At 70.4% G+C, this 54,472-nt stretch carries 57 protein-coding genes, 5 tRNA genes and 1 pseudogene (1 of these 63 cut by a window edge); 23 read left to right on the top strand and 40 right to left on the bottom strand.

Annotation, left to right across the window (positions count from 1 at the left end; all coding sequences use genetic code 11):
- Positions 1-341 (top strand): annotated as a pseudogene (locus UO65_RS12525) (amidohydrolase); the annotation flags it as partial.
- Between the two features lie 73 nt (positions 342-414).
- On the opposite strand, the gene ypfJ reads toward UO65_RS12525, so the two are convergent.
- Positions 415-1,338, bottom strand: a complete 924-nt coding sequence (gene ypfJ / locus UO65_RS12530; RefSeq protein ID WP_035282009.1) for a KPN_02809 family neutral zinc metallopeptidase — start codon at positions 1,336-1,338, stop codon at positions 415-417.
- A gap of 646 nt (positions 1,339-1,984) precedes the next feature.
- Positions 1,985-3,706: a bifunctional metallophosphatase/5'-nucleotidase gene (locus UO65_RS12535; protein WP_035282011.1), complete on the bottom strand. Its 1,722-nt coding sequence runs from the start codon at positions 3,704-3,706 to the stop codon at positions 1,985-1,987.
- Between the two features lie 111 nt (positions 3,707-3,817).
- Here UO65_RS12535 and UO65_RS12540 point away from each other — a divergent pair, with 111 nt between their 5' ends.
- The gene (locus UO65_RS12540; RefSeq protein ID WP_035282014.1) at positions 3,818-4,288 is read left to right on the top strand and encodes a MarR family winged helix-turn-helix transcriptional regulator; all 471 of its coding nucleotides are present in this window, start codon (positions 3,818-3,820) and stop codon (positions 4,286-4,288) included.
- A gap of 27 nt (positions 4,289-4,315) precedes the next feature.
- Positions 4,316-4,400, top strand: a tRNA-Ser gene (locus tag UO65_RS12545).
- Between the two features lie 90 nt (positions 4,401-4,490).
- On the opposite strand, the gene UO65_RS12550 is transcribed toward UO65_RS12545, so the two are convergent.
- The 7 genes from UO65_RS12550 to UO65_RS12585 all read right to left on the bottom strand — a co-directional run bounded on the left by UO65_RS12550 (position 4,491) and on the right by UO65_RS12585 (position 11,182).
- Positions 4,491-5,768: a tyrosine-type recombinase/integrase gene (locus UO65_RS12550; RefSeq protein WP_035282016.1), complete on the bottom strand. Its 1,278-nt coding sequence runs from the start codon at positions 5,766-5,768 to the stop codon at positions 4,491-4,493.
- A complete protein-coding gene (locus tag UO65_RS38960) occupies positions 5,768-5,947 on the bottom strand; it encodes a helix-turn-helix domain-containing protein (RefSeq protein ID WP_035282017.1) in 180 nt (59 codons plus the stop codon). Before UO65_RS38960 ends, UO65_RS12550 begins: the two co-directional genes overlap by 1 nt.
- 20 nt (positions 5,948-5,967) lie before the next feature.
- Positions 5,968-7,590 (bottom strand): replication initiator, encoded by a 1,623-nt coding sequence (locus tag UO65_RS12560; RefSeq protein WP_035282018.1) that lies wholly within the window; start codon positions 7,588-7,590, stop codon positions 5,968-5,970.
- Positions 7,587-9,056, bottom strand: a complete 1,470-nt coding sequence (locus UO65_RS12565) for a cell division protein FtsK (protein ID WP_035282019.1) — start codon at positions 9,054-9,056, stop codon at positions 7,587-7,589. The genes UO65_RS12560 and UO65_RS12565 overlap by 4 nt, the downstream gene beginning before the upstream one ends.
- Positions 9,057-9,296: 240 nt before the next feature.
- Complete coding sequence (locus UO65_RS12570) at positions 9,297-10,064, bottom strand: Scr1 family TA system antitoxin-like transcriptional regulator (protein WP_035282020.1); 768 nt, start codon at positions 10,062-10,064, stop codon at positions 9,297-9,299.
- Between the two features lie 16 nt (positions 10,065-10,080).
- Positions 10,081-10,365, bottom strand: coding sequence for an AMED_5909 family protein (locus tag UO65_RS12575; protein ID WP_035282021.1), 285 nt, complete (start codon positions 10,363-10,365; stop codon positions 10,081-10,083).
- A 364-nt stretch (positions 10,366-10,729) separates the two neighbouring features.
- Positions 10,730-11,182, bottom strand: coding sequence for a hypothetical protein (locus tag UO65_RS12585; RefSeq protein ID WP_035282023.1), 453 nt, complete (start codon positions 11,180-11,182; stop codon positions 10,730-10,732).
- Positions 11,183-11,359: 177 nt separating this feature from the next.
- On the opposite strand from UO65_RS12585, the gene UO65_RS33255 reads away from it, so the two are divergent.
- Together UO65_RS33255 and UO65_RS34590 are read left to right on the top strand one after the other, a co-directional pair.
- Entirely contained in the window at positions 11,360-12,322 is a 963-nt protein-coding gene (locus tag UO65_RS33255; RefSeq protein WP_052021103.1) for a hypothetical protein, read from the top strand.
- A 179-nt stretch (positions 12,323-12,501) separates the two neighbouring features.
- Complete coding sequence (locus UO65_RS34590; protein ID WP_161784457.1) at positions 12,502-12,987, top strand: HAD family hydrolase; 486 nt, start codon at positions 12,502-12,504, stop codon at positions 12,985-12,987.
- A gap of 30 nt (positions 12,988-13,017) precedes the next feature.
- On the opposite strand, the gene UO65_RS35755 is transcribed toward UO65_RS34590, so the two are convergent.
- The 5 genes from UO65_RS35755 to UO65_RS12610 form a co-directional block, all read right to left on the bottom strand.
- Positions 13,018-14,004: a hypothetical protein gene (locus tag UO65_RS35755; protein ID WP_152552077.1), complete on the bottom strand. Its 987-nt coding sequence runs from the start codon at positions 14,002-14,004 to the stop codon at positions 13,018-13,020.
- Between the two features lie 701 nt (positions 14,005-14,705).
- The gene (locus tag UO65_RS12595) at positions 14,706-14,972 is read right to left on the bottom strand and encodes a hypothetical protein (protein ID WP_035282024.1); all 267 of its coding nucleotides are present in this window, start codon (positions 14,970-14,972) and stop codon (positions 14,706-14,708) included.
- A 647-nt stretch (positions 14,973-15,619) separates the two neighbouring features.
- Complete coding sequence (locus UO65_RS12600; protein ID WP_084175511.1) at positions 15,620-16,558, bottom strand: extracellular catalytic domain type 1 short-chain-length polyhydroxyalkanoate depolymerase; 939 nt, start codon at positions 16,556-16,558, stop codon at positions 15,620-15,622.
- Between the two features lie 208 nt (positions 16,559-16,766).
- Positions 16,767-17,825, bottom strand: a complete 1,059-nt coding sequence (locus UO65_RS12605; protein ID WP_035282026.1) for a helix-turn-helix domain-containing protein — start codon at positions 17,823-17,825, stop codon at positions 16,767-16,769.
- The gene (locus UO65_RS12610) at positions 17,822-18,559 is read right to left on the bottom strand and encodes a hypothetical protein (protein WP_035282028.1); all 738 of its coding nucleotides are present in this window, start codon (positions 18,557-18,559) and stop codon (positions 17,822-17,824) included. Before UO65_RS12610 ends, UO65_RS12605 begins: the two co-directional genes overlap by 4 nt.
- Positions 18,560-18,732: 173 nt before the next feature.
- On the opposite strand from UO65_RS12610, the gene UO65_RS12615 reads away from it, so the two are divergent.
- Positions 18,733-19,272, top strand: a complete 540-nt coding sequence (locus tag UO65_RS12615; RefSeq protein ID WP_052021104.1) for a GNAT family N-acetyltransferase — start codon at positions 18,733-18,735, stop codon at positions 19,270-19,272.
- Positions 19,273-19,348: 76 nt separating this feature from the next.
- Here the strand turns inward: UO65_RS12615 and UO65_RS37375 are convergent, their stop codons facing one another.
- Positions 19,349-19,846 carry a hypothetical protein gene (locus UO65_RS37375; protein WP_052021105.1) on the bottom strand — a complete coding sequence of 166 codons (498 nt, stop codon included), beginning with the start codon at positions 19,844-19,846 and terminating at the stop codon, positions 19,349-19,351.
- 158 nt (positions 19,847-20,004) lie between these two features.
- Positions 20,005-21,243: an MFS transporter gene (locus tag UO65_RS12625; protein WP_035282030.1), complete on the bottom strand. Its 1,239-nt coding sequence runs from the start codon at positions 21,241-21,243 to the stop codon at positions 20,005-20,007.
- A 95-nt stretch (positions 21,244-21,338) separates the two neighbouring features.
- Here UO65_RS12625 and UO65_RS12630 point away from each other — a divergent pair, with 95 nt between their 5' ends.
- The 3 genes from UO65_RS12630 (at position 21,339) to UO65_RS38965 (ending at position 23,461) form a co-directional block, all read left to right on the top strand.
- Positions 21,339-22,088, top strand: a complete 750-nt coding sequence (locus UO65_RS12630; RefSeq protein ID WP_084175514.1) for a GntR family transcriptional regulator — start codon at positions 21,339-21,341, stop codon at positions 22,086-22,088.
- Positions 22,089-22,136: 48 nt separating this feature from the next.
- Positions 22,137-22,895, top strand: a complete 759-nt coding sequence (locus tag UO65_RS12635; RefSeq protein ID WP_035282032.1) for a sulfite exporter TauE/SafE family protein — start codon at positions 22,137-22,139, stop codon at positions 22,893-22,895.
- Between the two features lie 170 nt (positions 22,896-23,065).
- Positions 23,066-23,461, top strand: coding sequence for a transposase (locus UO65_RS38965; RefSeq protein ID WP_161784458.1), 396 nt, complete (start codon positions 23,066-23,068; stop codon positions 23,459-23,461).
- A 100-nt stretch (positions 23,462-23,561) separates the two neighbouring features.
- On the opposite strand, the gene hisC is transcribed toward UO65_RS38965, so the two are convergent.
- Entirely contained in the window at positions 23,562-24,632 is a 1,071-nt protein-coding gene (hisC, locus tag UO65_RS12640) for a histidinol-phosphate transaminase (protein ID WP_035282034.1), read from the bottom strand.
- A gap of 185 nt (positions 24,633-24,817) precedes the next feature.
- Here hisC and UO65_RS12645 point away from each other — a divergent pair, with 185 nt between their 5' ends.
- Positions 24,818-25,480: a dienelactone hydrolase family protein gene (locus tag UO65_RS12645; RefSeq protein ID WP_035282097.1), complete on the top strand. Its 663-nt coding sequence runs from the start codon at positions 24,818-24,820 to the stop codon at positions 25,478-25,480.
- Positions 25,480-26,247 carry an ESX secretion-associated protein EspG gene (locus tag UO65_RS12650; protein WP_052021106.1) on the top strand — a complete coding sequence of 256 codons (768 nt, stop codon included), beginning with the start codon at positions 25,480-25,482 and terminating at the stop codon, positions 26,245-26,247. The genes UO65_RS12645 and UO65_RS12650 overlap by 1 nt, the downstream gene beginning before the upstream one ends.
- A gap of 21 nt (positions 26,248-26,268) precedes the next feature.
- Here UO65_RS12650 and UO65_RS12655 read toward each other — a convergent pair whose 3' ends face one another.
- Together UO65_RS12655 and UO65_RS12660 are read right to left on the bottom strand one after the other, a co-directional pair.
- The gene (locus UO65_RS12655) at positions 26,269-26,910 is read right to left on the bottom strand and encodes a 3-oxoacid CoA-transferase subunit B (protein WP_035282036.1); all 642 of its coding nucleotides are present in this window, start codon (positions 26,908-26,910) and stop codon (positions 26,269-26,271) included.
- 1 nt (position 26,911) lies between these two features.
- Positions 26,912-27,670, bottom strand: a complete 759-nt coding sequence (locus UO65_RS12660) for a CoA transferase subunit A (protein ID WP_035282037.1) — start codon at positions 27,668-27,670, stop codon at positions 26,912-26,914.
- A 93-nt stretch (positions 27,671-27,763) separates the two neighbouring features.
- On the opposite strand from UO65_RS12660, the gene UO65_RS12665 reads away from it, so the two are divergent.
- The 5 genes from UO65_RS12665 to UO65_RS12685 all read left to right on the top strand — a co-directional run bounded on the left by UO65_RS12665 (position 27,764) and on the right by UO65_RS12685 (position 31,263).
- The gene (locus UO65_RS12665) at positions 27,764-29,506 is read left to right on the top strand and encodes a phosphatidylglycerol lysyltransferase domain-containing protein (protein WP_052021107.1); all 1,743 of its coding nucleotides are present in this window, start codon (positions 27,764-27,766) and stop codon (positions 29,504-29,506) included.
- A 68-nt stretch (positions 29,507-29,574) separates the two neighbouring features.
- A tRNA-Ser gene (locus tag UO65_RS12670) sits at positions 29,575-29,664 on the top strand.
- Positions 29,665-29,699: 35 nt separating this feature from the next.
- Positions 29,700-29,775: transfer RNA gene (locus tag UO65_RS12675), tRNA-Arg, on the top strand.
- Between the two features lie 306 nt (positions 29,776-30,081).
- Positions 30,082-30,573 carry a hypothetical protein gene (locus tag UO65_RS12680; RefSeq protein ID WP_146241279.1) on the top strand — a complete coding sequence of 164 codons (492 nt, stop codon included), beginning with the start codon at positions 30,082-30,084 and terminating at the stop codon, positions 30,571-30,573.
- A 63-nt stretch (positions 30,574-30,636) separates the two neighbouring features.
- A complete protein-coding gene (locus UO65_RS12685) occupies positions 30,637-31,263 on the top strand; it encodes a hypothetical protein (RefSeq protein ID WP_035282041.1) in 627 nt (208 codons plus the stop codon).
- A gap of 100 nt (positions 31,264-31,363) precedes the next feature.
- Here UO65_RS12685 and UO65_RS12690 read toward each other — a convergent pair whose 3' ends face one another.
- From UO65_RS12690 to UO65_RS12705, 4 genes are all read right to left on the bottom strand, one after another.
- Positions 31,364-32,170 carry a transglutaminase-like domain-containing protein gene (locus tag UO65_RS12690; protein ID WP_035282043.1) on the bottom strand — a complete coding sequence of 269 codons (807 nt, stop codon included), beginning with the start codon at positions 32,168-32,170 and terminating at the stop codon, positions 31,364-31,366.
- A 213-nt stretch (positions 32,171-32,383) separates the two neighbouring features.
- Positions 32,384-32,878 (bottom strand): hypothetical protein, encoded by a 495-nt coding sequence (locus UO65_RS12695; protein WP_052021108.1) that lies wholly within the window; start codon positions 32,876-32,878, stop codon positions 32,384-32,386.
- Positions 32,879-32,955: 77 nt separating this feature from the next.
- Positions 32,956-33,135, bottom strand: coding sequence for a hypothetical protein (locus tag UO65_RS12700; RefSeq protein ID WP_035282045.1), 180 nt, complete (start codon positions 33,133-33,135; stop codon positions 32,956-32,958).
- 152 nt (positions 33,136-33,287) lie between these two features.
- Positions 33,288-34,487: an MFS transporter gene (locus UO65_RS12705; protein WP_052021109.1), complete on the bottom strand. Its 1,200-nt coding sequence runs from the start codon at positions 34,485-34,487 to the stop codon at positions 33,288-33,290.
- A 122-nt stretch (positions 34,488-34,609) separates the two neighbouring features.
- Here UO65_RS12705 and UO65_RS12710 point away from each other — a divergent pair, with 122 nt between their 5' ends.
- Positions 34,610-34,801, top strand: a complete 192-nt coding sequence (locus tag UO65_RS12710) for a hypothetical protein (RefSeq protein WP_035282047.1) — start codon at positions 34,610-34,612, stop codon at positions 34,799-34,801.
- A 51-nt stretch (positions 34,802-34,852) separates the two neighbouring features.
- On the opposite strand, the gene UO65_RS12715 is transcribed toward UO65_RS12710, so the two are convergent.
- Together UO65_RS12715 and UO65_RS12720 are read right to left on the bottom strand one after the other, a co-directional pair.
- Positions 34,853-36,442 carry an ABC transporter permease gene (locus tag UO65_RS12715; RefSeq protein ID WP_035282050.1) on the bottom strand — a complete coding sequence of 530 codons (1,590 nt, stop codon included), beginning with the start codon at positions 36,440-36,442 and terminating at the stop codon, positions 34,853-34,855.
- Positions 36,439-37,329 carry an ABC transporter ATP-binding protein gene (locus UO65_RS12720; RefSeq protein ID WP_035282052.1) on the bottom strand — a complete coding sequence of 297 codons (891 nt, stop codon included), beginning with the start codon at positions 37,327-37,329 and terminating at the stop codon, positions 36,439-36,441. Before UO65_RS12720 ends, UO65_RS12715 begins: the two co-directional genes overlap by 4 nt.
- Positions 37,330-37,396: 67 nt before the next feature.
- On the opposite strand from UO65_RS12720, the gene UO65_RS12725 reads away from it, so the two are divergent.
- Together UO65_RS12725 and UO65_RS12730 are read left to right on the top strand one after the other, a co-directional pair.
- Positions 37,397-37,861 (top strand): GbsR/MarR family transcriptional regulator, encoded by a 465-nt coding sequence (locus UO65_RS12725; RefSeq protein WP_035282054.1) that lies wholly within the window; start codon positions 37,397-37,399, stop codon positions 37,859-37,861.
- A complete protein-coding gene (locus UO65_RS12730) occupies positions 37,858-38,100 on the top strand; it encodes a hypothetical protein (RefSeq protein ID WP_035282056.1) in 243 nt (80 codons plus the stop codon). The genes UO65_RS12725 and UO65_RS12730 overlap by 4 nt, the downstream gene beginning before the upstream one ends.
- Before the next feature lie 144 nt (positions 38,101-38,244).
- On the opposite strand, the gene UO65_RS12735 is transcribed toward UO65_RS12730, so the two are convergent.
- The 5 genes from UO65_RS12735 to UO65_RS12745 all read right to left on the bottom strand — a co-directional run bounded on the left by UO65_RS12735 (position 38,245) and on the right by UO65_RS12745 (position 41,457).
- Positions 38,245-38,634 carry a hypothetical protein gene (locus tag UO65_RS12735; protein ID WP_152552079.1) on the bottom strand — a complete coding sequence of 130 codons (390 nt, stop codon included), beginning with the start codon at positions 38,632-38,634 and terminating at the stop codon, positions 38,245-38,247.
- 104 nt (positions 38,635-38,738) lie between these two features.
- Entirely contained in the window at positions 38,739-40,094 is a 1,356-nt protein-coding gene (locus UO65_RS12740) for a dicarboxylate/amino acid:cation symporter (RefSeq protein ID WP_084175518.1), read from the bottom strand.
- 64 nt (positions 40,095-40,158) lie between these two features.
- On the bottom strand, positions 40,159-40,242 hold the full coding sequence (locus UO65_RS38970) for a putative leader peptide (protein ID WP_110080834.1): 84 nt from the start codon (positions 40,240-40,242) through the stop codon (positions 40,159-40,161).
- A 177-nt stretch (positions 40,243-40,419) separates the two neighbouring features.
- A complete protein-coding gene (locus UO65_RS35770; protein WP_146241281.1) occupies positions 40,420-40,842 on the bottom strand; it encodes a hypothetical protein in 423 nt (140 codons plus the stop codon).
- A gap of 9 nt (positions 40,843-40,851) precedes the next feature.
- Positions 40,852-41,457: a hypothetical protein gene (locus UO65_RS12745; RefSeq protein WP_035282060.1), complete on the bottom strand. Its 606-nt coding sequence runs from the start codon at positions 41,455-41,457 to the stop codon at positions 40,852-40,854.
- A gap of 640 nt (positions 41,458-42,097) precedes the next feature.
- Here UO65_RS12745 and UO65_RS12750 point away from each other — a divergent pair.
- Positions 42,098-42,187: transfer RNA gene (locus tag UO65_RS12750), tRNA-Ser, on the top strand.
- 51 nt (positions 42,188-42,238) lie between these two features.
- Here UO65_RS12750 and UO65_RS38060 read toward each other — a convergent pair.
- The 9 genes from UO65_RS38060 to UO65_RS12790 all read right to left on the bottom strand — a co-directional run bounded on the left by UO65_RS38060 (position 42,239) and on the right by UO65_RS12790 (position 49,833).
- Positions 42,239-43,381: a DUF2786 domain-containing protein gene (locus UO65_RS38060; RefSeq protein ID WP_161784459.1), complete on the bottom strand. Its 1,143-nt coding sequence runs from the start codon at positions 43,379-43,381 to the stop codon at positions 42,239-42,241.
- Positions 43,382-43,500: 119 nt separating this feature from the next.
- Positions 43,501-43,656, bottom strand: a complete 156-nt coding sequence (locus UO65_RS37385; protein ID WP_200873369.1) for a hypothetical protein — start codon at positions 43,654-43,656, stop codon at positions 43,501-43,503.
- A gap of 40 nt (positions 43,657-43,696) precedes the next feature.
- The gene (locus UO65_RS12760) at positions 43,697-45,112 is read right to left on the bottom strand and encodes an aminopeptidase P family protein (RefSeq protein ID WP_052021111.1); all 1,416 of its coding nucleotides are present in this window, start codon (positions 45,110-45,112) and stop codon (positions 43,697-43,699) included.
- 105 nt (positions 45,113-45,217) lie between these two features.
- Positions 45,218-47,641, bottom strand: coding sequence for an endonuclease/exonuclease/phosphatase family protein (locus UO65_RS12765; protein ID WP_233427553.1), 2,424 nt, complete (start codon positions 47,639-47,641; stop codon positions 45,218-45,220).
- A 185-nt stretch (positions 47,642-47,826) separates the two neighbouring features.
- Positions 47,827-48,195: a ClpX C4-type zinc finger protein gene (locus tag UO65_RS12770; RefSeq protein WP_233427554.1), complete on the bottom strand. Its 369-nt coding sequence runs from the start codon at positions 48,193-48,195 to the stop codon at positions 47,827-47,829.
- Between the two features lie 117 nt (positions 48,196-48,312).
- Positions 48,313-48,402 (bottom strand) — tRNA-Ser (locus UO65_RS12775).
- A 181-nt stretch (positions 48,403-48,583) separates the two neighbouring features.
- On the bottom strand, positions 48,584-48,796 hold the full coding sequence (locus tag UO65_RS12780; protein ID WP_035282062.1) for a CsbD family protein: 213 nt from the start codon (positions 48,794-48,796) through the stop codon (positions 48,584-48,586).
- A gap of 90 nt (positions 48,797-48,886) precedes the next feature.
- Positions 48,887-49,348, bottom strand: coding sequence for a nucleoside deaminase (locus UO65_RS12785; protein WP_035282064.1), 462 nt, complete (start codon positions 49,346-49,348; stop codon positions 48,887-48,889).
- On the bottom strand, positions 49,348-49,833 hold the full coding sequence (locus UO65_RS12790) for a tRNA adenosine deaminase-associated protein (RefSeq protein WP_052021112.1): 486 nt from the start codon (positions 49,831-49,833) through the stop codon (positions 49,348-49,350). The genes UO65_RS12785 and UO65_RS12790 overlap by 1 nt, the downstream gene beginning before the upstream one ends.
- Positions 49,834-49,911: 78 nt before the next feature.
- On the opposite strand from UO65_RS12790, the gene UO65_RS12795 reads away from it, so the two are divergent.
- The 3 genes from UO65_RS12795 to UO65_RS12805 are packed head-to-tail and all read left to right on the top strand — an operon-like array spanning position 49,912 to position 54,166.
- On the top strand, positions 49,912-51,108 hold the full coding sequence (locus tag UO65_RS12795) for a M20 metallopeptidase family protein (RefSeq protein WP_035282067.1): 1,197 nt from the start codon (positions 49,912-49,914) through the stop codon (positions 51,106-51,108).
- 47 nt (positions 51,109-51,155) lie between these two features.
- On the top strand, positions 51,156-52,136 hold the full coding sequence (locus UO65_RS12800) for a prephenate dehydrogenase (protein WP_084175520.1): 981 nt from the start codon (positions 51,156-51,158) through the stop codon (positions 52,134-52,136).
- 56 nt (positions 52,137-52,192) lie between these two features.
- Positions 52,193-54,166: a hypothetical protein gene (locus UO65_RS12805; protein ID WP_035282071.1), complete on the top strand. Its 1,974-nt coding sequence runs from the start codon at positions 52,193-52,195 to the stop codon at positions 54,164-54,166.
- A 13-nt stretch (positions 54,167-54,179) separates the two neighbouring features.
- Here UO65_RS12805 and UO65_RS12810 read toward each other — a convergent pair whose 3' ends face one another.
- Positions 54,180-54,472: the 3' portion of a putative glycolipid-binding domain-containing protein gene (locus tag UO65_RS12810; RefSeq protein WP_052021113.1), read on the bottom strand. The gene runs 349 nt beyond the window's last position; only the last 293 of its 642 coding nucleotides appear in the window; the start codon falls outside the window, past its right edge — the gene reads right to left on this strand; it ends in the stop codon at positions 54,180-54,182.

The following is a 54,472-nucleotide window of genomic DNA, read 5'->3' on the forward strand; positions in this document are numbered from 1 at the left end:
CCAACGGCATCCCGGCCGGTGGCCTGTTCACCGGCGCCGAGGGCGTCAAGACCCAGGAGCAGGCCGACCTCTGGGGCGGCCGGGCGGGCGTGGCCTACGACGGCTGCTACCACCAGCGGTGCGACAACCTCGGCAACGTGGACCGCACCGCCCTGGACCGCAACTCCGACGCGATCGCCTGGGTGACCGCGTCCTACGCGATCAGCACCGAGGACGTCAACGGCGTCCCGCCGCGCGCGGCCCGCGCCAAGGCGGTCAAGGCGGCCCAAACCAAGTCGGCTCAGACCAAGTCGGCCCGTGCCGCGGCCCCGACCCACGACGACCACGAGGTCGTCAGCTAGTCCGCACCGCGACGCACAGGAGCCCCCGCGACCACCGGTCGCGGGGGCTCCTGCTTTGCCCGGTTCCGGGTCGTCAGCCCAGGTTGCGGGCGGCGAAGGTGTCGCAACTGGTCGGGTTGCCGGTCTGGTAGCCGGTGCTGAACCACTTCTCCCGCTGGGCTGAGGAGCCGTGCGAGAACTGGCTCTCGTCGACCCGGCCGCCACCGAGGTTCTTCTGGATGTAGTCGTCGCCGATGCGCGCGGCCACGTCCAGGGCGCGGTTGATGTCGTCCTGGGTGATGGACTTGATCAGCGGCTGGCCGCTGGAGGTGGGCACCGTGGTGGCGTGGTTGGCCCACACGCCCGCGTAGCAGTCGGCCTGCAGCTCCAGCCGCACCCCGTCGGAGGTGGGACCGGTGCCCTCGCGGACCTTCGCCGAGGTGCCCAGCAGGTTCTGCACGTGGTGGCCGTACTCGTGGGCCAGCACGTAGGCCTCGGCGAACGTGCCGCCCTGGGCGCCGAACCGGGTCTCCAGCTCCTTGAAGAACGCCAGGTCGATGTACACCTCGGAGTCGGCGGGGCAGTAGAACGGGCCCACGTCGGAGGTGGCGCTGCCGCAGCCGGTGCGCACGCCGCCGGTGAAGAAGTTGGTGGTCGCGAGCTGGTACCGCGACCCGGACCTGGCGAACTGGTCGGTCCAGTAGCCCTGGATGGAGTTGATGACCGCGACCAGCGCGCAGTCCTCCTTGGCGTTCGCGTCGGCGCCGGTCCGGCACTCCTGGGACAGGTCCGCGCTGCTCACCGACTGCCCGGACTGCACGTCGTCGAGGCCCAGCGGTGAACCGCCGGAACCCGCGGGCAGGCCGCCGAGCTGCGAGAGCACGAAGTAGAGGATCGCGCCGATGATGCCGACCCCACCGCCGCCCAGCGCGACCCGGCCGCCGATGCCGCCGCCACCGGAACCGCGCGTGTCCTGCACCTGCGACGTGTCGAGGGCTACGTCGTCGTTGAACTCCACTGGCCACCCCGTGTCGTCGAGTCGTCGCGCCCACGATAAGGCAGCGCGCTGCCCGAGCGCAGATGGAGTGCTGCGGGTGGAGCAGTACGGGTGGGGGAACGCCCGGTGCCGGGTCGGTGGCACGGCACCGGGCGTCTCCCCGTCCTCCGTAGTGGTCCGACGCCGCGCCGGGCCGGCGGTGGAGCCCCCGCGGCCGAGCCGGGAGAGGTCGCCGAGGCGGAGCTCAACAGCGTCGTGGTGCGGATCGGGTGCGTCCCGCGCACCCGGGCACCGTCGATGTCCGACGGGGGATCACTGCCCTCGACCACGTCCGTCCCGATGCGATCGGCACGGCCGCGGGGGCGCAGTCCGCGGACCACCACTGCGGGTACTTCGCACGATCACCGCATCACCTACCCCTTCCCGGAGGGCGCGGTGTGCCGGACACATCGGACTGCTGTGTCCCGGAACCGGGCCTGCCGTCTGCACTCAATGCTGCGCCCCGGACCACGCCGCGGGCAAGTCCACGAACCGGTGACCGTCCTCAACGGAGGATCACGCTTCTCCTGTGCGGCAGGGGAAATGGGGCGGCCCGCACCCCACTGTGGGGTGCGGGCCGCTCGGTGCGCTGCTCGGCGTCACATGCGCGGTTTCCGGTCGCGCACGGTCACGGGACGACCGTGACCCGGGTCGGCGCGGGCGGCGCGATCCCCGGGTTGGCGCTCAGGTAGGCCGCCAGCGCGTCCAGGTCGATCGGACCACCGACGAGGTCGGTGCCGTTGACCAGTTCGGTGAACCCGTCCCCGCCCGCGGCGAGGAAGTTGTTCACCGACACCCGGTACGGGGCGGCCGGGTCGACCGGCACCCCCGCCACGGTGATGGCCGAGACCCGGTTGCCCTGGGTCCCCGACTGCGACCACGTGTAGTGCAGCGAGTCCGAGACCTGCAGGAAGCGGGTGACCACCGTGCCGTCGGGCCTCGGCTGCCACTGCTGCTCCAGCACGGCCTTGAGCTGCGCGCCGGAGAGCGTGATGGTCTGCATGATGTTGGCGAACGGCTGCACCGCGAACGCCTCGCCGTAGGTCACCACGCCGTCGCCCTCACCCGCGGGTGAGGAGGCGTAGGTCAGGTCGGTGCGGATGCCACCGGGGTTGGTCATGGCGATCACGGCGTTGTTGCCGCTGGTCGCCGCGAGCTGCGCGTCCGCGATCACGTCGCCGAGCGGGGTCTCCCCGGACGGCGCGGCGGCCCGGACCAGGTCGGCGGTGATGGTGCCGATCTGCCGGTTGGCGATCGGGGCCGACTTGGTGGTGGCCTCCTCGACCAGCGCCTGCGCCGCCGGGTCCGGGGCGACGGTGCGGGTCACGATCTCGTTGTGCGCGACGGTCGCCGTCCGCACCACGTCCTTGGTCCTCTTGTCGATCTTGAGGTCGACCACCGAGAGCAGCCGCCCGAACGAGGCGCCCTGGATCAGCGTGCGCGGCTTGCCCGCCGGGTCGGTCACCACGCAGTTGTACTGCTGGTGGCTGTGCCCGGTGAAGAACACGTCGAGCGAGGGCGACGCGGCGGTGGCGATGGCCCGCGCCGGACCGGGCAGCGTGCGGCAGTCGTCCGGGCCCGAACCGGCCTCGGTGTTGTCGCCCTGGTGCATCAGCACCACCTGCGTCTTGACCCCCACCTTGTCCAGCAGCTTCGAGGTCGAGTTGAGCGCCTGGACCTCGTCACCGAACCTGAGGCCCTCGACCCCGCTCGGCACGACCAGCGACGGCAGGTCCTCCAGCGTCACCCCGATGATCGCCACCGGCACGCCCTCGACGGACTTCACGGTGAAGGGCAGCAGCGCCGGGAAACCGTTGTCGAAGGTGACGTTCGCCCCCAGGTACGGGAACTTCGACCCGGTGAAGGTCGGGCGGAACTGGCAGCCGTCGGTCGGGTGGCACCCGCCGAACTGCATCCGCAGCAGCTCCCGGTAGCCCTCGTCGAACTCGTGGTTGCCGACCACGTTGGCCTGCACCCCGATCAGGTTCAGGAACGCCACGGTCGGCTCGTCGTGGAACAGCGCCGAGTTCAGCGGCGAGGCCCCGATGTTGTCCCCGGTCGTGAGCAGCAGCGAGTTCTTCACCTCACCGCGCAACCGCTTGGCGTGCGTGGCCAGGTACGCGGCCCCACCCGCGTCCACCGCCGTGCCGTCCGGCAGGGTGACCCGCCCGGACGACCCGGCGGGTGGCGTCAGGTTGCCGTGCAGGTCGTTGAAGGAGATCAACCGCAGGTCTGCCGTCCTGGCAGGCGCGGGTGTCGCCTCGGCGGCCGTCGCCCCGAGCACCCCGGCGGCGAGGGTGGCCGCCGCGAACGCCGCCAAGCGGGTCGCCAGTCGAGTGGAAACCGTCATCAGTCCTCCGTCCGGGCGCCCGCATCACCCGATCGAGCGCAAGGTGCTGGAGTCTGCCCGGTCAACATGGCGAAGACCAGACCCGGCAGGTGAACGCCGTAACCTGGACGCGTGACAACAGTGCGGACCGAACCCCGGTGGCTCCTCCCGGACGAGATGCGGGCCTGGCGGGCGTACGTCATCGGCAGCGAACTGCTGCGCCAGCAGCTCAACCGCGAGCTGCAGGACAAGCACGGACTGGCCCTCCCGGACTACGAGGTGCTGGTCCGACTGTCCGAATGCGAGAACGGGCAGATGCGCATGAGCCAACTCGCCGGCCAGGTCGCCTCCTCCAAGAGCAGGCTGTCCCACCAGATCTCCCGCCTGGAGAAGGCAGCCCTCGTCCGCCGCGTCGACTGCGCCGAGGACGCCCGCGGCGTGGTCGCCGAAATCACCCCCCGAGGCCAGGAAGCCCTCACCGCCGCCGCCCCCACCCACGTCGAAGGCGTCCGCGCCCACCTCGTCGACCTGATGACCCCCGAGGAGCAGGAGGTCATCGCCGCGGTCTTCGAGCGCGTGATCGCCCACCTCGACACCACCTGACCCGCCGGGTCTACCCTGAGCGGGCCGGGAGGCGTGGCAGAGCGGCCGAATGCATCCGCCTTGAAAGCGGAAGACGGGCAACCGTCCGGGGGTTCAAATCCCTCCGCCTCCGCAGGTCAGAGGGGGTGTCGACTGTTCCTTGTGGATGGTTGACACCCCCTTCGTGTAGCAACGGGTGTAGCAACGCGCCCATAACCGCAGGTCAGCGCCCCATCTCGTCGGACAGCCTGCGCAGCGCCTCCCGCTTGTCATCCAGGGTCACCGAGGCGTAGATGGTCATGGTCACGTGGATGTCGGCGTGCCCCACGATGTCGCGCACCACGTGCGGCGGCACCCCGAGCTTGAGCAGCAGCGTCACGCACGAGTGCCGCAGGTCGTGGAACCGCACGTCACCGAGGCCCGCCCGCTGCCGCATCGGGTGCCACTGCGACCGCAGGTTGGACGGGTCCAGCGGCCCGCCGGTAGGAGTGCAGAAGACCAGGTCAAGGCCCTCCCAATGCGCTGCGGCCTCCCGCTCGTCATCCTGCCGGTCCCAGTGCTCCAACAACGCCTCCCGACACACCGCGATGAGCGGGCTGACCCGTTTGGAGGACTCCGTCTTGGGTCCGAGGAACACCAGCTCAGAGCCCACGCGCTGGAGCGTGTTCCGCACCCTGAGCGTGGGGGAGTAGTCCTCCGCGCAGTCCTCGCAGAACCTCTCCCGATGATCCGCGCACAGGCGCTCCCAGCCGTCCCAGTCGATATCCGACCAGCGCAGCCCCAGCAGTTCGCCCCGCCGCAGGCCCATGAAGACGGCCAGCACGTACAGCGCCTCCAGTCGGTCCCCCTCAGCGGCTTTGAGCAGCGCTTTCGCCTGCTCGAACGTCAGACCCCGGTTGACGTCGTACTTCGGCACCGAGACCTTGACCAGCTTCGCCACGTTCCGCGCGATCAACTCCTCCCGCATCGCCTGTTGCAGGGCGTTCCGCAGGACAGCGTGCACCTGCTGCACAGTCCGCTTCGACGGGAACTGCTCGCAGCACTTTCCGACCGAACAGCACTTGCGCTGACTCTTCGGCCGCTTCGCGTCGAGGTTGTCCACGCAACACCGACAGCGATTCCGCAGCTTCGTCATGAAAACGCGCACGTCCGACGCGGAAAGCCGATCCAGTTTCTTTGACCCCAGGCTCGGAATCAGGTGCCGGTTGACCACTCCCCGATAACCCTCGACCGTCCGGGGCTGGAGTTCCCCGTCAACCGTGGACAACCAGTACCGCAGGAAGTCCTCGACCGTCCAACTGTCCGCCGCAACCGGAATCCCCGCGTCCGACGACGCGATCTTCTTCCGCAGGCGCTCCCACGCCAATTCCGAAGTCGTCGCCGACACCACCACCCGCTTGCGATGACCAGAGGTCGTCAGCACGAAGGCCGCACCGACCCACAGCCCGTCCGCCCGCTGGTAGACAGACCCCTCCCCGTTCGACCGCTGCCGCCGCGCCATTACGCCGCCTCATCCATCAGCCGATCCAGGTAGCTGTCAATGGCCCGCGCGGGCACCCTCCGACTACCCCCGATCTTCACCGAAGCCAACTCTCCCGTCCGCATCAAGTCGAACACCTTCGACCTCCCGATTTGCATGATCCGGGCGACTTCTTCGACCCGGTACAGCTTTCGATCCATCTCCCCACCCCCTTTATTGATCAAGCCGCTTGCTGAGTTGCCGAAAGATTCGATCCACCGTCGCCGGGTGGCGGCTGAGCGGCGAGCAAGGCGCGTTCGTACTCGGCCCGCCAGGTGATCCGTTCGGAAATCGCGTGCATGAGCAGGTGCGCCCGTGGTGGCGCGTTCTGGTCGCCGGGAGCGAGCTTGCGCCAGACAAGGCGCGAAGCGTCCTCCGGCGGCTTGCTGATGCCGACCGCCGCAAGCATCCGGTGCACGAAGGTCTTCCGGTCGGCCTTGTGCTCAGCGAGGGTCTTGCCGGACCACTTCCGCGACACCAGCACCCGCCGCCCGGGAAGCCCCAGGGTGCTGCGCCGGTGAGCCCGCCCCCGGCAGTGCCCCGGGGTGGTCTTCGACGAGGCACCGACCGGTTGGACCCCGTAGAGCAGCCAGACCGCGCACCGGGGCGAACACGGCGTGCGCTCCAACTCCGCGTGCAGCCGGTTGTGGTGGGCCTGCTGAGCGTCGGTGGTGGCCTCCACGACCTCCCCGGTGGACTTCGTGAGGTACTTCGTCAGATACCCGATGTGCCGCCCGGCCTCTTCCGAGCCGCCCAGGATGCCCTTGGAGTGCACCTGCCTGCCGAAGGTCGCCACATGGGCAGGCGCCTCCACCTGGTCCACCGCATCCGCCCAGGTGAGCAGGGCAGCGCGGGTGTCCGGGTCGACAAATCCCCTGCCGTCGTGGTCCCACACCGGCAGCCGGTAACCCCCGTACACCGGCTCGTCGTGCGGCGGCCACCACACCTGCAAGTACGTCGCCGCCGTCACCTGGCGGATCACCTCGTGCGGGATCGACCCCCGCAACGCCGCGTGCAGGTGCGGGGCGGTCCGCTTCTGCGGCTCGACCGTGGCGAAGTACTGCACGTCCCAACCGACAGCACGCCGGAGGTTCTGCCACCACCGATCGACCAGGGAGGCGAAGTGCACCGCATCCCGCGCGGCCCGCCGGTAGTCATAGGCGCCCGGGTTGACCGGAGACCCGTCACCCCGGACCGGACCGTAGGAATCACAGGTCAAGGTGACGAACATCGACGGCCGATAGCCCCCGGCGTACTCCCGCCCGAGCGTGCGCCGAGCCACCTTGAGCCGAGGCAGGTCCGGCGCGTCCTGCCGCCGCTTGGTCGACCGCTTCGGAGCCCGCTTGCCCGGATCGTCCGGGTTGGGCAGCCTGCCCCGGACCCCCATCGCGTGCAGCTCGTTATCGACCACCCGGATTTCGTCCCGCAGCTCGTCCGCGTGCCCTGCTTCCCCCGTCTCGACCGACTCCCGGTAAGCGGCGACCAGATCGGCGCGGTACTCGACCACGGCCCGCTGATCAGAGGTCGGCTTGCCCCGCTGATCGACCGGTTCGGCGTCGAGGTGCCAACCCTCCCTGCACTGGACCATCCGCAACGCCTTGGCCTTCTTCGCACACGGAGCGCACACCGACTCCACAGTGGAGCCACACGGGACGCCGACGTACCGCACAGCCCCGGTACCGGAGTCGGTGACCTCCATAGTGAACGGCCGCACACACACCCCGTGCCGCTCCGCCGCCGCGACGATGACGTCCGCCGCCAACGGCCCACGCAGCTTGACCACGGTCGCGTCCTGCTCGCTCATGCTGCCTCACCACCCCTGACCTCCCGATCGGGGAACGGCACGATCGCGGCCGACGTCCCGGTCACGAAGTGCCGCAGCTCCACCAGATCACTGTCAGTCGGGTAGAACGCCCGAGCCCGCACGGGTTCACGGCGCCCGTCCTCCTTGACCCACGCCACGCCCGGCGTGTGCTCGCTGATGTCGTGCGCATTGGCACCACGAGCCCGCACACCGTCGCCCAACACCATGTCGACCTGCACCGCCTCATCCAGCCGCAGAGCGGTGCGAGTGGTGAACAGGTTCCTGAACGGCACGATCTCCTTGCGCGGGTCCTGAACCAGCCCGAGCACCCCGAACCCAGGCGCCCGCCCCTGCGAGGTGATCGTCTGCAACGCCCCCTGCGCCCGCTCCCGCAACTTCCGATCCGGCTGGTAGGCGATCAGGTCGGCCAACTCGTCGACCACCAACAGCGTGAACGGCTCATCCGTCTCCGGCGACCACCACCGACGCACACCCCGATACCGCCCAGCCCGCTCCCGCACGTCCTCAGCGAGCCCTTCCAGCACCTCAACCGCGTCAGGCCCGTTGTCGAACACCAACCGGTCGAACAGCTCCGGGGCCTGCCCCAGTTCCATCCCACCCTTGGGATCAATCCCCACCAGCCGCACACCACCACTGCGAAGCAACGGGGCAATGCCCCACAGGGTCGACCACAGCACCGACCCCTTCCCCGCCCCCTGCACCCCGACGACCAGGTGTTGCCCGCCCAGGAGCTTGAGCCGCCACGGCTTGCCGCTCTCGGTACGCCCGATGGTCACCCGACGCAGATCCACTACGGCGTCCTCAACCAACGCCGGAACCCGCAGCACAGTCGCCAGCGGATCAGAACGCACCAGGTCCAACGCCAACGCCCCAGGCCGGGTCACCCGCACCCGACACGACCGCGCACCGAACGCGTGCGCCAACCCCGAGGCCCGCACCTCCCACTGCTCCGGGGCCTGACCCTTGACCATCCGCACGTGCACGGTGTCCCGCCACCAGTCCGACCGGGTCCGCCGCAGCGTCGGCAGGTACTCCCGCCCCCGCACCTTCCCGTCCAGCGAGGCCAGCCGCATGACCGTCCGCCACTGCGGCGCGTACACCGACGCCCGCCGAACCCCCGTCCGCACCCACCGGACTCGGGTGTGGAAGCCGTCGGAGTCCCGCCACCACCACACCGCCGACCCCACACCCACAACGAGGGCCAGGCCGCCGAGCACCCACCCGTTCACCGAGTACACCCACACCCCGACCAGCCCCAGAGCGACCGTGGTCGGGTAGTACCAAGCCACCCGCACCACCTTGGCCACGACCCACGCCGCGACGACCACCAAGGCGATCGGGGACAGGACGAGCTTGACCCCACCGGGCAGCAGGGTCCACCACGGCAGCCGAGGCCGGGCCACCTCCAACGGAGCGGGATCGACCCACTTGTCACGTCGAGTCATCGCCGACCCCCGAAAAGACGAACCGTTTCGGGGTGCGGACGGGCGCCAGGGCTTGACCAGGTCCCGTGGTGATCTTCTAAGGTTGCCATTGTCTGCTCCTGCGAGTGGACAGGCACAGAAGCGGAGGCCGCCAAACCCAACCGCTTCTGTGCCCCTTTTCCATTACGCCCCAACAAAGGGCATGGGCCATCGCCACGTCACCGAGACGCGGTCACCTCTGTCTGATGTGGACTTTCCGGGTCAGTGCTCCCGCAACCAATTCCGCCACTCGGATGACGGCGTGGCCACGGAGTCGAGGTAGTCCAACACCTTCCGGTAGGCGCGCACGTCCCCCGGGTTGTCCAACAAGGTGGTCACCCCGTGGTGGTCCAGGCGGACGTACCGGGTGGCGTTGCGCAGCCGTACCACCTCGAACGGTTCCAGTCCGTGTACGCCGGTGATCTGACCGGGCAGGAACCGCAAGCGCACGTGTTCACTCCCGGCCAGGGTGCCCAGGTAGGCGAACTGCTCCGCCCGCTGGTGCGCCGGAAGCGCCGAAGGCATGGTGACCGCCTGCCGGGTCAGATACACAGTGGTGTGCTGCCCCGCCTCCCACGGCCGCCGATCCTCCAGCCTCGTGAGCCGCCCGGTGAGCAGGCAGTGGTAACCGGAGGTGCGCAACCTCGCCGGCAGCACCCACGGCGCCACCACCACCGATTCCCGGGTCATCGCGTGCAGGCAGGCCAACACCTCATCCCGGTGCTGGACCTCTCCGGCCCCGGTGACGCTGGTGACCCACAACCGGCGAACCCGGTCCCGGGTCTCCCCTCCCCACCCGAACGCGGCCCCGAACGCCCCCAGCTCGTATTCGGAGATGTCGCGTTTGCCCATCATGCACCGGTTGACCGTGGCCGAGGACATCCCGGTCAACTCCGCCAGCGACCGACACGTGTACCCGAACCGTGCCGCCTCATCGCGCACCACCGACGCCAACGCCAACCGCGCCACCGACACAAACGACAACGGCACTGCGGCACCCTCGCTTTCACGCATGACGAGCAACCCGAGCCACCCCCTTGCCCCGGTCCAGTTCCGCCTGCGCCGCCTGGGCGTGCTCCCGCTCCCGGGTGGCCCAGTACAGCGCCTCGTGGTGATGGAACCGGTCCGTCTCCGCCACCGCCGCATAGATCCGCGCCGACTCCCGGAAAAACGCCACCCGCTCCACGGCCGGAGCCGAATCCACCGGCCGCCGAGGCTCCAGGTACGCGTGTGCCTGCTGCAACGTGCGGATGGACTCCGGCGACCGGGTGGGCTTCGACCGCCGTGTCATCGTGGCCCCCGAATCCGCCGAGACCGTGACGCCCGGATCTGTGAGACCCGAGCCGACCAGTCCGACGCCTGGTTCTCGAACGCCTGTGCCGATGCCTCGACCGCCGCCAACGACCACCACGTGCCCCCGCAGTGCGCGGCGATTTCACGCCAAGCGGTCGCCACCTCCGCCGAGGTCTCCGCCATTGCCCGAGCCGCTTCCGGGTCTCCCGGGGGAGCCGACGCGACCATCGCCGAGGCGTGCCCGTACCTGCGGTACGCGTCCTCCCACCTGTTCACCACCTCCACCGGAACGCCACCCACAGCACCGGACCCGGGAACCGGCAAGGCGAACTCGGCCCCGGCTGGCTCGGAAGTCGCCACGATCACGCCGCCTTCTCCGACTCACCAGCACCCCGAGACGGCCGCGACCCCGCGCCCGACCCCGCCGCGCGAAACCCCGTCGCCCGGAACACGTACGCCTGGTACTTGAACTCACCGTTCCCCGCCACCCGGGGCTCAGCGGTCAGCCCGTCCAGCTCCACCGGCCGCAACCCCGGCAACACCTCCGCCGTGGTCGGCACCGGCTGAACGTCAGCGAGCAACACCAGGTCGAACGAGGCCCGCTTGGAGTTGACCTCGGACGGGTCGGTCACGGTGGCCTTCCACTGCCGCTTACCCGTCACCTCGTCCACCTTCTGCCGCACCGGCCGCCCCGCCGACCGGTCCTCCCGCGACTGGTACTCGGTGTCCGGCGCCACCTCCCCCATCAGCACCAAACCCTGCGGAAACGCCTCCCCGAACGCGACGGGGAACCTGTGCCCTCTGGGAATCGCCATGATCGAACCTCCCTGACCCAGGCGACCGCAGTTTCGGCCGCTGATACCAGATTCGGCCCAAATCTGTCTGCTCCAGAGGCCAGCTAGGTACACCTTGGAGCTTCCTGGTCTGCGAAAATCCACTCTAAGTACACTCTCGGTGCTACCGTCGTCTCTCTGACCGACACGGGGGACCAAATGCCAGACACCGAGATCGCACTCAAAGTCCTGCTCAGGCAGCGCCACCTACAGGGCCACCAAGCCTTCTGCCGAGAGTACGACCGCGTGGCGAAACGCATCGAGCCGCACATGATCGGCAAGCACCCAGGCCGCGCCCAATTCTACAAGTGGCTCTCCGGCAGACTCCTCGGCCTACCCTACGCCGACCACTGCCGCATCCTCGAAGCCATGTTCCCCAACTGGACCGCCGACAGGCTGTTCGCCCCCCACTCCGGCCACCTCGACTACGTCCCCGACAGCATTCCCACCCCACAGACCCCCGAACCCCGCCCCACCTCAGACACCGTGGTCGAAGCCCAACCGCCCACCAAGGCCGGAACCGAGAAGACCGCCCGCCCCATCGGCCTGCGTCCCCACATCGCCACCGCCTTCACTGCGGACCACGTCACCATCGACTTCGCAGGCTTCTCCGGCGAAACCCTCCATGGAGCCATGCAAGAACCCCTTGACCAAATCCGCTCCGGTGAGCTACGCCCTCAATCTATTGCCGTCCGCATCCTGGTCCCAGACACCACAGCCCCCATGACCATCCCCTGCCGAGCCGAAGATCGCGCCGACTCACCAGAGTTCAGAGCCCGAGCACACAGCATCATGCGCCGTCACCTCGGAGCCATCACCGACTCCTTCGCCGAGCTCCATTCCCTCGGTCTGGTCGAGAAATCCGAAGCAATCGTCAAGGTCCACCACGCCGCCCCACTGTTCAAGCTATACATCCTCAACAACACCGAAGCCTTCTTCGGTTTCTACCCCGTCGTCCCTCACACCATCGACCTAGAAGGCACCCCAACCCCGATGTACGACCTCATGGGTAAAGACGCACTACTCTTCCAACACTCAGTCACAACCAGTCAATACGTCACCCAAGCTCGCATCTGGTTCGACAGCATGTGGACCACCCTCGCCGACGAGTACGCCCTATGATTGCGCGCCACGATTGGCCAGATTTTCTGACACGGATTAGTCACGCCAAATTGGTACTGCTCGATTTCGACGGGCCAGTTTGCTCGGTATTCTCTGGTTTATCAGCCAGTGAAGTTGCTACGCGCTTACGAGAGTTCGTACTCCGATCCGGCTCACCAGGGGGTTCGTGCGTTAACAGTGTGGACCCATTCGAGATTCTTTCGTACGCCGTATCTGATGCTGCGGTGGATGCGGCGGCGGTTGAAGGCGAACTGGCTAGGCTTGAACAGCTAGCAGTTGTCTCGGCCGAGGAAACATTTGGCGTGCGCGAATTTATCTCTGAATGGAAGCTCCAAGGAATTCCGTTCGCAATAGTTAGCAACAATAGCACTAAAGCGATTCGTAAATATATCAACGCCCACAACTTGACGGATTCGATCTCGCTAATAGCGGGCCGTACGCCGGAGTGTGCTGACAGATTGAAGCCTGACCCGCACCTCATTGAGGAAGCTCTGAACGAAATGAATTGCAATCCCCAAGAAGCGGTGTTCATTGGAGATTCTATTTCCGACATGATTGCTGGGTGGCGGGCAGGGGTGGTGCGCGTAGCGTTCGCCAACAAAACCGGAAAGGATGCTACGCTCGGACCTCTATCTGATCTTGTAATTGAAAGATTCGGAAATTAGGTAGATTTTATAGTAATCCGGTGCTAAAGTTCAGGCAGATTTTCCGCTTTGTGTCGACGGGGAAAATCGGTCGATAAGGGTAGAAATTTCATTCAAAGTACTTGGCCCTGGTTCGCCTGCTTGCTTGACCCGCGAGTTGACAAACAATTTCTTTCCGAATTCGTGGCGCAGATCATTTTGGTTTGCGGCCGAGAGGGGGGCGATGAAGGCATCGAACGTCATCAGTAGCGCGTTATATTCGGCTGCCCATTCTGCTTCTAATCGGTGCTTGGAAGATTCCCTTCCCAGATAGGCGCCTAGAATGCCAAAAGGAAGAATCCCGACGACATGCAGCAAGACCGTTGCTATGCTCGGACTGGAACTATTGCTGCGCAGAAGAGTTGCAATCGCAAGTAACCCGATTGCAACTAGAATAAATGCTGCTGCCAGTCGAAGTCGATTAGCAGTGCTGCGTTCTCTAGTTTCGATAGCTTGAAAATGGCGCCCTAGAATTACATCGCCAACTTCCCCCGCAGCTGTTCTGACCTTTTCTGCAATACGTACCACTTCTGTTGCCGTATTGTTCGCCTCTTCTATTTTTTGATACGAAGCCAACTTTGATTTAAATCGTTGAACCTCTTGATCGAAGCTATCGATGGTGCTTGCGTCAAGCGAATCCATCTCTTCGATTAGGGATATTTCGTAGATACCTACGATGACTTCGAATGCTCTCGAAGATTCATGGAATGCTTGTACAACGCTGAGTTCCTCGGCCGTATCTTCGGCGGCCAATCTTTGTAATGCCGCGATAACCTTCTCGCACGCACTAATAATTACGTCCAAATTCGAAGAAAACTCAAGACTTCGCTTGAGGGAGATATTAAGAACAAAACTTTTGCCAAAGTCGGACTCGAAATCATTATAGAATCCTATGAAGTCGCGCGTTTGTCCAATTATTTGAAGAACTCTGTGTGGAACCCTTCCGTCGTTATCGGGCTTATTTATAATCTTTTGGCTACCACGAACCAGTCGCTCCATTTGTGTAATCTTGTTACTGATCTCGTTGCTAGCTACACTATTCATTGAAAGAGGCATGGCTACCCTTTGCTGAAGTTGACTCTATAGAATCAAGGCCGCGCCGCCTGCGCGGCGCGGCGCCGTGGGCCTGCTCGGCTTGGCACCGCTGTTCTCATCCATCGCGCCACGGCGCGGCCTCCCGCTTCGCTCACGGCCGCGCGGGCGCGCGGCGCGGCCCTCGTGCTCGCTGGGTGCGCCACGCCGCCCAGGCGGCACGGGGTGCCGAGCAGAGTACGCCGGGGGACCGACAGACCGCGTCAGTCAGCGTCGTGTCCTCTTCGGCCCGAGCTGCTTGGTACCAGGGGCACCGCTGCCCCTGGACCCCTGCGAGCCCGCAGCACGTTCCGCGCCATACTCGGCGTAGCACAACGCCCCCGTAGGCGCGGAACGCACTACGGGGGCGGTGCTCATGAGGTGTAGCAACCGGTGTAGCAACGGGCTCGGACTGGCTCGGACGGCCTCACCCGCCTGACCTGCGAGAATGGACTATCTCGGACCGGCAAAACCCCCAAAAGAGGGCCTTGAAAGCGGAAGACGGGCAACCGTCCGGGGGTTCAAATCCCTCCGCCTCCGCTCCCTGACCGATGGGAACGCCGTCGCCCGTGACATCGGGTGACGGCGTCCCGTCGGGTTGAGGCCGGATCACCCGGTCAAGGTTTTGTTCACTCCCAGACGAACAACTCGCGAGCATCCGTTGCCAACGGCGGGTGCCACTCGCACTTCGCCGAGATCCCCTGCTGTTCGTAGAAGGCAACAAGGTTGTTGCACTCGTAGACGTGGTAGGTCCCGTGGGAGACCCACGTCGCCAGGGCGGACATCTCGCCGGTCGCCCGCGTGTCGCCTGTTTCGGTTGCCGCGTAGGCGGTTCCGCCTGCGACGCCGAACATCGCGAGTGCGGCGATGGTCACCGAGACGGCCTTCTTCGCCATTCTTGTCGTTGTCATTGCGCTTTGCTCCCCAGATGATGCGAATTGTTGTTCCGGGGCATCGGACACCGGGTTTGACAAATGGTGTTCGATGTATTTCCCCGACTCGAACCTAACAGAGCCCGCCGGTGTCACTGCTGAGGCACAGAGGTGAAAAATCATTCCGGGACACTCACGGACAGTCATGGTTCTGGCCCATCGGAGTGGAGTGCCGCATGGGGCGCGGGAGCTGCCCCACTTGTCGTGGCACGCACTGTGCCGCCCGTGGTACGTGCCGCAGCCTGGGTGGAGTGCGACGGAGGGGTGACGAGGCCGCTGGTGAGGATGCCTGGCACCCCTTCGGTGCCGCCCGAGGGCGCCGATGGCCTTGAGGACGTCGTTGTCGATGTCGCCGAGGACGGTTCCGGTGCCGCCGAGGGTGTTCACCGTGCCCACCGGTCATGGTGACCAGGTCGTTGTTCGCGGTTCCGGTGAGGATTTGCCCGCCGGGGACGCCCGTCGTGCAGGTGGTGGTGTCACCGGAGCTGTTGGAGGCCCGGGCGCAGCCGACCGGGTCGGCCAGCGCCTTGGCGGGCAGGGCCTCGGCGAACCCGACCGCCGTGCCCGATCCGATCAGGCCACGACCGATTCGACGAGCTGCACCGCGTGGATCAGGTGTCGAGGCCCCAGGACAGGCCCATCCGGTACGCCGCGCACACGTTCACGTCGAGGATGTAGGCGCCCGCCGTTCCGCACTGGCCGGTTCCCGTGCCCGGGTCGACCGGTTGGCCGTGACCCATGCCGGTGATGGTGTGCGTTTCGACCACCGTCCGCCCGCTGGTGTCGCGGTAGCCCGCGTGCGGGAACCCGCCGACCGCGTCGGTGAACGACGGGGTGGGCGGGATGCCGTGCAGGGCGGTCCACTGGTCCACGATCTCCTGCTGGTTCAGCGGTGCCACCGTGTGGTCCGCCGTGCCGTGCCACACGCTGACCGTCGGCCACGGGCCCGGGTGCGCCGGTACCTTGGCCGCCCACTGGGCCGGGGTGAGGTCCTTGCCCGGGTTCATGCAGGAGAACGCGTCGACCACAGAGGTTGCGCAGCCGAATGGCAGGCCTGCGACGATGCCGCCGCCCGCGAACAGGTCCGGGTAGGTGGCCAGCACCACCGAGGTCATCGCGCCGCCGCCGGACAGGCCGGTGGCGTACGCCGTGCCCGCGCCGTCCGCCTTGGCGCGGCGGACCATCTGGGCGATGGACTCCGCTTCGCCCCGGCCGCGGGTGGTGTCGGTGGGCTGGAACCAGTTGAAGCACCGGTTGAGGTTGTTGGCCTGCTGCTGTTCCGGCAGCACCACGGTGAACTTCCACCGGTCCGCCAGGTGGACCCAGCCCGTGCCGGTCCCGTAGGCGGCGGCGGTCTGGGTGCAGCCGTGCATCGCGACCACCACCGGCCGCCCGGCGGGGAGGCCGTCGGGTTGGTAGCGGTACATCTTGAGGGCGCCCGGGTTGGTCCCGAAACCCGTGACCTGGCTGATCGCCGCCGCTGCGCGGGCGGGTGTCGTCCCCACGAGCAAGCCTGCCAGCAGGGCGAGCACGATCGACACTGACCGCATTCCGGCCACCTTCCGTCGTGGTACCGATCGCTCGACGGTAGGTGCGGGTGCGGGGGTGGCCCATGGTGGCGCGCTCCACATTCGGTTCGGGCTTTGTGTGGTCGCGGCGCATGTCAGTCGTCCGCCCGGCCGGAATCCCTTCTGCCGCAGCGGAACTCCCACCTGTCCCGCGCGCCTCGGGTGACCTCGCCAGCCGGTGCGACCTCGGCTAGCCGACCGGTGTTCTGGAGGTGACGACGTCCAACAGGTGGTGGGGGATTCGCGACTCCGCCGCCAGCAGGTCGGGGGGGAGGAGTTCGACGGCGCGGGGCAGCAGGGAGGGCTGCTCCACCGACAGCACCGTGCCCGGCTCGCGCCTGCGCCAGCCCCGGGTGGAGATGGTCGTCATCGCGTTGCGGTAGGTGACGTCGCGCATGGTGCCGAGTTGGCGGGCGCGGTAGAGGAGCGCTTGGAGGCTGACGCCCCAGGTTTCCTTGAGCTTGGCGAGGCGGGGCCAGTCGGCGCGGGTGGGGAGGAGGTCGGCGATCTGGGCGCGGGGCATCAGGAACTCGGCGGCGAAGCGGTTGGCCTGGTTCTCGACGATGTTGTTGCCCGGTTCCTCGTCGGTGTGCATGACCAGGTGGCCGAGTTCGTGGGCGACGTCGAAGCGCTGGCGGTAGTAGTCGTCCTTGGCCGGGTTGAGCAGGACCAGGGGGCGGTCCGCGCGGGAGACCGAGTAGGCGTCGACCGAGGCGGACTGCGGTGGGGTGAACACGACCAGGACGCCGTTGTTCTCCGCCGCGCGCACGGTGTGCGGGATGGGGCCCTCCGGCAGGCCCCACTCGGCGCGCAGCTCGGCGGCGGCGCGTTCGGGGGTGTCGTCGGCGCAGTCCGCGCCGACCGGGCGGACCGGGAGGCGGACCGGGGGGAAGTCGACGTGGCGCTCCAGCACCCGGCTGACCTCGGCCACGACCTGCACGTACGCCTCGGCCTGGTCGCGGGCGAGCTGGGTGGTGGAGCGCAGCGAGCGGAAGTGCGCCGTCGCCGGGGCGTGCGGGCTGCCGTCGGGCAGGAAGAAGGACGGGCTGACGCTCAGCGCCATGGCCAGCTTGGCCACCGTGGCGGCCGAGGGCTTCTTGCCGCCGGACTCGTAGAAGCTGATCGCCGCCGGGGTCAGCTCGACGGCGGCGGCGAGCGCGTTCTTGCGCAACCCGGCCAGCCGCCTGCCCATCGTCAGCCGTGACCCGTCGAACAACGCGGCGACATCGGCAAGGTTCCCGCTCGTCATTCCCCTGTTCCCGCGACCCGCTTGAGCTGGACCTCGGCGTCGGACACCCCCTGCGGTACCGCTCGGGTGCCGACGACCGGCCGAACCATACCGCTGCCGGGTTCGAGCGGCGCGGGCTCCAGCCGCACCCGCCAGGTCCACGGCCTGCCGCCGCCCTCGGTGGTGTGCGGCCTGCCCAGGTGGACCTCCGAGGAGGTCGCGTCGGAGTTGATGGCGTGCGCGACGAACAGCACCGAGTCGTCGATGTCGTCCTCGGTCAGCGAGAACAGCGAGATCTGGTCGGCCGACGGGCGCCGCCCGGCCGCGCGCTGCTTGGTGGGGGTCTTGGACTGCCAGGAGATCCGGTCGACGCCCTCGAACGGGAAGGAGGTGATCAGCCAGCTCCACCGGTCGAACCGCCAGCCCGGCGAGCTGTGGTCGTCGGCCCGCTCCACCAGCCCCGGCCGCAGCGACGGCATGGTGTCCAGCTCACCGGAGAGCAGCCCGGCGCCGAGCACGTCGCGCCCGACCCGCTCCTCGTCCGGCGCCACGGAGAAGTCGCCGCAGTGGAAGACCCGGTCGAGCCGGTTGCAGAACAGCTTGTGCGCGGTCAGCCCCAACCACACCTGGTCGTGGCCGGTGGTCGGGTCGTAGTCCAGCGCGGTTCGCCGCGCCGCCGCCGACCACGCCCAACCGATCGCTTCGACGACCCCGGCCCGGCCCAGCGCGGCCAGTGCCGCGTCCTGCTCGCTCATGGTTCGGAATACTACCGATCGCAGTATTCGGCGCGCGAAACTTAACCCGGCGTGTCGGCGGATCACCGCATCGGGTGGCAGGGCGACAGGCGCCCGACTCGCGGGGTTCGAGCGGGAGGGGGCCTCCCGCAAAGCGTTCGCGTGGTCGGTGGTGCCCGGGAACACTGCCTCCCATGGACATCGAACTGGTCACCGTCGACGAGGCGGACAAGTCCGTGCTGGCGAACTTGGTCCAGTTCTACCAGTACGACTTCTCCGAGATCCGCGACCTCGCCCTGACCCGGCACGGCACGTTCACCTACCGCTACCTCGACCCCTACTTCACCGAGGTGGGCCGGGAAGCCGACTTCATCACCGTCGACGGCCGACTGGCAGGCTTCGCGCTGACCCGGGGGGACGTCGACGACGACGGGTCGTGGAACGTCGCCGAGTTCTTCGTCGCCCGCGGCCACCGCCGCCGGGGCGTGGCGCGGGAATCCGCCCGGCGCCTGTTCGCCCGGCGCCCCGGGTTGTGGACGCTGTCGGTCGACCACAACAACCGACCGGCCGCGGCCCTGTGGCGCTCCGTCATCGGCGCGGTCGCCGTGGGGCCGGTCGCCGAAACCGACCGGTACCCACCCGATGCGGCGGTCGCGGGCACGCGGTTCCGCTTCCGGGTGGCCGACGCGGGCGAGCGGCCACCGCGGCCTGTGGACACCGAACCCGCGGGGTGAGCCCGAACGATTCGAGCAGCGCGGCCCCGGCGCGCGGGTTCGGCAGCGCCTGCTCGACCGGTCGCCACCGCGTCGGTCAGGCGGATTCGCAGCCGATGCCGTCGCGGTCCGGGTCGAAGCGGTGCCGGTCGGGGTGGCGGACCGGGAAGTCGCGGTCGGGGACGTCGGCGCAGTCCAGGCGCGGTGCGGCGATGGACAGGCACAGCGTCGGGTACGCCGGGTCGCACAGCCGGGGGTGGCTGGTGGTCGCGGTCGTCGGCGGCGGCGCGGTGGTCGGCACGGGCGGCGGGACGGAGGTCGTGGTGGTCTCGGCGGTCGTGCGGGTGGCGGGCTGCGGTTCGATGGTCCTCGCCGTGGTGCGGGTCGTTGGGCGGGCCGGAACGGTCACCGTCCTGACCGAGGTCACCGTGGACGTCGAGGTGCTGGGAGTGGTGGTGGCGGGCGCCGGGGCGGAGCCGGGTGCCGTGGCCGCGGTCTCCGAGTCCGGTCGCTGGCTGAGGAGGCCGCCGGTCGCGGCCACGGAGAGGGCCACGGCCACCAGGGGCCAGGTCGGCAGGGAACGGATCTTGCGCACGTGTGTTCCTATCCGAATCCGGCCCGGGTTGGTTACCGGCCGGGACCCGATCGTGACGAAACGGGGCAGCGCAGGCGGCCCGGGCGGACCGCCTGCGCTGTTCCCCCAGGCCGGGCCCCAGGACCTCCCCGCCCCGGAACCCGAGCTGGACGCTCCTGTCAGGACAGTTCCCGTCCCCGCGTCTCGGGCAGGCCGAACAGGGCGAAGAACGCGAGCACGTAACCGAGCGCGGCGTACCCCATCGCCGCGCCGATGCCGAGCGGGCCCGCGATGTACCCGATGACCGCCGGGAGCAGCCCGCCGACGCCGCGGCCGAGGTTGTAGGTGAAACCGGGGCCGATCCCGCGCACTGGGCCCGGGTACAGCTCGGCCAGGTAGGCGCCGAACCCGCTGAAGATCGCCGAGTAGCCGAAGCCGAGCGGGAAACCCAGGTACATCACCCAGGTGTTCGCGCTCGGCGGGAGCTGCGTGTACAGGAGGATCAGGACGGCGTTGGTCACGGCGAACAGCCGGATCGTCGGCTTGCGGCCCAGCCGGTCGTTGAACCAACCGCCGCACAGGTAACCGATGAACGCCCCGGAGATGAGGAAAGCCAGGTAGCCACCCGTGCCGACGACGGTGAGACCGCGCTGCTTGCTCAGGAACGTGGGGAGCCAAGTCGCAAGGGTGTAGTAGCCGCCCTGGACACCGGTCGTCACCAGCGACATGAACACGGTGGTGCGCAACAGGTCGCCGCGGAAGAGGTCGCGGAGGGAACCGCGGGCCCGGGTGGATTCCGTGTGGATCGGCGCGTCCTCCGTGCCGCGGCGCAGGTAGAACACGAGCAGGGCGGGCAGCGCGCCGGTCAGGAAGAGCACCCGCCAGGCGACGCCCTCGTCGAGGAAGCTGAACAGGGCGGTCTGCGCGAGCACCGCCAGGCCCCAGCCCACCGCCCAGGAACTCTGCACCACCGACGCCACCCGGCCGCGGTGGCGCGCGGAGGTGTACTCGGCGATGAGGATCGCGCCGGTCGCCCACTCGCCGCCGAACCCGATCCCCTGCAGGGAGCGGAAGATCAGGAGCAGTTCGTAGTTCGGCGCGAGCCCGCACAGCATCGTGAACACGGCGAAGGTCAGCACCGTGAGCGTCAGCGTGCGGACCCGGCCGATCCGGTCGGCCAGGACCCCCGCGATCACCCCTCCGAGCGCGGAGAACACCAGCGTGGCCGTGCTGAGCAGCCCACCCTGGAACGTGCTGAGCCCGAAGGCCACCGTGATGGCGGGCAGGGCCAGCGGCAGCACCTGGTAGTCGTAGGAGTCGAGGCCGTAGCCCAGGAAGGCGCCGGTGAAGGCGCGACGACCCTTGGCCGGGAGTTCCCGGTACCAGGCCATCCGTTCGCGCGTGCTGGTTGCGCCCATGACCCACCTCGTTCACGCGGTGCCGCTCGGTTGGTCGACCCAGTCTGTTGGATTGTTCTACGATCTGACAATAGGGCATTTTCGGTTTAACCTGGATGGGCTACTACGAGGGCGTGGAGGCGGCGTTGGCGGCGGACATCGTCGAACGGCTGGGGGAGCTGGTCAGGGACCGGCGGTGGGAACGCAGCAGCGCCGCTGAGATCGCCGCCGCCGCGCTCCGCGACCTGATCATGGAAGGCGCGCTGCCCCCGGGGACCCGCGTCTCCGAGGAGGTGTTCACGGCACCCCTGGAGGTCTCCCGCAACACCCTCCGCGAGGCGTTCCGCCTGCTCACCCACGAGAAGCTCCTCGAGCACAAGCTCAACCGGGGCGTCTTCGTCCGCACCCTGGCCACCGCGGACGTCGTCGACCTGTTCCTGGTCCGCCGCGTGGTCGAGTGCGCCTCCCTGCACCTGGCCGACGAGGCGGGGACCGCCCGCATGCTGGCCGCCGTCGAGTCCGGCGAAGCCGCCGCCGGGGAAGGCCGCTGGGTCGACGTCGGCACCGCCAACATCCGCTTCCATCAGGCCATCGCCGCCCTGTCCGGCAGCCCCCGCCTCGACGAGCTTATGCGCCAGGTCGCCGCCGAACTCCGCCTCGCCTTCCACGAGATGGGCGACCCGCGCGCCTTCCACGAGGACTACCTGCGCCGCAACCGCGAGATCGTCGACCACCTGGTCGCGGGCGAGGTGACCGCCGCCCAGGAACTCCTCACCACCTACCTGCGCGCCTCCGAGGCGGAAATGCTCGCGGCGTTCGCCGCCCGGGAGCGCGGTGAGATCCCCGCCTCCAAACCGGGTGCCTGAGCGCGCCCCGGCCTAGGGTTTCCCCGTGCGGATGATGGGATGTCACCGATGACGTTCTGGGAGTCAGTGCTCGTCCTGCTCGCAGGCGTCTTCGCGGGCGGGATCAACGTCGTGGTCGGCTCCGGGACGCTGGTGACCTTCCCGGTCCTGCTCGCCGTCGGCTACCCGCCGATCGTCGCGAACGTGTCGAACACCCTCGGGCTCATCCCCGGATCGATCACCGGCGCCATCGGCTACCGCGCTGAACTGGCCGACCAGGGGGACCGCCTGCTCCGGTTCGGCGCCGCCTCGCTCCTCGGCGGTGTGCTGGGCGCGGTCCTGCTGCTCAAGCTGCCCGCGGCCGCGTTCGAGGGGATCGTCCCGGCCCTGATCGTCGTCGCCCTGGTCCTGGTGGTCCTGCAACCGCGCCTGTCCCGGGCCCTGGCCGCCCGCCGAACCACCACCGCCCCCGCCCACGGCGGCCCGCTGCTGTGGTTCGGCGTGTTCCTGACCGGTGTGTACGGCGGCTACTTCGGCGCAGCGCAGGGCATCATCCTGCTGGGACTCATGGGCATCCTGATGACCGAATCCCTGCAACGCCTCAACGCGGTGAAGAACGTGCTGGCCGCACTGGTGAACGCGGTCTCCGGGATCATCTTCGTCGTGGTGGCCGACGTGGCGTGGCTCCCGGTGCTCCTGATCGCCGTCGGCTCCACGGTGGGCGGTTTCATCGGGGCGAAGGTGGGCCGCAGGCTGTCGCCGACGCTGCTGCGCGGGATCATCGTGGTGGTCGGTCTCGCCGCCATCGCCAAGATCGTCCTCGGCTGACCCCGCCTGCCGCTGTTCTTCCCCTCGCCCGTCCGGGTTCGGAGTTGTGCACAGGCAAGATCCACATCAGCCTCGCGCGGCCCCTCCGCCGGTGGAATGGCCTCGGGTCTGTCCTCGAAGTCGGTGTGGTTGGTCTGGTTTGACCTTGGTTCGTGGTGCGCGGGCATGAGTTGACCGATGAGCAGTGGCAGGTCGTGGCACCGTTGTTGCCGGTTCTGGCGGTGGTCGCGCGACGGCACCTTGACCATGCCGGTCAACCGGGTGCGGGTGATCGCCGAGAGGGTGCTGGCGGACAAGGGCCACTCCTCCAGGGCGATCCGCGCCTGGCTGCGGGACCGGCGCATCCCGGCCACGATCCCGAACGCCGCGACCAACAAGCCGGACGCCGACGGCGCGCCCGAGCCGGTGGACGCCCACCGGTCTTCGACCCGGTCGCCTACCGATGCCGCAACACCGTCGAACGGTGTTTCAACCGACCCAGGCAGTTCCGGGCCCTCGCCACCCGCTACGACAAGACCGCCCTGTCCTTCCAGGCCATGATCGACCTGGCTACCCTCGCCCTCTGACTTCGAGGACACTCCCTCGGGGTCGCCCCCAGGGAGTGGTGGGGGATGGTCTGGTGGGGTTGCGCGCGAGCGAGATCGATTTCGGTTCCGGTGGGGACCGTCAGTTCCGGGGGAAGGTGCGGGCGGCTTCCAGGAACAGGTCGTTCTCCTCCGGGGTGCTGATGGTGACCCGGGCGCCGTCGCCAGGGAAGGCGCGGACGACGAGCTTGTGCTCCATGCAGTGCTCGTTGAAGGCCTGGGTGCGGTCGGCCAGCGGGAGCCAGACGAAGTTGGCCTGGGTCGGGGGTACGTCGTAGCCCAGGGCCAGGAGTTCGGTGCGGACCCGGGTGCGCTCGGCGACGATGTCGCGGCAGCGGGCCAGCAGCTCGTCCTCGGCGCGCAGCGACGCCAGGGCCGCCGCCTGGGCCAGGGCGTTCACGCCGAAGGGGACGAACACCTTGCGGACCACCTCGATCACCGCGGGCGGGGCCACCAGGTAGCCGACGCGCAGGCCCGCCAGGCCGTACGCCTTGGAGAAGGTGCGCAGGACCGCCACGTTGTCCCGACCCGCCGCCCACGCGGCCTTGGCCAGCTCCACGCCGTCCGGGACGGACTCGTCGTCGACGAACTCGCGGTAGGCCTCGTCGATCACCACGAGGGCGTCGGCGGGGGCCGCGGCGATGAAGCGGTCCAGCTCCGCCGCGGTGAGGGCGGTGCCGGTGGGGTTGTTGGGGGTGCAGACGAAGACGAGGCGGGTGCGCGGGGTGATCGCGGCGACCATCGCGTCGACGTCCAGGGCGTGGCCGGGGGTCAGCGGGACGCGGACCTGCTGGGCGCCCACCACCTGGGTGATGATCGGGTACGCCTCGAACGAGCGCCACGGGAACACGACCTCGTCCTCGGCCGTGCAGGTGGCCTGGATGAGCTGCTGGCACAGGGTGACCGAGCCGCAGCCGACCGAGACGTGCGACCCGGGGACGTCGAGCCGCGCCGACAGGGCCGCCACCAGCTCCGCCGCCCCGCTGTCGGGGTAGCGGTTGACCTGGCCCGCGGCCTCGGCGATGGCGGCGACGACGCTGGGCAGCGGGCCCAGGGACACCTCGTTGCTGGCCAGCTTGACCGCCCCGGGCACGCTGCGCCCCGGCACGTACCCCGGGATCGAGGCAAGGTCGGCGCGGGTTCGCACGGTCATCGGGGCTCCTCGTCGAGTCGGCTGCAGCGGCAACCTATCCCGCTCTGCGCGCGTACGGCAGCACCGGCCGTCCGCCGTGGGCGAAAATTGTGCGGAGCGGACGAACCCACCGACGGGTGATCACGCGTCCGGGTGAGCGGCCGATCACGTTGACGGGCGTTCACCCCGCCGTGGTTGGGTGTGTCATGGCCCAGACCCGCACAGAGGAAATCCGGCTCGCCGACGACCGCGCCCTGCGGTTGACCTGCGCCGAGCCCGACGGGGTGGTGCGCGGCGGTCTGGTCGTGCTGCCCGAGGCGCGCGGGGTGACCGACGCGGTGCGCGGCATGGTGGCCGGGCTGGCCGCCGAGGGGTGGCTGGTCGCGGTACCGCACCTGCACGACGGCGACGACCACGAACTCGACCACGACACCGCCCGCGACTCCCTCAGCGCCCTGTCCGGCGACTCGGTCCTGGCCGCCGCCGACGGCGCCTTCTCCTGGCTGACCGGGCACGGCGTCACCACCGACCGGACCGGCGTGATCGGCTTCGAACTCGGCGGCGCGGCCGCCCTGGTGGTGGCCGCTCGGCGCGACGTCGGCGCCGCCGTCACGGTTGCGGGCGGCGGTATCCTCGAGCCGCTCTCCGACGGGCTGCCCGCGCTCGTCGAGGTCGCGGGCGAGCTGCGCTGCCCGTGGCTGGGGCTCTACCGCGAGGAGGGCGACGACATCACCGCCGAACAGGTCGAGAAGCTGCGCGACGCCGCGGGCACGGCCCCGGTCGCCACGGACGTGGTCCGGTTCGCCTTCCACTCCACGTACGAGGCGTGGCAGCGCGCCCTGAACTGGTTCGACGCGCACCTGCGCTGATGGTGGCGACCCTCACCGAGGTCGAGTTCGACCTCACCTGGGAGGCCCTGGGCCTCGGCGAACGCCCGTACCCGATCGACGTGCCCAGCTTCGGCACCACCACCGCCGAGCGCGAGGAACTGCGGATCGGCGTGATCGGCAGCCTCACCGCGAAGAACCTGCACGACGGCCGCGAACTCGACCGCGAGCTGGAGGACCACCTGGTCCTGCTGGCGCGCAACGACTTCAGCCTCGACGGCCTGCTGTCGGTGGGGGTGCCGCTGCGGGTGCTCGGCGTCGGCCAGGGCAGCCGGTCGGCGCTGGCGGTCCAGGCGGGCGGCGAGGTCCGGGTCGGCGCGGCGGGCCCCGGCGGGGTCGTGGCGGAGGTCGCCGGGATGCTGCCGGAGGTCCCCGCGGGCCCCGGCAACCCGGTCACCCTGCCCAAGCGGGTCTTCCACGACGCGATCGACGCCTACGCCGCCGGTGGCTTCGCCAACCTGGAGCACGCCCTCAACCGCGGCGGGGTGAGCGGCCGCGACCTGCGCACGGTCACCACCCTGGTGGAGAGCGCCCGCTCCGGCGGCGGCCAGGTCGCGGCGAACGCGGTCGACCGCGTGGGCAGGCGCACCCGCACGCCGGTGCTCAACTGGTTCGACACCTCGGCGGGCCGGTACCTGGTGCTGACCTCGCCGCAGCCGGACGGCTCGGACTGGCTGACCATCGGCCCGGTCGACCCCCAGCGCCTGGCGGGCCGCATCCGCGACCTGGTCGACGGCGTCCGGGCCTGATCCCCGGACGCCGCCGCGGCCTCACACCGCCAGTTCGACCCGGAGTTCCGGCTCGGTCTTCGCCACGACCTCGTCGACCGCCACCCCCGGCGCGCACTCGCGCAGCACCAGGCCGTCGGGGGTCACGTCGATCACCGCCAGGTCGGTGATGATCCGCTGCGCCACCCGCAGGCCGGTCAGCGGCAGCGAGCACTCGTCGACGACCTTGAACGAGCCGTCGCGGGCGGTGTGCTCCATCAGCACGATGACCCGCTTGGCGCCGTGCACCAGGTCCATCGCCCCGCCCATGCCCTTGACCATCTTGCCCGGGATCATCCAGTTCGCGATGTCCCCGGCCCGCGACACCTGCATGGCCCCCAGGATCGCGGCGTCGACCTTGCCGCCGCGGATCATGCCGAACGACAGCGCCGAGTCGAAGAACGAGGCGCCCCGGCGGACGGTGACCGTCTCCTTGCCCGCGTTGATCAGGTCCGGTTCCTCGGTCCCGGCCACCGGGTAGGCGCCGACGCCGAGGATGCCGTTCTCCGACTGGAGCACGATCTCGACGTCGTCGGGCACGTAGTTCGGCACCAGCGTCGGCAGGCCGATGCCGAGGTTGACGTAGGAGCCGTCGGACAGCTCCGCGGCCGCCCGCGCGGCCATCTCTTCCCTGGTCAGCGCCATCTCAGGCCTCCCTCGTGGTCCGGCGCTCGATGCGCTTGTCGGCGGCCTGCTCCGGCGTCAGCGCCAGCACCCGCTGCACGAAGATCCCGGGCAGGTGCACGTCGTCCGGGGCGATCTCGCCGGGGGCCACCAGCTCCTCCACCTCGGCGATGCCCACCCGGCCCGCCATGGCGCACAGCGGGTTGAAGTTGCGCGCCGAGTCGCGGAACACCAGGTTCCCGTGCCGGTCGCCCTTCCAGGCCCGCACCAGGCCGAAGTCGCAGGTGATGGCCTCCTCCAGCACGTGGTCCACGCCGCCGAACGCGCGCACCTCCTTGGCGGGGGAGGACACGGCCACGGTGCCGTCCGCGGCGTAGCGCCACGGCACCCCGCCGTCGGCGACCTGGGTGCCGACCCCGGTGCGGGTGTAGAACGCCGGGATGCCCGACCCGCCCGCCCGCAGCCGCTCCGCCAGCGTGCCCTGCGGGGTCAGCTCCACCTCCAGCTCACCGGCCAGGTACTGCCGGGCGAACTCCTTGTTCTCGCCGACGTAGGAACTGGTCATCCGGGCGATCCGCCGCTCCCGCAGCAGCAGCCCCAACCCCCAGTCGTCGACGCCGCAGTTGTTCGACACGACCGACAGACCGGTCACGCCCTTCGCCAGCAGCGCCCCGATCAGCACGCTGGGGATGCCGCAGAGCCCGAACCCGCCGACGGCGAGCGTCGCGTTGTGCGCGACGTCCTCGACCGCCTCGGCCGCGCTGTGGACCACTTTGTCCATGTGTGCCCCTCCTTCTGGGTGTGGCAAGCGCGACTCTAATGCGGCGACCCGGCCCGCGGAGTGTTCGCCGAAGCCACAGGACCGGGGTCCGGCATGGGCGTGGACACTGTTGCCGTGGTTGACGAGGCGAGCGGCCGCCGGTGGCTGCCCAGCGGTGAGACGACGGTACGGCTGCTGACGTGGTCGGCCCGGTTGGTGGGGCTGCTGGCCGTGCTGTCGGTGCTCCTGCCCGCCGGTGGCCGCAGGCCGCTGCGCGCCGCCGTGGGCCGCTGGCTCGACCTGCCGGAGGGCGCGGGCATCGCCGCCGGGACCGTGGTGCTGGCCAGCGGTGTGCTGCTGTGGCTGCTGGCGAACGCCCTGCGCAGGCGCAAGCGGCGGGCCTGGCAGGTGGCCGTGGTGGTCACCGCGGCCATCGCCGTGGCCCACCTGGCCTGGCGCCACGGCATCGGCTCCGGGGTCACCGCGCTCGGCCTGTGCGTCGCCCTGCTCGCCACCCGCAAGCACTTCACCGCGGGCGTCGACCCGGTCTACGGCAAGTGGCGGGCCGTCCGCGTCGCCGTGGAACTGCTCGTCGCCGGGTTCCTGGCGGTCTTCGTCATGCTGCGCGGCGCCCCCGCCCGCCTCACCGGCGACGCCGACCTGACCGACACGGGGGCGCACTCGCTGCTCGCGCTCATCGGCGTCAGCGGCCCGGTCCACCCGGTGGCCTGGCTGGACGACCTCACCGCCGCCACCGGCCTGGTCTTCGGCGTCGGCGCGGTCCTGCTCGGCGCCTACTACCTGCTGCGCTCCGCCGAACCCAAACCCGGCCTCGCCCCCGACGACGAGACCGCCCTGCGCGCCCTGCTGGCCAAGCGCGGCCGCGACGACTCCCTCGGCTACTTCGCCCTGCGCCGCGACAAGTCCGTCGTGTTCTCCCCCACCGGCAAGTCAGCGGTCCCCTTCCGGGTCCTCGCGGGCGTGGCCCTCGCCTCCGGCGACCCGCTCGGCGACATCGAGGCCTGGCCCGGCGCCATCGAGCGCTTCCTCGCCGAGTGCCGCGCCCACGCCTGGACCCCCGCCGCCATCGGCTGCTCCGAAAGAGGGGCCACGGTCTGGACCCGCTACGACCTCGACGCCATCGAACTCGGCGACGAGGCCATCGTCGACGTCCCCACCTTCAGCCTCGACGGCCGAGCCATGCGCGGCGTCCGCCAGGCGGTCGCCAAGCTCAAGCGCGCGGGCTACGAGGTCACCGTCCGCCGCAGCGCCGACATCCCCGAAGACGAGCGCGAAGCCCTGGCCACCCTGGCGGAGAAGTGGCGCGGCACCGAAACCGAACGCGGCTTCTCCATGGCCCTCTCCCGCGTCTGCGACCAGGAAGACCCCGACTGCGTCCTGGTCACCGCCACCCGGCAGGGCGAGGTCACAGGCCTCCTCCAATTCGTCCCCTGGGGCCCCAACGGCCTCTCCCTCGACCTCATGCGCCGAGACCGGTCAGTCGGCGACAACGGCCTCAACGAACTGATGATCACCGACCTGCTCACCTCCTGCCGAGCCCTGGGCATCGACCGCGTCTCCCTCAACTTCGCCGTCTTCCGAGCCGCCCTCGAACGCGGCGGCCGCATCGGCGCGGGCCCGGTGGCCCGCCTCTGGGCCCGCGCCCTCAAACTCGGCTCCCGCTGGTGGCAGATCGAGACCCTCTACAAGTTCAACGCCAAGTTCTCCCCCGACTGGGCCCCCCGCTTCCTCGTCTTCCCCGCCGTCCGCGACCTCCCCCGCGTTGCACTGGCCGCCATGGAGGCCGAGGGCTTCGGAGGCCGCCCACCTGCGCTTTTGCGCGCCCTGAACCGTTAAGAGGGGGGCGTTTTGCCACCCGCGGGAGGACCTGTGTAGTCTCTTCTCTCGAGCGGCCTGGGGCCCCGGGAGGCTTCGCCTAGTCTGGTCTATGGCGCCGCACTGCTAATGCGGTTGGGGTTAACTGCCCCTCCCGGGTTCAAATCCCGGAGCCTCCGCTGTACACCTGGTCCGCTGGGTGACAACTGAACACGCACCCGTAGCTCAACGGATAGAGCATCTGACTACGGATCAGAAGGTTAGGGGTTCGAATCCCTTCGGGTGCACCAGCAGAACCGCAGTGAGACCACCGTCGAGCTGCGGTTCTCGCTTTCCCGGGCATCGCTCCTGTGGCTGTGGTCACGTCTTGGGTGTCCGCGCGTCCTTCGTTGCGACACCACGGTCGCTGTCGCCTCGGTTGCAGTGGGTGGGGGCAGGTCGCTCGTCGTCTTCGGTGTGGTGTGGCTGGGGTCGCGGCGACCGTTGGTGTGAAGCGGCGAACCAGGTTGCCATGTCACCCTATCGGTGGTGTTCTGGTTACAAAGTCACATGAAGAATCGTCAGCGGTTCGTTGTTCACCATGTTGAGGGGGATGTGTGAAGCGGCTCATCGCTTTTTCCTGTGCTGTTCTGGTCGCGGGTGGGATTGCGGTCACCGCCGGGCCCGCTGTCGCGGCCGAGGGTCGACGTGTCGACGTGGGTGTTCTGGGTGCCGGGGAGATTGCCGAATGCATCGCGGCGGGGTCGACCGTGCCCAACGATGCGATTGTCGATCAATTGCCGGTGAGTCGTCCGGATACTCCGCAGACGGACTTCCAACTGGAGTGCGGTCCGCCCGAAATCGCCGGAGCCCGGCACATCCACGCCGGTCACCCGATCAACAGTGTGTTGTCGTTCCAGGCGTGCTACCAGGCCGCACTGCTGCGCGGGCAGAAGATTCCGCAGCAGTACTCGAGCCTGTACTCGTACCAGACGCCCGGCGGGCCGATCGTCGAAGTCGCGACCGATGACTTCTCCCCGTACATCCTGACGGCCTACACGAAGGGGCCGAACAGTGCGGACTGGGAGAACTGCGCTGCGCACGTGTGATCGGGTCCTGATTTGAAGTTGTTCCTGTGATACTCGTATTGCCGTTGCTGTTACGCTGACAAGATGGGTGACCTCACAGTCTTCCCCCACTTGTCCGAAACGCAGGCCGGAAAGCTGGAGAGCGAACTGGCGGTGCGCTTGGCGGAATCCGACGAAGTCAACCGGTCACCGGCGCTGGTCTGGCTGAGGAATGACCGACTCAACGGGGGTGCCCAGCTCCAAGGAATTGTGTTGGGGTCACCCGATCTGGTGGATGAGATCGCGCGGCACCATCTCCCGAGTCTGTTTCCGGACATCCTGGCGCATCGAGCGGTCCGGCACCTGTTGCCGGACTCGCTCGATGCGACCAGGCCGCTGAACACCGGGGCGAACCACCCCCCGCGCGGCTGGCGGCCGGTGCCCGCCATCGGCTTGGCGGCTGAGTGGGCCCGCGCGATGTACGACGGCAGCTTCGGCACGGACCCGCGGGAATCGACTGCCGCCGACCGCGACCACCGGGCGCTCGCCGCCCTTGCCCAGGCGAACGATCTGTACCGAACGCTGTTCGGGGAGAGGTATTCGAGCGTTTCCTGCCTGTCGAGCCCCGACCCGTGGGCTCCGTGGTTCCGAGGGCTTTTCAACACGACCTGGGCCGCCTACGCCGGTCATAGCCGGACGTTGTGGATGCTGACCCTGACCGACATGGATTGACCGGTGTCCTGCCCGGGGCAACCTCCTCCGGGGAGAACATCCGCTCGATCACGCTCGTCACCTCGTTCCGTGTTGTTGTCGGGGTCGGGGGGAACCGTTGTCAGCTGAGGACCACCAGGTCTTCGGGGTTGTCGGTGGGGAGGGTGGGTTCGGCGGTGACGGTGATGGAGGTGGAAAGCAGGTCGGTGTTGTTCGGAGTGGTCAGGAATGCCGTGTCGGCGGCGTCGCGGCCGGTGGCTATGCGGAGGAGGGATTGGCGGGGGGCCAGGTGGGTGGCGTCGAAGACGTGCCAGCGGTCGCCGATGGCTGCTTCGAAGACGGCGTGGAAGTCCATGGGGGAGAGGCCGGGGGCGTAGACGGAGACGAAGCGGGCGGGGACGTCGACGGCTCGGCACAGGGCCACGCACAGGTGGGCGTAGTCGCGGCAGACGCCTTGGGTGAGCAGGAGGGTGTCGACCGCGTCGTCGGTCGGGGCGCTTGAACCGCCTACATAGGACAGGTGTTGGGCGACGTGGGTGACTATGGCTCGGACTTTTTCCGCGTTGTCGGTTTGGGTGCCGATGATGCGGGTGGCGTAGCCGCCGAGGCGGTCGGAGGGGCAGTATCGGCTCGGGCGCAGGTATTCGATCCGCTCGGCCTCGGTGACGGCGGCCAGCTCGACCTCGGCCACGCCGGTGCCGTACCGGTGTGCCGCCCGGTAGCGCAGGGTCAGGTCGCCGGGGGTCGCGTCGACCACGTGCAGGCGGGTGCCCTGCGGCATCGCCACCACTCGTGGCGGACCCGGCGCGCCTTCGACCAGCAGCTCCTCGTCCCCGGGCGGTCCGGCGGCGGCCACCGACACGGTGACCGGGCCCGACTGCGTCAGGCGCAGCCGTAATTCCACGTCGATTCGGCAGATTTCCAGCATTCCTCCATCATCGGACAGCAGGCACCTTCCCACCTAGACGCCGCCGCCGTGCGTTGCTGCTGACGTGCTGCGGCGGAGGGTGGGGGGCAATGGGGTGCCGTTGGTGGGTGGCCGGTGCGGTGGGGTGCACCGGCCGGAAAGCTGCTGTGGTGGGCGAGAAGTGTTGTAGCGGAGGGAAAGCGGTGGCGGTGGGTGGAGAAGTGGTGGTGCGGGTCAGGTGTCGTCCACGGCGGGGATGGCGTCTCGGCCCACCAGGGTTGCTGTGGTTTCGGTGAGGAGGCGGCCGCTGACGTCCGGGTCGCAGGTGAGGCGGGGGAGGCGGGCTCGGATGGCGGCGGGACTGCGTTGGTGGGTGGTGGCCAGGGATCGGATGACTTCGGTGGCGGAATCCGTTGGTGGGTGGGACAGCCAGGCCTCGCGGAGGGCCGTGTCCTCGTCGGGGGTCCAGCGCTGGTTGGCGTTGCCGACCGTGCTGCGGCGGGGGCGGCGGGTCTCGAAGCCCGCGATCGCGGTGAGGGACTGGTGCAGGAGGCGGGCGGACTCGGTGGCGCCGCCCGGGGGGAGGGTGAGGGTGCCCTCGGCGACCCTGGTGCCCGACTCGTCCTCGCCGGTGAGGTCGATGGCGAGGGCGCCTTCGGTGTCGGCGTTGACGGTCAGGGTGTAGGTGATGTTCCGGGCGGTGCTGGTGTACTCCAGGGTGAATGCCATGGGGGAGAAGGTAGGGCGGTTCGCGGGATCGCGCGAAAAGTTGTCCACAGGGTCTTGACAGGGGCCGGGGGCGGCGGTCAGGGGTCCCGGCGGTGGCGGCCGACCTCGTGCGGTTCGTCGTCGGTGTTCAACGGGACCGGGGGGCGCTCGCGCTCCTCGCGGAGGATGGTGTCGAGGGTGTGGTTCGCGCGGCGCAGCCGCCAGACCAGGAACACCACGACCGCCGTCGCGGCCAGGAGCCACAGTGCTGTCGTCACCCTGCTCACCGCCTCAGCCGTTACTCACCGGTCCCGTCTGGTACCCCCCAGGTTCCCATTTCATTCACAGGGGCGCACCCGTTCGGCGGCATTTGTTTCCTCCTGGGGACGGATTCCGCCCGTATGGGTGAACTTGATTTACACGCTGTGTATCAGGTGGATCGGACCATGGTTTCGCGGGCGGGCAGCCAGGCCAGCACCGCCGCCACGACCAGGAAGCCGGAGGCGGCGAACGCCAACCGGTAGGAGAAGGCGTCGACGAGCAGGCCCGCCACGACCGGGCCGAGGATGGCGCCCACGTCGGCGGCCATCTGGAAGGTGGCGAGGACCTGTCCGCCGCGGGCGCCGGTGCCGATGACGTCCGCCACGGCGGCTTGCTGCGGGGGCGTCAGCACGCCCGTCCCCAGGCCCGCGACCACCGTGGCCAGCAGGAACTCCGGGACGGTGGTGGTGTACCCCAGCCACACCATCGCGCCCCCGGACACCACGAGCCCGATCAGCACGAGCGGTTTGCGCCCCCACCGGTCCGACAGCCGACCGGACACCACCAGCATCACCACGTTGCCCGCCGCGAACACCGACAGGGCGGTGCCCGCGAACGCGCCGTCGCGCTCCAGCACCTCGACGATGAACAGGGGCATCAGCGACACCCGCACGCCGAACACCGCCCAGCCGTTGGCGAAGCTGGACACGAGGGCCGCCCGGTAGCCGCTCACGCGCAGAGCGGCGCGCAGCGGGAACGTCGGGCCCCGGTCGTCGCCGTGGGCGACCAGGGTGGACCGGCGGAGCAGGAGCCACACGAACGCGATGGCCACCAGCAGCGAGACCGCGTAGACGAGGAACGGGGCGCGCACCGAGATGGTGATCAGGCTGCCGCCGACCAGCGGGCCCGCCACGTTGCCGAGCAGGAAGCTGGTGCCCCACAGCCCTGAGGCCCGGCCGCGCAGGGTGGGTGGGGTGAGGTGGATCAGCAGGCCGACGCCGGAGACGGTGAACATGGTGGAGCCGGTGCCGCCGAGCGCGCGGAAGACGAGCAGGTGCCAGTACTCGGTGGCGAACGCGCAGGCGCCGGTGGAGACGGCGACGATCAGCAGGCCCCACAGGTACACCCGGCGCTCGCCCAGCCGGGTCACCAGGCGTCCGCCGACCGGGGCGAAGGCCAGCCGGGCGACGGCGAACGCGCTGATCACCACTGAGGCCGCCGTGACGCTCACGTCGAAGCCGCGCGCGAACGTGGGCAGGGCGGGCGCGACCAGGCCGAACCCGATGGCGATGACGAAGTTGGCGACGACCAGGACCCACACCTCGCGGGGCAGGGTCCGCGCCGCCGCGGTCGCCGGTGCCGCGCTCACGCTTCCCACCCTCCAACCCTCGGCCGGGGAAACTATATGCCCCGATCGGCCCGTGGACTGTCACGACGGGTGTGGTTGGGGGTACCTGGCAGGAGTCATCCCCCGAATGAAGGAACCCCACGATGTCGGAACCTGTCGAGACCATCGAGGTCATCTCCGTGCTCGCCAAGCTGGCCGAGGCCGAGCGGGACGCCCGTGAGCTGTCCACGGACGAGTCCTACCGCGCGGGCCAGGCCGCGGGGTTGGAGCTGGCCCAGCGCATCGTGCGCGAGCTGGCCGGGCTGCCGGTCGAAGCCGACTCCAGCCGGGTCTGAGCGGCTCTGGCCGTCCGGGGCGGGCGTCCCCCGAAGCCCGCCCCGGGCCGGTCAGCCGACGTCGCGCCTGCGGAAGGCGGCGAGCCCGGCGGCAGCGGTGAACACCCCGATCGCGGTCAGCCACACCAGCGGTGCCGCCGACACCGCCGGACCCGGGACCTTGGGCACGTGGGTGAACGGCGAGACGTCGAGCACGGCCTGGCCCGCGTTCAGCGCGGGCCCGAACAGCCCGATGCCGACGACGACCCCGACCACGGCCCAGGACCCCGCTGCGGAGAGGGTCGGCAGCAGCCCGAACAGCAGCGCGGCCACCCCGGCGACGACCCACACCGCGGGCAGTTGCGCGATCGCCCCACCCACCGCGTGCCCGAGCTGGGTGCCGAGGTCCCCGGCGCGCAGGCCGTGCGCGAGCCCGGCGCCGAGCCCGGCGACGGTGAGCAGCAGCGCCGACCCGAGCAGTGCGAACACCAGGTGCGCGCCCATCCAGGCGGTCCGGCCGACCCCGGCCGCGAGCACCGGTTCGGCGCGCCCGCCGGTCTCCTCGGTGCGCAGCCGCAGCGCGACCAGGACGGCGTAGACCGCGACGACCATGCCGAACACGCTGCCGATCAACGCCAGGTAGGTGTCGACGATGCCCTGCGCGCCGCCCATCCGCTCGAAGATCCCGCGCACCTGCTCGCTGTCGCCGACCAGGCCGCCGATGCCGTCGGCGATGGAGCCGAAGACGGCGCCGATGACCGCCATGGCCACGGTCCAGCCGATCAGCGCGCCGCGCTGCAACCGCCAGGCCAGGCCGAGCGGTCCGCGCAGCGAGGGGGGCGCGGTCGGCGGTCCGGGCCGCATGGGCAGCAGGCCCGCGCCCAGGTCGCGGCGGGGGAGCAGCAGGTACCCGCCGGTGCCCACGACCACCGCCGCGACCAGCGGGATGAACAGCACCCACGGCCGTTCCCCGGCGAACGGTCGGGCCAGTTGCGTCCAGGACAGCGGTGAGAGCCAGGACAGCCAGGACGCACCCGGGCTGGAGTCGCCGACCGCGCGGAGCAGGAACGCCACGCCGAGGACCCCGCCCGCCAGCCCGTTGGCCGACCGCGAGTACTCGGTGAGCTGCGCGGTCACCGCGGCGACGGCGGTGAACGCCAGCCCGGCGCCCGCCATGCCCGCGCCGAAGGTGAGCGAGCCCGCCGCGGGCAGCCCGGCGCCGATCAGGGTGACCGCCTGCACCGCGCCGACCACCGCGCTGGTGCCCGCCGCGACGGCGACCGCCGCGGTCAGCGCCGCGTACCGCCCGACCACCGCGGACCCGAGCAGCTCCAGCCGCCCGCTGTCCTCCTCGGCGCGGGTGTGCCGGGTGACGGTGAAGGCGGCCACCAGGCCCAGGAACAGGGCGAGGAACACGCCGTAGCGCCAGGCGGTGAACCCGCCGGGCGTGGTCAGGTCGAACGCCTTGCCGTAGATCACCGCGATGGACGGGTTGTCGCCGCTGCTCGCGTTGAGCGTCGTGCGGGAGGCGGCGTCGGGGTACAGGCCCTCGTACGTCGATACGGTGCCCACCGGGAGGAACCCGAGCAGCAGCACCCAGAGGGGGAGCAGGACCCGGTCGCGGCGCAGGGCCAGCCGGATCAGCGCGCCGGTCCCGGTCATCGGCCGGATTCCTGGTAGTGGCGGAGGAACAGCTCCTCCAGGGTCGGCGGTTGGCTGGTCAGCGACTTCACCCCGGCCGCGGTCAGCGCGCGCAGCGCCCGGTCGAGGTCGGAGGTGTCGACGTCGAAGCGGACCCGGTTGCCCTCGGCCTTGAGGTCGTGCACGCCGGGCAGCTCGCCGATGCCGTCCGGCGGGCCGCTGAGGTCGGCGGTGATGCTGGTGCGGGTCAGGTGGCGCAGGTCGGCGAGCGTGCCGGTCTCCACCGCGCGGCCCGCGCGGATGATGCTGACGCGGTCGCAGAGGGTTTCCACCTCGGCGAGGATGTGGCTGGAGAGCAGCACGGTGCGGCCGCGGTCGCGCTCCTCGGCGACGCACCGCTGGAACACCGACTCCATCAGCGGGTCGAGCCCGGAAGTGGGTTCGTCGAGGACGAGCAGGTCGACGTCGGAGGCCAGGGCGGCGACGAGGGCGACCTTCTGCCGGTTGCCCTTGGAGTAGGTGCGGCCCTTCTTGCGCGGGTCGAGGTCGAAGCGGTCCAGCAGCTCGTCGCGGCGGCGCCGGTCGAGGCCGCCGCGGAGCCTGCCGAGCAGGTCGATGACCTCGCCGCCGGAGAGGTTGGGCCAGAGCGAGACGTCGCCGGGGACGTAGGCGAGCCTGCGGTGCAGCTCGGTGGCGTCGCGCCACGGGTCGCCGCCGAGCAGGGTGACCTCACCCGCGTCCGCGCGCAGCAGGCCCAGCAGCACCCTGATGGTGGTCGACTTCCCGGAGCCGTTGGGGCCCAGGAAGCCGTGCACCTCCCCCGTTCGCACCGACAGGTCGAGACCGTCGAGCGCGCGGGTCCGGCCGAACGACTTGACCAGGCCGGACACCGAAATTGCCGTTGTCATGTTTCACAACGTACTCGGTTTTCACAACTTTGTGAACGTTTTGAAGGGGATAAGGTAGGCTGATGGGGTGAGCGAAGACGCGGTGGCCCGGTTCGTCGAGCGCCTCGCCCTGCTGATGGCCGAGGCGGGCATGGCGCGGATGCCCGCGCGCGTGTTCGGCCGCCTCCTGGTGACCGACTCCGGGCGGCTGACGGCACCGGAACTCGCCGCCGCCCTGCAGGTCAGCCCGGCGGCGATCTCCGGCGCGGTGCGCTACCTCGACCAGGTCGGACTGGTCACCAAGGGGCGGGTGCCGGGGGAGCGGCGCGACCACTACCAGGTCGGCGACGGGGCCTGGGTGGAGGCGATCGTCAACCGGGACAAGCTGCTGGTGACCTGGGCGTCGACGATGGCCGAAGGGGTCGGGGTGCTCGGCCCGGGGACCCCGGCGGGTGAGCGGATGGCGCAGTCGGCCCGGTTCTTCGACTTCCTGCAGCGGGAGATGGTGGACCTGATCGACCGGTGGCGGGCCGAGGAGGCCGCGCGGTCGTGATCAGCTCGCGGTCTGCTCGCCGCACGGTCGCGCGGTCCAGCGGGCTGACCGTGATCCACGACCTGCCGTCCGGTTCGGACCCGATGACCGCTTGGTGGCGGCTGTCGTCGGCGCGGTCGAACCAGCGGGTGGCGGCGCGTGCTGACGCCGGCATGGCCGTCCGCCTCCTGGCGGAGCAGGACGGTGTGGCCGTCGCGCCGGGCGGCTTCACACTTCGGCGCGGGTGGCGCCTGCAGTGAGCTGCACCCCCGACCACGACTGTCGGCGAGGACACGTGCCCCGACTCCCCCGGGACGAGCGGGCCGCCCAGACCCGCGCCGACCTGCTGACCGCCGCGGCCCGCGTGTTCGCCCGGCGTGGCTACGCGGGTGCCACCCCGGGGGTCAGCCGCCAGGACAGGTGCTGTCGCCGCCGCTGTGCTCCTGGCACACACCGGGGCCTGCCGGGTCGAACGCGGGCCCCGGGGTGGACGGGCGGCTGCCGAGCCACACCAGCAGGACGGCGACGAGGAAGGTCGTGAAGAACCCGGCGAACCCGCTGCGGCGCAACCGCACGGCCAGCACCAGGCCCGCCGCCGAACCGCCGACGCCGACCCAGAAGGCGGTGAGCAGCCACCCCCTGCCCTTCTCCCACTCCGTGGGTTCGCCGCCGAACAGGTGGATCGACTCGCCCACGCCCAGCAGCGCCAACCAGGGCACACCGATGAGGACGCCGGTGGTGAGCAACGCCAGCAGCAGGTGCGGCCACACCGGCTCGGTTTCCACTTCACCCATCCGACCAGTCTGACCGAGCGGTGCCCTCGCCAGGACCCGTTCCGGACAACGGAAGCGGCCGGTGTTCTCGAAGCTTCGAGAACACCGGCCGCTTCCGTGGGACCTCAGACGAGCGCGGGTTCCCTGGTCTCCTGGTCCAGCAGCGGCGGGGTGCTGGGGGCGTTCAGGACCTCGTCGTCCAGCAGGTCCTCCGAGCGGGCCACCAGGACCGGGACGGTGATCTGGCCCGCGACGTTGGTGGCGGTGCGGATCATGTCCAGGATCGGGTCGATGCCGAAGACGATCGCCACGCCGGTCGCCACGACCTCCGGGGGGAGGCCGATGGTGCTCAGGGTCAGCGTCAGCATGGTGAACCAGCCGGTCGTGCCCGCCGTGGCGAACGCGCCGAACACGGCCACGGCGACGATGCCCGCGTACTGCCAGAAGCTCAGCGAGACCCCGAACAGGTTGGCGATGAAGATGGTGCCGATCGCCGGGTAGAGGGCGGCGCACCCGTCCATCTTCGTGGTGGTGCCCAGCGGGACGGCGAAACCGGCGTAACCGGGTTCCACACCCAGGTTGACGGCCGTCTGCCTGCTCAGCGGCAGCGTCGCGCCGGAGGAGCGGGAGACGAAGGCGAACTGCAACGCGGTCCAGGCCTTGCCGAAGAACTTCACCGGGCTCACCCGGCCGACGGTGCGCAGCAGGATCGGGTAGACCACGAACAGGACCAGGAGCGCGGCCACGTACACCGCCGCGATGAGCGAGAGCAGCGGCTTGACGAACTGGTTGCCGTAGGTGGCGAAGGCGGTGCCGATCAGGCCCAGGACGCCGAGCGGGGCGAGGCGGATGATCCAGCCCAGCAGCTTCTGGATGATGTCGAACGCCGAGCGGTTGAACGCGACGAACGGGGCGGCCTTCTCGCCCAGGGTGTAGGTGGCGATGCCGACCAGGACGGCCACGAACACCACCTGCAGGATCTCGCCCTCGGTGAAGGCCGAGAAGATGTTGCTCGGGACCAGGCCGTTGAGCACGGTCAGCCAGTCGCCCTGCGCGCGGTCGGCCAACTTCTCCACGGTGGCCGCGCTCGGTTCGACGTCGACCCCCTTGCCCGCGCCGCTGATCAGGCCGACGGCGATGCCGATCAGCACCGCGATCAGCGAGGTGATGCCGAACCACAGCAGCGTCTTGCCGCCGAGCCGGGCGGCGGTGCGCGGGCCGCCGAGGCCGCGCAGGCTGTTGATGCCGACCACGATCGAGGTGAAGACCAGCGGGATGACGGTGAACTGCAACAGGCTGGTGAACACGTCACCGATGGTCTTCAGCGCGGTCGTCAGCCAGGCGGTGTCGGTCTGCTTGGCGACGAAGCCGAGGACCGCGCCGAGCACGAGGCCCGCGAGGACCGCCAGGCCGAAGTACAGGCTGCGCCGGGAGCCGGATCGCGGCTCCCGGGTCGCCGCCGTGGGCACGTCTGTGGACATGGGTGCTCCCAGGGGAGGGGTGACAGGGGTGAGGTGGGCTGGTCTGATTCAGCGCGGACAGGGCTCAGCGCGGACAGAGCGAGCTGGCCTGCCGCCGCAGATCGACGTGCAGGCGCTCGGTCAGCGCGGTCCCCGGGGAAGTCCTCATCACCGTGAGCCAACCAGTTGCCCGGTGAATTACTTCCGCCGAGCGGCCGAGACTGTTGTCACTCCCACCAAGTGGAACACCGCAGGTCGCCGAATTCCGCGACTGGGCGCGGCGAACTCAGCGCACGAATCCGTCAGGCGGAAGTCGCCTGGGGTCCCCCGGCAGCGAGGGCACTCGTCACACCGGGTCGGCTCGCCACTCGAGGTCTTCCGGGAGGGCATCGTGACGCTGCAGGACTTCGGGATCGGCGTGGCGGGCGAACCACTCCACTCGACCATGTGATCCGCGTCGAACGCCGATCGCTGTGGCGTGGTTGCGGCCATCAGCGCCTGCTGTGGTCAACTCCTCTTCCAGGTGCACTTCCACGAGCGACAGGGCATCCATTTCCGAAGGGGTCGCGCCCGGAGTGCGGTTCATCGCATCCAGGTACTCCGTGAGCAGGTCAGTGGGCAGGCTCAACCGTGGTCGCAGGGCAAGCGCGCTGTCGCGGTATGCGGTGACGACGTAGTTGCCCGGTTTATGTCCTTCTTGGACAGTGAAGCCGCGAGCCCTGAGGTGGTCGACCAATACCACCCCAGGGCTGTTGCGCGAGTTTTCCACACCCTCAGACTAGCACTGGGCGGACGCCGGGTAAGCGGTGATGATGTCGCTGGTGTTCGCGCCCTTGAACACGGAGATCTGCTTGACGATCTGTGTGCGCACCACTTGGCCGTTGCTCGTGTTGATCAGGTAGATGAGCCGCGATCGACAATCCTTGCCGCCGCCCGCGTCTCCCCAGGCATCCGGGTCCTTGGCGATGGAATCCATCGAGAGGTCTGCGATGTCACGCCAGTTCTGGTTGGTGCCCGCCGCCATCCGTTCGAAATCGCCCAGGTGCCGCCACAGGATGTGCCGATAGCCCCAGCTGGGTGTGCTGCTGTGCAGTGGCCCCCCGCAGCGCAGGGTCCACAACCTTCGAGAGGTGCCGCTGAAGGTTCGCACCACCTTATTCTCTTCGGTGCTGTTGCCGCAGGCCCCCCACGGCGGAGCGGCCAGCGTTCCCGCTGGACCGGGCACGCCCGTCGGCTCGTTCGCCCAGACGAGATCGGACTCGGCGGTCGAGGTCGACGAGGCCAGGACGGGGACGAGCGGTGCGGCCACCGCCGGACTCGTCATCCCCAGAGTGGCGGCCGCTGTCGCCAATGCGGCGATCAGGGCGCGTTGTACTGAAAACATTGATCTCTCCCCAGGATCGGCCCCCTGGGTATTTCGGGGGTCTTCACCGATTCAATCACAAGAGTCGCTGTGTGCCAATCCTGTGTGCGGGTGAGGGATCTCGCTTGTCATCACCGGAATGCCATGTATCCAGCGGAGTCGTCACATTCTGTCGACAGCGTTTAGCATGTCGTCGGGAAAACCTCTTGGCGGGGCGAATCGAATAACGACATCATTGCTATCGCGGTTTTTTCTCATGTTGTCTTCGGGCGACATCGGTCAACAGCGCATTGCTTGTGACCGAAGCCCCTGTCGCCAGGGCGGCACGCGAAGTTCAGCGTGGTGAACAAGCGAGGTGAGATCGTCGCATTGCATTCCCTGTGCGTACGGACTGCGACCGAGTGCACCGCGTCGGGCGTCTGCACCCCGCTGCCCGCAGTGCCGGGCGCGATCACCTCCGAGGTGACGCCACAGCGACGCGGGCGTGGTCGTGAAGCGGGTCAGGTGCGCGCGAGTCCGTCTGGACCCGCGACGCTCACCGTGGCCCGGCACGACGCTGGTCTCGGTCGCGTTGATCGACGCGACCATCCCGCGCTGCCCCTGCACCACCGCCACCGACCCCCGTCCCGGGTGGTCGGACCCCTCCGGTAAGCTCTTCTGCGGAGGATTCGCATAGTGGCCTAGTGCGCACGATTGGAAATCGTGTTGGGTGTTAAAACCCTCGGGGGTTCAAATCCCCCATCCTCCGCCAGCGCGATCCGGACGCCGGTCACCCCCTCGGGGTGACCGGCGTCCCGGCTTTTCAGCTTGCCACGCGGGGGCGGGGTGGGGTGAGGTCGGCGAGGGTGGCGGCGGCCTGGCCCGCGCTCCAGCCCGAGGTGTCGCTGATGGTGGAGCGGCGGACGCGGATGCCGGGGAACATGGCGGCGAACTTGATGTCGACTGCCTGCTGGCGGCGGCCGAGGACGGGGACCAGGCGGGTGTCGCCGGAGGTGGCCTCGGTGGTGGCGGTGGTGAGGCGGGTGCGGATGCGGTGGGCGTAGCCGGTGAGGAAGGCGTGCCGGAAGGCGCGGGTGCGGGCCGGGGTGCGCTTCATCGCCTGGGTGGCCTGGACCTGCAACGAGGTGGACAGGACGGTGGAGATCTCCAGGTCGGTGTGGTTGCCGACCAGGGCGACGCAGCCGAGTTGGGCGTAGAACACGGCGCGGCAGCGGTTGGCGGTGGCCACCGCGTCGACCAGTTGGGCCTTGGGGCCCTGGTAGGGGCCGGTGAGCCAGATGCGGTGGGCGGAGGCGTCCTGGGGGCGGTCGTCGTGCTCCAGGACGGCCTGTTCGAAGGCGTGGCGGGCCATGAGTTCCTGGGCCTTGGTGGACAGGGCCTCCGCCTCGTCGGGGTACGGGGTGGACTCGGCCTTGGCCAGGAGGGCGCGGACGCGGGCCAGGACGCGGCGGTCGACGCCGTGCGCGCCCGGGGTGGTGGTCGTGGGGGTGCCGGGGGCGGGGATGAGGTGCGGGAGCTGCGGCAGGACCATCAGGGCGGCCAGCAGTTCCACGGCCAGGGCCAGGGAGTGCTCGGTGAACTCCGGGGCCGGGCGGTCGGCGACCCCGAGGTCGAGGAGCTGGGTGCGCCAGGTGGGGTGCAGCTCGCGGGTGGCGTAGCGCTCGCCCTCGTGCGCGATGGCGTCCAGGAGCAGGCCGCGGACGGGCTTGGGGGCGACCGCGGCGACGTCGGCGGGCAGCCAGCCGCGGCCCCACAGCAGCTCCAGGGAGTGGGCGAGGGCCATCATCGCGGCGGCGCCCGCGGTGGGCAGGCCGCGGGCGGCCACGTCGCGCACATACGTCGGGACCGGGCGGCGGTCGCCGCCTGCGAGGACGACGGCGGCCTCGGTCAGCCGGGCCGCCAGCACCGCCACCGAGCTCCGGGTCTCTCGATCATATGTTCGCATGGGGGACATGGTGCACCCTCGGTACGACAAAAGCCGTTCAACCCGGGGTTTTCCCTGGTGAACGGCTTGTCCGGGCGTGTCCCCGGTGGGGCCGCGGTGCGGCCCCACCGGTGCGGCGGCTACTCCGGGTCGTCCTCGGCGGCGTGGTCGGCCCGCCCCGGGTTCGGGTCCCGGGCGAGGTCGATCAGCGGGTGGCGCTCGGCGCCCTCCTTGGCCGCGTGCCTGCCGGTCGACTCCCCGGCGCCGTTCTCCGCGGTCGTGTCCTCGGTCGTCACGACATCCCCTTCTCGTCTCCCCTTTTGACAGGGAGCGACATTACCCCTGGTGGGACCGGGTCCACTCGGTGAGAGCGTCCGGTGTGGTCGGCAGCGCGGCCGAGAGCACCTCGGCGCCGCCCGGGGTCACCACCAGGTCGTCCTCGATGCGGACGCCGATGCCGCGCAGTTCCGGCGGGACGGTGAGGTCGTTGGGGTGGAAGTACAGCCCGGGTTCCACGGTGAGTGCCATCCCGACCTCCAACCTGCCCTCGTTGTACGCCGACTCCCGCGCGTTGGCGCAGTCGTGGACGTCGAGGCCCAGCAGGTGCCCGATGCCGCAGCAGATGTAGCGGCGGTGGTGCTGCCCGTCGGCCTCCAGCGACTTGTCGACGGAGGCCGGGAGCAGCCCCCAGTCGTGCAGGCCCTCGGCGAGGACGCGCATGGCCGCGGTGTGGAAGGCGCTGTAGTCGTTGCCGGGGCGCACCTCGGCGATGGCGGCCAGGTGGGCCTCGTGCACGAGGTCGTAGACCTGGCGCTGCGGGCGGCTGAACTCCCCGGAGACGGGGAAGGTGCGGGTGACGTCGGCGGTGTAGAGGGTGTTCACCTCCACCCCGGCGTCGAGCAGCAGGAGGCCGTCCTCGGGGACGGGGCCGTCGCAGCGGGTCCAGTGCAGGATCGGCGCGTGCGGCCCGGCGGCGACGATGGAGGTGTAGCCGGGGCCGTTGCCCTCGGTGCGCGCCCGGCGGTCGAAGGTCCCCTGGAGCCAGCGTTCGCCGCCGCGGCGGACGGCGGTGGGCAGTTCGCGGGCGACGTCGGCGAACCCGAGGACCGTGGCGTCGACGGCCTCGCGCAACTGGTTGATCTCCCAGTCGTCCTTGACGCGGCGCAGTTCGGAGAGGACGGTGCGCAGGTGGGCGCTGTGCTCGCCCACCTGCGCGTCGAGGAACGGGTCGACGCCCTTGGCGGCGAGGACGCCGGGCAGTTGCCCGCGCAGCGACCGCGGCAGCTCCTCCAGGGGGCGGCAGGCGATGCCCAGCGCCTCCGCCCAGTCGGCGAGGCGGGGGACGGCGCCGATCCACAGTTCACCGTCGCGGGAGCTGGCGAAGAAGTCGGCCTCGCCGGGGCCCGCGGGCTCGCGCAGGTGCAGCACGGCGTCGTGCCCGCCCTCGTGCGGGACCATGACCAGCACGGCGCCCTCGGCGTGGCAGCCGGTGAGCCAGGCGAAGTCGCTGTCGGGCCGGAAGGTGTAGTCGGAGTCGTTGGCCCGGACCGGCGCGTGGCCGGACGCGACGGCGATGCGCGCGCCGGGGAAGGCGGCGGAGAGCCTCGCCCGGTGGGCGGCGGCGGCCTCGGCCGCGCCGGGAACGGTGGTGACCCGGCGGTCGGCCTGCCCCCAGTCGTCGCGCACGAAGTCGCGGAAACCTTGCGCTTGCACCAGCTTCGACGGGTCGCGCCGAGCAGGGCGGTCGATCATCCTGGCACCCCTTCACTTCCGATGTGGTGCCAGCTTAGGTCCGCGGTGCCCCGCGCGGGGGCAGGACTCGGCTGCCGTGACCGGGGTGTCCCGGCGTCGCGGGGCTCACCCGTTCGGCCAGGGGATGCTGGTCGGGTGGAAGCGCACGACCTGGGGGTCGTGGTCGCTGGCCTGGTCGGCGAACTCGGCGTTGATGTGGACGACGTCGTAGTCCGGCTTGAGGATGAACGGGCTGGTGAGGATGTGGTCCAGCACCTGGGAGTTGCCCTCGAAGACGTAGCTGTACCGCTCGTTCACCGGGAGGGTGTCGATGAGCGTGCGCAGCGCCCTGCCGTCGGTGAGGCGGGCCAGCGCGGGGGAGAACTGGTAGTCGTTGAAGTCGCCCAGTGCCACCACGTTCGCCAGCGGGTCGACGGCCAGGATCTTCTTGGCGAAGTCGTTCACCAGGGCGGCCTGGGCGGTGCGCTGGGTTTCCGAGCTGCGCACGGGCGGCTGGTTGCGGCCGCTCAGCGGTTGGTCGCCGCCCTTGGAGTTGAAGTGGTTGGCGATGACGAACACCGGCCGGCCGCGGAAGGAGAACTCCCCGACCAGCGGCTTGCGGCTGGAGTTCCAGGCCGGGTCGGCGGGGGCGATGCGGCCGGGGGACACCGACAGCCTGGCCTGGAGCGGGAACCTGCCCTTCACGACCTCGACCGGTGTCGTGGCCGTGCCGCTCGGTCGGTCCACGAAGGACACCCGGGCCGGGTTGAACAGGAACGCCACCCGGATGTTGCCGCCCGGCTGGCCGCCGTCCGCGCCGTCGACCGGGTCGATGAGGCGCCACTGGTAGCGGGGTCCGCCCGCGGCGGCGATGGCGTCGGTGAACCGGGTGAGGGTCTGGTCGGCGGCGACCACGCCGTCGTCGGCGGGACCGGTGTTGTCCTGGATCTCCTCCAGCGACAGGACATCCGGGGCGGCCAGGTTGGTGACCACGACCGACGCCAGGCGGTCGAACTTGGCCTGGGTGTCCACAGGGGACAGGTTTTCCACGTTGTAGGTGGCGATGGCGAGTTCGCCGGTTCTCTTGGCGCGGGTCACCTCGGGCTTGAGCCCGTTGGACTCCAGCTCGCCCAGCTCGGTCGCCTGGATGACGTACCCGCCGAAGCTGCTGAAGTCGACCGGCCCCGCCGTGGTGCCGGACAGCACGTCACCGACATTGCCCTGCGGGAACGGGCGCTGGGCGAACGGGATCAGCGACTGCACCTGCACGCGACCGCTGTTGGGCTGGTCGTAGCCGGTGTAGACCGTGCCGCCGCGCGCTGAGCGGTTCTGGGTGGGCTTGGTGGTCACCCAGATCTCGTTGTAGTCGGAGGTCGGCGACACGAACCGCGCGTCGTCGACCCGGACGCGCATCCCCTCGCGGGACTCCCAGAAGTCCAGCGCGAACGCGGCCGGGTCGAGGGTCAGCGGCTCGATGCTGCCGCCCGGGCTCGGCGCGTACGCGGTGGGCACGGTGTCCGGCCCGAGGACCTCGGCGGCGGGCAGCGGGTTGCCGCTCGACGCGACGGTCCAGGTGGCTCCGGTCAGCTCGGTGGTGGACTGCTGCACCGAGGCGGTGGGCGAGGCGTCGGGGTAGTACTCGTCGACGGTGCCGGTCACCGACACCGCGTCGCCCACGGCCACCGCCGGGGTGGTGGAGCCGGTGAAGGCGAACAGGCCCTCGCTGGTGGCGGGGTCGGCGTCGGGGGCGGTGTCCTGGAACCAGAAGCCCCGCGCGGAGCCGAACGCGCGGACAGCGGTGACGACACCCGTGACGCCCGTGACCCTCTTGCCGTCGAACGGCGACAGGCGCGTGGTGCCCTGGACCTCGTGGATGCGCGCGACGACGGGCGGCGGTCCGCCGTCACCGGGGGTCTCGCCCTTGGAGTTGGTGGGCGACGGTGCGCCGGTGGGGAAGTCGGTGGCGTTGTCGTCGGTGTCGGTCAGCGCGGCGCGGGCGGCCGAGGTGGTGTTGGACAGGTTCGCCGTGGGGGCGGTCTCGAACACCTTGGCGGCGCTGCCGTAGCCGACGAGGTCGCGGACCCGGGGGTCGGCGCCGCAGTCGGTGGGGGTCTTGCAGGTCAGCGCGGTGGTGCTGTTGACCAGGGCGACGATCCCGGCGGTGCCGGACAGCGGGATGGCGCCGGTGGCGTCCGGGGCGGGGAGTTCGACGGTGCCGCCCGCGCCCTTGGCCTCGGCGACCAGGTAGCGACCGCCCGCGGGCAGGGCGCCGATCAGCGGGGTGACCTGCCAGGAACCGGTGGCGCCGCTCGAGAGGTACTGCACGCTCCAGCCGTCGAGGGGGACGGCTGCCGCGCCCGCGTTGGCGAGTTCGACGAAGTCGCTGGTCAGGGTGGCGCCGGAGTTGCCGCCGCCGCCGTAGACCTCGGCGATCAGGGCGTCGGGGCTCGGCGCGGCGGTGGCGGTCGGGGCGGCCACGGTGGTGACCAGCCCGACCGACACCGCGGCCACACCGAGTCGCGCCAGCGGGCGGCGGGCGGTTGAACTCACGAGGGGTCCTTCCTCCGGGAACGTGCCCGCATCCTCGCCCGGATGAGTGAAAGGGGAAAGACCAACGTGGGAAGGACTGAGTAATTCTGCTACCGGAGGTGATGTTCGGACCCCGATCGGGCGTGTGCGATACCGGCGAAAGGCGCAACACACCCTCGGGTTCGGCGGGGGTCACCCGACCGGGCTCACTCCTCGCCGGAGAACCGCTCCCACGCCGACTGCCGCGTCATCCCCAGCGCCGCCCCGACCTGAGCCCAGGTCGCCCCGGCCGACCGCGCCTTGCGCACCCAGACGCCGAGGTTCTCCTCCACCTGCGCGCCCGCCGCGGCCACCGGGCCCAGGGTGGCGAGCACTTGTTCGAGCGGCATCTCCACCTCCCACGGAAGGACGGCCCCGTGCGTGGCGGGCGCGCCCGCGATGATCTCCGCCGCCAGGGCCACGCAGCCGTCGCAGATGAAGATGCCCGGCCCGGCGACGACCTTGTCCACCTCGTCGTGCGACCGGCGGCAGAACGAGCAGCGAACGGGCATCGACAGCTCCTGGACCGCACTCATGGAACCCCTCCTCGTGTCAGGCTCGACCTTACAAGCGTCAGGATCTGCCTGACAAGGGAACGAGGGGTGGAAACGGCGGAAGCCGGGTCTCCGTAGAGACCCGGCTTCCGGTGCTGCTGGCGGTGGCGGTGGGATTTGAACCCACGGACGGGGTGAACCGTCACGCGCTTTCGAGGCGCGCTCCTTCGGCCGCTCGGACACGCCACCGCGGAGGACAATACACAGCGGCCCCCGAACGCCACGAACCCGCCCCCTGTCGGGTGGGGGCGGGTTCGTGGGTGGGGCAGCACCGGGGATGCTCCGGTCGGGAACGCTCACGCGCGAGGGCTGCGCTCACCCCGGGGGGTGATTGCGTTCCCGGCCGGGATCAACCCGGGTCAGGACCGGCTCAACCCCTGCCGCTGAGCCTGTCCTGGGCGTCGTGGACGGCGCCTGCTGCCTTGTCCCGCAGGTCGTGACCGGACTCCTTGACCTGACCGGTGACCTGGTCCTTCTTGCCGGAGTTCTCCAGATCCCTGTTGTCGGTGGCCTGCCCGAGCTTCTCCTTGACCTCGCCGACGACCTGCTCGGCCTTGTCCTTGGCCTTGTCGAAAATGCTCATGGCTTCCTCCTCTTCCCGCGAGGGCTTCGTGCCCCTCGCACAAGGGGGGTTGCCGGGATTCGGCCCGCTTTCACATCATTGTGACCGGCGTCACTTGTTTCGGCGGTCGGCGAAGAACTCTGCCAGGAGCGCCGCGCACTCGCGTTCCAGCAGGCCACCGACCACTTCCGGGCGGTGGGTGAGGCGCCGGTCGCGGACCACGTCCCACAGCGAACCGACCGCGCCGGTCTTCGGTTCCCAGGCGCCGAACACGACCCGGGACACCCGCGCGAGCACCGCGGCGCCCGCGCACATCGTGCACGGCTCCAGGGTCACCGCCAGGGTGCAGCCGGACAGCCGCCAGCCGTCGCCCCAGGCCGCCGCGGCGGCGCGCAGGGCCAGCACCTCCGCGTGGGCGGTCGGGTCGCCGAGGGCCTCGCGGGCGTTGCGGGCGGCGGCCAGCGCGGTGCCGTCGGGGGCGAAGACCACCGCGCCGATCGGGACGTCGCCGGACGCGCGAGCACCCCGCGCCGCCGCGAGAGCGGCGCGGACCAGGTCCTCGTCGCCGGTCACTACTTCAGGACGGCGTCGAGGACCTTGCTGAACTCGGCGTCGAAGCCGATCCGCTGGGCGATCATGCTGAGCTGCTCGTCCGGGTACAGGTCGATCTCGTCGACGATCACCTGCAGCTCCGGGGCGGGCAGGCCCAGGTCGGCCAGGATGTCCAGCGACCCCTCCGGCCAGACCTCGTCCTCGTCCTCCGGCGGGTCGACCCGCAGCTCCTCCAGCGCGTCCGCGGCGATGTCGTAGTCCAGCGCGGCGGCCGCGTCCGACAGCAGCAGCGACACCCCGCCCGGCCCCGGCCGCAGCAGCAGGAAGAACTCGTCGTCGATCGCCAGCAGCCCGAACACGGCCCCGGTCGACCTGATCTTGCGCAGCTCGCCCACCGCCGCGTCCAGCTCGCCGAGCGCGGACGAATCCATCGGATCGCACCGCCATTTGCCGTCCTCCCGGACGACCGCAACACCGAAGCCCGGTACCGGCTCCTGATCCGACATGTGCACACCGTATTCGGCTCGGTGGTCACCCGGAAGAAGCAGTCCCTCCAAGAGCGGGTCGGTGCCACTATCGACAGCATGACGGATACCCGGTTCGCCGGTCTGCTGGAAGCCGCGCACGCCCTGCAACCCAGGACGGTGGCGCTGCGCCGGGCCCTGCACCGCCACCCCGAGCAGGGCCTGGCCGTGCCCGCCACCCAGGCCGCCGTGCTGAGCGCCCTCGACGGCCTCGACCTGCGGGTCCACACCGGTTCGGCGCTCGGTTCGGTGGTGGCGGTGCTCGACGGCGACGAGCCGGGACCGGCCGTGCTGCTGCGCGGCGACATGGACGCGCTGCCGCTGCGGGAGGAGACCGGGCTGCCGTTCAGCTCCACCGTGCCGGGCTCGATGCACGCCTGCGGGCACGACACGCACGTGGCGATGCTCGCATCGGCGGCCCGGCTGCTGCACGAGCGGCGGTCGCGGCTGCGCGGGTCGGTGGTGTTCATGTTCCAGCCGGGCGAGGAGGGCCACCACGGCGCCCGCCACATGCTCGAGGAGGGGCTGCTGGACGTGGCGCCGGTGGAGCGGGCGTTCGCCATCCACATCACCTCGAAGGAGAGCAGCGGCGTCCTGCGGTGCAGGCGCGGGCCGATCATGGCCGCCGCGGACGCGTTCCGGGTGGTGGTCACCGGTCGGGGCGGCCACGCCTCCGCGCCCGCCGACGCCCTGGACCCGGTGCCCGCCGCGGCGGCCATGGTCGGCGCGTTGCAGACCGTGCTGACCCGGCGGATCAGCGTCTTCGAGCCGACGGTCGTGACGATCGCCCGGATCACCGCGGGCACGACGAACAACATCATCCCGGAGACCGCGGAGCTGGAGGGCACGCTGCGCACCCTGTCGGAGTCGGCGCGGAGCACGATGCTGGCGGAGATCCCGAAGGTCTGCGCGCACGTCGCCGAGGCCCACGGCTGCACCGCGGAGGTCTTCGTCGACCGGGGCTACCCGGTCACCGTCAACGACGACGCCGTGGCCGACCGGGTCACCGCGTTGGGGGCGCAGGTCCTGGGTCCCCGGAACTCCACCGTCATGCCGAACGCGCTGATGGGCGCTGAAGACTTCTCCTACGTCCTGCGCGAGGTCCCCGGCGCGATGGCGTTCCTCGGCGCCTGCCCGCCGGGGCAGGACCCGGCCGAGGCGCCGCCGAACCACTCGAACCGGGTCCAGTTCGACGAGGCGGCGCTGCCGAACGGGGTCAGCGCCTACGCCGCGTTCGCGCTGGACGCGCTGGGCTGATCGGGTGTGCCGGGCCGATCGTCCACTCGCACCAGTAGGTTTGCGCCATGCGTTCGGTGTGTGTGATCGGGTTGGGGCTCATCGGCGGATCGGTGCTGCGCGCGGTGTCGGCGGCGGGCCGGGAGGCGTGGGGCGCCACCGGCTCCGCGCTCGACGCCGAGGCGGCCAGGGCCGAGGGCCACGCGGTGGAGCTGTCGGTGGAGGAAGCGCTGCGCCGGGCCGCGGCGGCGGACGCGCTGGTGGTGCTGGCGGTGCCGCTGCCCGCCCTGGACGGGGTGCTGCGCAAGGTCGGGGAACTCGCGCCCGGGTGCCTGCTGACCGACGTCGTCAGCGTGAAGGCGCCGGTCGCGGACGCGGTGGCCAGGTACGCGCCGTCCGCCCGGTTCGTCGGCGGGCACCCGATGGCGGGCCGGTCGGTGTCGGGGTGGTCCGCCGGGTCGGCGCGGCTGTTCCAGGACGCCGCCTGGGTCGTCGTGGCCGACGAGGACACCGACCCGGCGGTGTGGCGGGAGGTCGCCGAGCTGGCGCTGGACTGCGGGGCCCACGTCGTGCCCACCACGACCTCCGAGCACGACGCGGCGGTCGCCAGGATCTCGCACCTGCCGCACGTGCTCGCCGCCGTGCTGGCCTCCTGCGGGGCCGACGGCGGGCCGCTGGCGCTGGCGCTGGCGGCCGGGTCGTTCGGGGACGGGACGCGGGTCGCCGCCACCCGGCCGGAGCTGGTGCTGGCGATGTGCGAGGGGAACCGGCCCGCGCTGCTGGCGGCGGTGGACGACGCGCTGGGCAAGCTGGGGGCGGCGCGCGGGGCGCTGGCGTCGACCGGCGCGCTGCGGGCCACGGTGACCGCCGGGCACGCGGGGCGGGCGGCGCTGGAGGCGCAGCGGGCCGCGGGCCGGGTGCACCTGGTGGTGGACCTGGCCGGGGAGGACGCGTTGGAGGAGCTGCGCGGTCTGGGCACCCAGGGCGGGCGGATCACCGGGTTCGAGGGCACCGCGGTCAAGGCGGAGCTGCCGGTCCTGGCGGAGTAGTGCCCGTGTCCGCGCAGCCATTGTGACCGAGGACTCACCCGCCGTAGGTTGAGGCGGTGGAGCCGGACGACTTACCCGAGCGGGTGGCCGTGCGCCTGCCGCGGCTGGGTCGGCGGCTGGCGGTGATCGCCGCCGGGCTGGTGGTGGTCGGCGGCGCGGTCGTGGTGTTGCGGACGCCCCCGGAGCCCGGCGGTGCCGCGCCGAAGCCGCTCCCCGCCCCGCAGACGGTGGTGAAGGAGTTCGCCGGGGAAGGCGTCGTGGTGCCCGTGGTGGGGGTGCGGCCCGCGGCGCCCGCGGACGTGGCCGTGTCGGCGGACGCCGGGCGGGTGGCGCTGCGGTGGGCGCCGGTGGCCGGTGCGGCCGGGTACGACGTGCGGTGGGGGCAGGGTGGCGGCGGCACCGTCGACAGCAGTGCCCTGATCGCCCAGCCCGCGGTGCAGTTGAACGCGTTGACCGACGACACCCCCTACGACGTCCAGATCCGCTCGGTGGACTCCCACGGTCAGCGCTCCGAGCCCAAAGCCCTTGTCGTCCGGTCCGAGAAGCCCGTCGCGGAACCCGACTGGTCCTATGTGGATGGATTCGACTCGCGCGTCGTGCCCGACCCGGTCGGGTGGCGGCTGTCGAGCACCACCGACTGCGGGCGGGCCACCCGGGGCGAGGGAACCGACGGCAGGCGGCTGGTCGTCAGCGCCCAGTGCGGGACGGAACCCCTTGCGCTGCGGGCGAAGGCGCCGTTCCGGTTGTGGGAAGGCGCTGAGCCGGGACGGTTCGTCGTGGACACCGACCAGCCGGGGCAGGACGGCGAACTGCTGATCGACCTCGTGCCCGGCCCCGCCGACCTGGTCGACGGCTCGCCGAACGGGACCCCGCCGCCCGCCGAACCGGGGAGGGCGCAGGACGACGGGTCGCTGCCACCGGGGACCGTGCGGGTGCGGGTGGTTGGGAAGCCCACCGGCGGCAGCGTGCAGGTGCTGGTCGCCCCCGGAACACCCCGGACGGGGGTCGTGGTGTCGACAACCCCGTTGGGAACACCGGAGATCGGGCTGACTTCGCGCTGGGAAGTCGTGTTCGGCGCGGACGCGGTCCGCGTGCTCCGCGACGGCGTGGTGGTGGGCGGTGGGGACGTCGTGCCCGCGTGGCGGGAGGCGACAGCGCTGCTCGGGTTCGTCGGCGGCGGCAACGGACTCCACGCGGGGGTGGACCTGGTGGGGTTCGTGGGCGCACCGACGGGGCCACCGGTGCTGGTGGTGCCCCCGGTCGTCGACGGCGGCCGGGTGGTGGTGGCACCGGAAACCGCCGCGACCACCACGAACACCGGCAAGCCGGTCAAGGGGAACCGGGGCGGGCAGATCCGGCTGACGCTGGTGCCGCAGGACTCCGGGGCGGATGTGTACCAGGTCGAGGTGGCCGGGCAGCGGTACCCGGCCCGCCCCGCCGTCGACGGGCAACCCCAGGCCAGGGGCGTGCGCTACCCGATCGTCGCGGACGTGCCGCCGGAAGCGTTGACGGTGGACTCGAGCGGCAGGCTGTCGGTGCGGGCGGTCGGGCCGGTGCGGCGCGGGGTGGCCGCCACGCGGGTGATCAGCGCCGGCGTCGACCTGATCGCTGAGCCAGGGGCGGTGTCACCTGCGGCCGGTAGCGGTACCGACGCTCCATTGCCCCGGACCCGGCCCGCGCTGCCGCGAGCCACCACGCGGTTCCTGGACTCGGCGGGGAACCCGTTGGCCGAAGGCGCGGGGTTGCCCCGGGGGCGGCTCGTGCTGGAGATCGGGACGGACGGGCAGGCGAGCCAGCGGGCGGGTGGGCGGTTGGCGGGGGTCGCCGGGGTCGAGGTGCGGCTGGACGGGGAGCGGATCGCAGCGATCCCGACGGTGGTGGACGGGCCGGGGGCCGGTGGGACGTGGCGGCTGGCGCTGCCGACGAGCGGGCTCGCCACGGGGAAGCACACCGTCGAGGTGAAGGTGGTGGGTGTTTCCGCGGACGCCGCGTTCGCCGTCACCTACGCGCCGTTCGAGCTGGCGGCCTAGGCTGGCGCGCAGGTCAGACGCGGCGGGCCACGCCGGGGTGGTCCACGACGATGCCCTCCGGGTCGACCGCGATGTCCGTGCCGGAATCACCCCTGGCGACGTTGACGACCGCGCCCCGATCGGTGATCTCCACCGTGCGGTAGGTCTGGGTGACCAGGGAGACGGCCAGGTCGGGCATGGAGACGCAGACGACCGGGATCTCGAACTCGCCCGCCGCGCGGTGCACGCCCAGCCTGCGGATCGGCAGCGAGGTGAAGGTGACCGCGCCCGCGACGTCCACGGTGACCGCGCCCTGGAACTCGTCGC

Origin of the sequence: Actinokineospora spheciospongiae (assembly GCF_000564855.1) — a bacterium.
Classification (GTDB): domain Bacteria; phylum Actinomycetota; class Actinomycetes; order Mycobacteriales; family Pseudonocardiaceae; genus Actinokineospora; species Actinokineospora spheciospongiae.

Coding starts and splice junctions, on each gene's coding strand:
- UO65_RS12535 (WP_035282011.1), bottom strand. CDS start 3,706: ATGACGGTTTCCACTCGACTGGCGACCCGCTTGGCGGCGTTCGCGGCG.
- UO65_RS12550 (WP_035282016.1), bottom strand. CDS start 5,768: ATGGCGCGGCGGCAGCGGTCGAACGGGGAGGGGTCTGTCTACCAGCGG.
- UO65_RS38960 (WP_035282017.1), bottom strand. CDS start 5,947: ATGGATCGAAAGCTGTACCGGGTCGAAGAAGTCGCCCGGATCATGCAA.
- UO65_RS12560 (WP_035282018.1), bottom strand. CDS start 7,590: ATGAGCGAGCAGGACGCGACCGTGGTCAAGCTGCGTGGGCCGTTGGCG.
- UO65_RS12565 (WP_035282019.1), bottom strand. CDS start 9,056: ATGACTCGACGTGACAAGTGGGTCGATCCCGCTCCGTTGGAGGTGGCC.
- UO65_RS12575 (WP_035282021.1), bottom strand. CDS start 10,365: ATGACACGGCGGTCGAAGCCCACCCGGTCGCCGGAGTCCATCCGCACG.
- UO65_RS12585 (WP_035282023.1), bottom strand. CDS start 11,182: ATGGCGATTCCCAGAGGGCACAGGTTCCCCGTCGCGTTCGGGGAGGCG.
- UO65_RS33255 (WP_052021103.1), top strand. CDS start 11,360: ATGCCAGACACCGAGATCGCACTCAAAGTCCTGCTCAGGCAGCGCCAC.
- UO65_RS35755 (WP_152552077.1), bottom strand. CDS start 14,004: ATGGAGCGACTGGTTCGTGGTAGCCAAAAGATTATAAATAAGCCCGAT.
- UO65_RS12595 (WP_035282024.1), bottom strand. CDS start 14,972: ATGGCGAAGAAGGCCGTCTCGGTGACCATCGCCGCACTCGCGATGTTC.
- UO65_RS12600 (WP_084175511.1), bottom strand. CDS start 16,558: ATGCGGTCAGTGTCGATCGTGCTCGCCCTGCTGGCAGGCTTGCTCGTG.
- UO65_RS12605 (WP_035282026.1), bottom strand. CDS start 17,825: ATGACGAGCGGGAACCTTGCCGATGTCGCCGCGTTGTTCGACGGGTCA.
- UO65_RS12610 (WP_035282028.1), bottom strand. CDS start 18,559: ATGAGCGAGCAGGACGCGGCACTGGCCGCGCTGGGCCGGGCCGGGGTC.
- UO65_RS12615 (WP_052021104.1), top strand. CDS start 18,733: ATGGACATCGAACTGGTCACCGTCGACGAGGCGGACAAGTCCGTGCTG.
- UO65_RS12625 (WP_035282030.1), bottom strand. CDS start 21,243: ATGGGCGCAACCAGCACGCGCGAACGGATGGCCTGGTACCGGGAACTC.
- UO65_RS12630 (WP_084175514.1), top strand. CDS start 21,339: ATGGGCTACTACGAGGGCGTGGAGGCGGCGTTGGCGGCGGACATCGTC.
- UO65_RS12635 (WP_035282032.1), top strand. CDS start 22,137: ATGACGTTCTGGGAGTCAGTGCTCGTCCTGCTCGCAGGCGTCTTCGCG.
- hisC (WP_035282034.1), bottom strand. CDS start 24,632: ATGACCGTGCGAACCCGCGCCGACCTTGCCTCGATCCCGGGGTACGTG.
- UO65_RS12645 (WP_035282097.1), top strand. CDS start 24,818: ATGGCCCAGACCCGCACAGAGGAAATCCGGCTCGCCGACGACCGCGCC.
- UO65_RS12650 (WP_052021106.1), top strand. CDS start 25,480: ATGGTGGCGACCCTCACCGAGGTCGAGTTCGACCTCACCTGGGAGGCC.
- UO65_RS12655 (WP_035282036.1), bottom strand. CDS start 26,910: ATGGCGCTGACCAGGGAAGAGATGGCCGCGCGGGCGGCCGCGGAGCTG.
- UO65_RS12660 (WP_035282037.1), bottom strand. CDS start 27,670: ATGGACAAAGTGGTCCACAGCGCGGCCGAGGCGGTCGAGGACGTCGCG.
- UO65_RS12665 (WP_052021107.1), top strand. CDS start 27,764: ATGGGCGTGGACACTGTTGCCGTGGTTGACGAGGCGAGCGGCCGCCGG.
- UO65_RS12685 (WP_035282041.1), top strand. CDS start 30,637: ATGGGTGACCTCACAGTCTTCCCCCACTTGTCCGAAACGCAGGCCGGA.
- UO65_RS12690 (WP_035282043.1), bottom strand. CDS start 32,170: ATGCTGGAAATCTGCCGAATCGACGTGGAATTACGGCTGCGCCTGACG.
- UO65_RS12695 (WP_052021108.1), bottom strand. CDS start 32,878: ATGGCATTCACCCTGGAGTACACCAGCACCGCCCGGAACATCACCTAC.
- UO65_RS12710 (WP_035282047.1), top strand. CDS start 34,610: ATGTCGGAACCTGTCGAGACCATCGAGGTCATCTCCGTGCTCGCCAAG.
- UO65_RS12715 (WP_035282050.1), bottom strand. CDS start 36,442: ATGACCGGGACCGGCGCGCTGATCCGGCTGGCCCTGCGCCGCGACCGG.
- UO65_RS12720 (WP_035282052.1), bottom strand. CDS start 37,329: ATGACAACGGCAATTTCGGTGTCCGGCCTGGTCAAGTCGTTCGGCCGG.
- UO65_RS12735 (WP_152552079.1), bottom strand. CDS start 38,634: ATGGGTGAAGTGGAAACCGAGCCGGTGTGGCCGCACCTGCTGCTGGCG.
- UO65_RS12740 (WP_084175518.1), bottom strand. CDS start 40,094: ATGTCCACAGACGTGCCCACGGCGGCGACCCGGGAGCCGCGATCCGGC.
- UO65_RS38970 (WP_110080834.1), bottom strand. CDS start 40,242: ATGAGGACTTCCCCGGGGACCGCGCTGACCGAGCGCCTGCACGTCGAT.
- UO65_RS12745 (WP_035282060.1), bottom strand. CDS start 41,457: ATGTTTTCAGTACAACGCGCCCTGATCGCCGCATTGGCGACAGCGGCC.
- UO65_RS38060 (WP_161784459.1), bottom strand. CDS start 43,381: ATGCGAACATATGATCGAGAGACCCGGAGCTCGGTGGCGGTGCTGGCG.
- UO65_RS12760 (WP_052021111.1), bottom strand. CDS start 45,112: ATGATCGACCGCCCTGCTCGGCGCGACCCGTCGAAGCTGGTGCAAGCG.
- UO65_RS12770 (WP_233427554.1), bottom strand. CDS start 48,195: ATGAGTGCGGTCCAGGAGCTGTCGATGCCCGTTCGCTGCTCGTTCTGC.
- UO65_RS12780 (WP_035282062.1), bottom strand. CDS start 48,796: ATGAGCATTTTCGACAAGGCCAAGGACAAGGCCGAGCAGGTCGTCGGC.
- UO65_RS12790 (WP_052021112.1), bottom strand. CDS start 49,833: ATGTCGGATCAGGAGCCGGTACCGGGCTTCGGTGTTGCGGTCGTCCGG.
- UO65_RS12795 (WP_035282067.1), top strand. CDS start 49,912: ATGACGGATACCCGGTTCGCCGGTCTGCTGGAAGCCGCGCACGCCCTG.
- UO65_RS12800 (WP_084175520.1), top strand. CDS start 51,156: ATGCGTTCGGTGTGTGTGATCGGGTTGGGGCTCATCGGCGGATCGGTG.